Source organism: Jiangella muralis (genome assembly GCF_001270745.1).
Taxonomy (GTDB): domain Bacteria; phylum Actinomycetota; class Actinomycetes; order Jiangellales; family Jiangellaceae; genus Jiangella; species Jiangella muralis.
This window is the reverse complement of record NZ_KQ434756.1, coordinates 169,485-227,155: the sequence shown is the minus strand read 5'-3', so window position 1 is coordinate 227,155 and position 57,671 is coordinate 169,485. Positions and strand designations below refer to the sequence as shown.

At 70.8% G+C, this 57,671-nt stretch carries 46 protein-coding genes and 2 tRNA genes (2 of these 48 cut by a window edge); 31 read left to right on the top strand and 17 right to left on the bottom strand.

Annotated features, from left to right (window positions below; all coding sequences use genetic code 11):
- Positions 1–568, bottom strand: partial view of a LysR family transcriptional regulator gene (locus ACW62_RS12975; RefSeq protein WP_053204519.1) — the 5' portion only. Its footprint begins 326 nt before the window's first position; the window shows 568 of its 894 coding nt (coding positions 1–568); the start codon lies at positions 566–568; the stop codon falls past the left edge of the window.
- Positions 569–655: 87 nt separating this feature from the next.
- On the opposite strand from ACW62_RS12975, the gene gabT reads away from it, so the two are divergent.
- From gabT to ACW62_RS12955, 4 genes are read left to right on the top strand one after another with little or no spacing between them, the layout of a single operon-like run.
- Complete coding sequence (gabT, locus tag ACW62_RS12970; protein WP_053204518.1) at positions 656–1,975, top strand: 4-aminobutyrate--2-oxoglutarate transaminase; 1,320 nt, start codon at positions 656–658, stop codon at positions 1,973–1,975.
- Positions 1,976–1,998: 23 nt separating this feature from the next.
- Positions 1,999–3,417, top strand: coding sequence for an NAD-dependent succinate-semialdehyde dehydrogenase (locus ACW62_RS12965; protein WP_053204624.1), 1,419 nt, complete (start codon positions 1,999–2,001; stop codon positions 3,415–3,417).
- Positions 3,414–4,847 (top strand): aminobutyraldehyde dehydrogenase, encoded by a 1,434-nt coding sequence (locus ACW62_RS12960; RefSeq protein ID WP_053204623.1) that lies wholly within the window; start codon positions 3,414–3,416, stop codon positions 4,845–4,847. Before ACW62_RS12965 ends, ACW62_RS12960 begins: the two co-directional genes overlap by 4 nt.
- Before the next feature lie 6 nt (positions 4,848–4,853).
- Positions 4,854–6,785, top strand: coding sequence for a primary-amine oxidase (locus ACW62_RS12955; RefSeq protein ID WP_053204517.1), 1,932 nt, complete (start codon positions 4,854–4,856; stop codon positions 6,783–6,785).
- Here ACW62_RS12955 and ACW62_RS12950 read toward each other — a convergent pair.
- Positions 6,760–7,233: an Lrp/AsnC family transcriptional regulator gene (locus tag ACW62_RS12950; protein WP_053204516.1), complete on the bottom strand. Its 474-nt coding sequence runs from the start codon at positions 7,231–7,233 to the stop codon at positions 6,760–6,762. The two genes, ACW62_RS12955 and ACW62_RS12950, sit on opposite strands and share 26 nt — an antisense overlap.
- 297 nt (positions 7,234–7,530) lie before the next feature.
- Here ACW62_RS12950 and ACW62_RS12945 point away from each other — a divergent pair, with 297 nt between their 5' ends.
- Genes ACW62_RS12945 through ACW62_RS12895 form a run of 11 tightly spaced genes read left to right on the top strand, consistent with a single transcriptional unit; the run spans position 7,531 to position 25,620 of the window.
- Complete coding sequence (locus ACW62_RS12945; RefSeq protein ID WP_053204515.1) at positions 7,531–8,976, top strand: amidase; 1,446 nt, start codon at positions 7,531–7,533, stop codon at positions 8,974–8,976.
- Between the two features lie 49 nt (positions 8,977–9,025).
- Positions 9,026–10,261 (top strand): alpha/beta hydrolase family protein, encoded by a 1,236-nt coding sequence (locus ACW62_RS12940; RefSeq protein ID WP_053204514.1) that lies wholly within the window; start codon positions 9,026–9,028, stop codon positions 10,259–10,261.
- A 29-nt stretch (positions 10,262–10,290) separates the two neighbouring features.
- Positions 10,291–11,784 (top strand): ABC transporter substrate-binding protein, encoded by a 1,494-nt coding sequence (locus tag ACW62_RS12935; protein ID WP_083459707.1) that lies wholly within the window; start codon positions 10,291–10,293, stop codon positions 11,782–11,784.
- Positions 11,777–14,002: an ATP-binding protein gene (locus ACW62_RS12930; RefSeq protein ID WP_053204512.1), complete on the top strand. Its 2,226-nt coding sequence runs from the start codon at positions 11,777–11,779 to the stop codon at positions 14,000–14,002. Before ACW62_RS12935 ends, ACW62_RS12930 begins: the two co-directional genes overlap by 8 nt.
- On the top strand, positions 14,002–16,842 hold the full coding sequence (locus ACW62_RS12925) for an ABC transporter permease subunit (protein ID WP_053204511.1): 2,841 nt from the start codon (positions 14,002–14,004) through the stop codon (positions 16,840–16,842). Before ACW62_RS12930 ends, ACW62_RS12925 begins: the two co-directional genes overlap by 1 nt.
- 55 nt (positions 16,843–16,897) lie before the next feature.
- A complete protein-coding gene (locus tag ACW62_RS12920; RefSeq protein WP_205629311.1) occupies positions 16,898–17,611 on the top strand; it encodes an SDR family NAD(P)-dependent oxidoreductase in 714 nt (237 codons plus the stop codon).
- On the top strand, positions 17,608–18,861 hold the full coding sequence (locus tag ACW62_RS12915; protein WP_053204509.1) for an aminotransferase class V-fold PLP-dependent enzyme: 1,254 nt from the start codon (positions 17,608–17,610) through the stop codon (positions 18,859–18,861). The genes ACW62_RS12920 and ACW62_RS12915 overlap by 4 nt, the downstream gene beginning before the upstream one ends.
- Positions 18,851–20,968, top strand: a complete 2,118-nt coding sequence (locus ACW62_RS12910) for a hydantoinase/oxoprolinase family protein (RefSeq protein ID WP_205629310.1) — start codon at positions 18,851–18,853, stop codon at positions 20,966–20,968. The genes ACW62_RS12915 and ACW62_RS12910 overlap by 11 nt, the downstream gene beginning before the upstream one ends.
- A 1-nt stretch (position 20,969) precedes the next feature.
- A complete protein-coding gene (locus ACW62_RS12905; RefSeq protein ID WP_053204508.1) occupies positions 20,970–22,751 on the top strand; it encodes a hydantoinase B/oxoprolinase family protein in 1,782 nt (593 codons plus the stop codon).
- Positions 22,748–24,118: a transaminase gene (locus ACW62_RS12900; RefSeq protein ID WP_083459706.1), complete on the top strand. Its 1,371-nt coding sequence runs from the start codon at positions 22,748–22,750 to the stop codon at positions 24,116–24,118. Before ACW62_RS12905 ends, ACW62_RS12900 begins: the two co-directional genes overlap by 4 nt.
- Before the next feature lie 5 nt (positions 24,119–24,123).
- Positions 24,124–25,620 (top strand): CoA-acylating methylmalonate-semialdehyde dehydrogenase, encoded by a 1,497-nt coding sequence (locus ACW62_RS12895; RefSeq protein WP_053204507.1) that lies wholly within the window; start codon positions 24,124–24,126, stop codon positions 25,618–25,620.
- Here ACW62_RS12895 and ACW62_RS12890 read toward each other — a convergent pair.
- Complete coding sequence (locus ACW62_RS12890) at positions 25,613–26,053, bottom strand: VOC family protein (protein WP_053204506.1); 441 nt, start codon at positions 26,051–26,053, stop codon at positions 25,613–25,615. The genes ACW62_RS12895 and ACW62_RS12890 overlap by 8 nt on opposite strands.
- Before the next feature lie 164 nt (positions 26,054–26,217).
- Between ACW62_RS12890 and ACW62_RS12885 the strand changes: the two genes are divergently transcribed.
- The 4 genes from ACW62_RS12885 to ACW62_RS12875 all read left to right on the top strand — a co-directional run bounded on the left by ACW62_RS12885 (position 26,218) and on the right by ACW62_RS12875 (position 29,766).
- Entirely contained in the window at positions 26,218–26,505 is a 288-nt protein-coding gene (locus ACW62_RS12885; protein ID WP_053204505.1) for a hypothetical protein, read from the top strand.
- Between the two features lie 245 nt (positions 26,506–26,750).
- The gene (locus ACW62_RS12880) at positions 26,751–27,473 is read left to right on the top strand and encodes a hypothetical protein (protein WP_157574717.1); all 723 of its coding nucleotides are present in this window, start codon (positions 26,751–26,753) and stop codon (positions 27,471–27,473) included.
- 172 nt (positions 27,474–27,645) lie between these two features.
- Complete coding sequence (locus ACW62_RS34000) at positions 27,646–27,834, top strand: hypothetical protein (RefSeq protein WP_157574716.1); 189 nt, start codon at positions 27,646–27,648, stop codon at positions 27,832–27,834.
- A gap of 741 nt (positions 27,835–28,575) precedes the next feature.
- Complete coding sequence (locus ACW62_RS12875; RefSeq protein ID WP_205629309.1) at positions 28,576–29,766, top strand: DUF4435 domain-containing protein; 1,191 nt, start codon at positions 28,576–28,578, stop codon at positions 29,764–29,766.
- Positions 29,767–30,025: 259 nt separating this feature from the next.
- Here ACW62_RS12875 and ACW62_RS12870 read toward each other — a convergent pair whose 3' ends face one another.
- Positions 30,026–30,937 carry a tyrosine-type recombinase/integrase gene (locus ACW62_RS12870; protein ID WP_053204502.1) on the bottom strand — a complete coding sequence of 304 codons (912 nt, stop codon included), beginning with the start codon at positions 30,935–30,937 and terminating at the stop codon, positions 30,026–30,028.
- Between the two features lie 225 nt (positions 30,938–31,162).
- On the opposite strand from ACW62_RS12870, the gene ACW62_RS12865 reads away from it, so the two are divergent.
- Together ACW62_RS12865 and ACW62_RS12860 are read left to right on the top strand one after the other, a co-directional pair.
- Positions 31,163–32,437 (top strand): hypothetical protein, encoded by a 1,275-nt coding sequence (locus ACW62_RS12865; protein WP_053204501.1) that lies wholly within the window; start codon positions 31,163–31,165, stop codon positions 32,435–32,437.
- Positions 32,437–33,882, top strand: coding sequence for an SNIPE associated domain-containing protein (locus ACW62_RS12860; protein ID WP_053204620.1), 1,446 nt, complete (start codon positions 32,437–32,439; stop codon positions 33,880–33,882). Before ACW62_RS12865 ends, ACW62_RS12860 begins: the two co-directional genes overlap by 1 nt.
- 288 nt (positions 33,883–34,170) lie before the next feature.
- Here ACW62_RS12860 and ACW62_RS33995 read toward each other — a convergent pair whose 3' ends face one another.
- Positions 34,171–36,594, bottom strand: coding sequence for a hypothetical protein (locus ACW62_RS33995; protein WP_157574715.1), 2,424 nt, complete (start codon positions 36,592–36,594; stop codon positions 34,171–34,173).
- Between the two features lie 602 nt (positions 36,595–37,196).
- Complete coding sequence (locus ACW62_RS12855; protein ID WP_053204500.1) at positions 37,197–37,547, bottom strand: metallopeptidase family protein; 351 nt, start codon at positions 37,545–37,547, stop codon at positions 37,197–37,199.
- Between the two features lie 68 nt (positions 37,548–37,615).
- On the opposite strand from ACW62_RS12855, the gene ACW62_RS12850 reads away from it, so the two are divergent.
- The 3 genes from ACW62_RS12850 to ACW62_RS12840 all read left to right on the top strand — a co-directional run bounded on the left by ACW62_RS12850 (position 37,616) and on the right by ACW62_RS12840 (position 39,409).
- Positions 37,616–39,145: a metallophosphoesterase family protein gene (locus ACW62_RS12850; protein WP_053204499.1), complete on the top strand. Its 1,530-nt coding sequence runs from the start codon at positions 37,616–37,618 to the stop codon at positions 39,143–39,145.
- 67 nt (positions 39,146–39,212) lie between these two features.
- Positions 39,213–39,285: transfer RNA gene (locus ACW62_RS12845), tRNA-Glu, on the top strand.
- A 46-nt stretch (positions 39,286–39,331) separates the two neighbouring features.
- Positions 39,332–39,409: transfer RNA gene (locus tag ACW62_RS12840), tRNA-Asp, on the top strand.
- Between the two features lie 115 nt (positions 39,410–39,524).
- On the opposite strand, the gene ACW62_RS12835 is transcribed toward ACW62_RS12840, so the two are convergent.
- Together ACW62_RS12835 and ACW62_RS12830 are read right to left on the bottom strand one after the other, a co-directional pair.
- The gene (locus tag ACW62_RS12835; protein ID WP_053204498.1) at positions 39,525–40,055 is read right to left on the bottom strand and encodes a GNAT family N-acetyltransferase; all 531 of its coding nucleotides are present in this window, start codon (positions 40,053–40,055) and stop codon (positions 39,525–39,527) included.
- 47 nt (positions 40,056–40,102) lie between these two features.
- Positions 40,103–40,876: an ABC transporter permease gene (locus ACW62_RS12830; RefSeq protein WP_053204619.1), complete on the bottom strand. Its 774-nt coding sequence runs from the start codon at positions 40,874–40,876 to the stop codon at positions 40,103–40,105.
- A 39-nt stretch (positions 40,877–40,915) separates the two neighbouring features.
- On the opposite strand from ACW62_RS12830, the gene ACW62_RS12825 reads away from it, so the two are divergent.
- The 3 genes from ACW62_RS12825 to ACW62_RS12815 are packed head-to-tail and all read left to right on the top strand — an operon-like array spanning position 40,916 to position 42,816.
- Positions 40,916–41,542 (top strand): cob(I)yrinic acid a,c-diamide adenosyltransferase, encoded by a 627-nt coding sequence (locus tag ACW62_RS12825; protein ID WP_053204497.1) that lies wholly within the window; start codon positions 40,916–40,918, stop codon positions 41,540–41,542.
- Between the two features lie 10 nt (positions 41,543–41,552).
- Complete coding sequence (locus tag ACW62_RS12820; protein ID WP_053204496.1) at positions 41,553–42,182, top strand: MBL fold metallo-hydrolase; 630 nt, start codon at positions 41,553–41,555, stop codon at positions 42,180–42,182.
- A gap of 25 nt (positions 42,183–42,207) precedes the next feature.
- Positions 42,208–42,816 carry a hypothetical protein gene (locus tag ACW62_RS12815; protein ID WP_205629307.1) on the top strand — a complete coding sequence of 203 codons (609 nt, stop codon included), beginning with the start codon at positions 42,208–42,210 and terminating at the stop codon, positions 42,814–42,816.
- A 7-nt stretch (positions 42,817–42,823) separates the two neighbouring features.
- Here ACW62_RS12815 and ACW62_RS12810 read toward each other — a convergent pair whose 3' ends face one another.
- From ACW62_RS12810 to ACW62_RS12775, 8 genes are all read right to left on the bottom strand, one after another.
- Positions 42,824–43,522, bottom strand: coding sequence for a GIDE domain-containing protein (locus ACW62_RS12810; protein ID WP_053204495.1), 699 nt, complete (start codon positions 43,520–43,522; stop codon positions 42,824–42,826).
- Between the two features lie 151 nt (positions 43,523–43,673).
- Positions 43,674–45,416, bottom strand: a complete 1,743-nt coding sequence (locus tag ACW62_RS12805; RefSeq protein ID WP_053204494.1) for an IucA/IucC family protein — start codon at positions 45,414–45,416, stop codon at positions 43,674–43,676.
- A complete protein-coding gene (locus ACW62_RS12800) occupies positions 45,413–46,711 on the bottom strand; it encodes a lysine N(6)-hydroxylase/L-ornithine N(5)-oxygenase family protein (protein WP_053204493.1) in 1,299 nt (432 codons plus the stop codon). Before ACW62_RS12800 ends, ACW62_RS12805 begins: the two co-directional genes overlap by 4 nt.
- Positions 46,708–47,277: a GNAT family N-acetyltransferase gene (locus ACW62_RS12795; protein WP_053204492.1), complete on the bottom strand. Its 570-nt coding sequence runs from the start codon at positions 47,275–47,277 to the stop codon at positions 46,708–46,710. Before ACW62_RS12795 ends, ACW62_RS12800 begins: the two co-directional genes overlap by 4 nt.
- Positions 47,274–49,202 (bottom strand): IucA/IucC family protein, encoded by a 1,929-nt coding sequence (locus ACW62_RS12790; protein WP_053204491.1) that lies wholly within the window; start codon positions 49,200–49,202, stop codon positions 47,274–47,276. Before ACW62_RS12790 ends, ACW62_RS12795 begins: the two co-directional genes overlap by 4 nt.
- Positions 49,199–50,650: a pyridoxal phosphate-dependent decarboxylase family protein gene (locus ACW62_RS12785; protein ID WP_053204490.1), complete on the bottom strand. Its 1,452-nt coding sequence runs from the start codon at positions 50,648–50,650 to the stop codon at positions 49,199–49,201. The genes ACW62_RS12790 and ACW62_RS12785 overlap by 4 nt, the downstream gene beginning before the upstream one ends.
- Positions 50,647–52,035 (bottom strand): diaminobutyrate--2-oxoglutarate transaminase family protein, encoded by a 1,389-nt coding sequence (locus ACW62_RS12780; RefSeq protein WP_240477295.1) that lies wholly within the window; start codon positions 52,033–52,035, stop codon positions 50,647–50,649. Before ACW62_RS12780 ends, ACW62_RS12785 begins: the two co-directional genes overlap by 4 nt.
- A 77-nt stretch (positions 52,036–52,112) precedes the next feature.
- Positions 52,113–52,913, bottom strand: a complete 801-nt coding sequence (locus tag ACW62_RS12775) for a DUF4190 domain-containing protein (protein WP_053204489.1) — start codon at positions 52,911–52,913, stop codon at positions 52,113–52,115.
- A 176-nt stretch (positions 52,914–53,089) separates the two neighbouring features.
- Here ACW62_RS12775 and ACW62_RS12770 point away from each other — a divergent pair, with 176 nt between their 5' ends.
- A complete protein-coding gene (locus ACW62_RS12770; protein ID WP_083459701.1) occupies positions 53,090–54,457 on the top strand; it encodes a M14 family zinc carboxypeptidase in 1,368 nt (455 codons plus the stop codon).
- Positions 54,458–54,587: 130 nt separating this feature from the next.
- Here the strand turns inward: ACW62_RS12770 and ACW62_RS35800 are convergent, their stop codons facing one another.
- Positions 54,588–55,160 (bottom strand): CGNR zinc finger domain-containing protein, encoded by a 573-nt coding sequence (locus ACW62_RS35800; protein WP_053204487.1) that lies wholly within the window; start codon positions 55,158–55,160, stop codon positions 54,588–54,590.
- A 97-nt stretch (positions 55,161–55,257) separates the two neighbouring features.
- On the opposite strand from ACW62_RS35800, the gene ACW62_RS12760 reads away from it, so the two are divergent.
- The 3 genes in view from ACW62_RS12760 to ACW62_RS12750 are tightly spaced (at most 40 nt apart) and all read left to right on the top strand, a layout consistent with a single transcriptional unit that may run on beyond the window.
- Positions 55,258–56,529: an MFS transporter gene (locus ACW62_RS12760; RefSeq protein ID WP_053204486.1), complete on the top strand. Its 1,272-nt coding sequence runs from the start codon at positions 55,258–55,260 to the stop codon at positions 56,527–56,529.
- Between the two features lie 40 nt (positions 56,530–56,569).
- Positions 56,570–57,265, top strand: coding sequence for a VOC family protein (locus ACW62_RS12755; RefSeq protein WP_053204485.1), 696 nt, complete (start codon positions 56,570–56,572; stop codon positions 57,263–57,265).
- Positions 57,266–57,269: 4 nt separating this feature from the next.
- Positions 57,270–57,671, top strand: the beginning of a protein-coding gene (locus ACW62_RS12750) for an arginase family protein (protein WP_053204484.1). Its footprint extends 492 nt past the window's final position; only the first 402 of its 894 coding nucleotides appear in the window; its start codon is at positions 57,270–57,272; the stop codon falls past the right edge of the window.

Sequence of the window (57,671 nt, the reverse complement as noted above, 5' to 3'; positions counted from 1 at the left end):
GCACGACGACCGGCATCGTCACGAGGTCGTCGAGGGCGACGTCCGGCCGGCCCGACCAGGTGTGGTCGGCGCGGACGTAGGCGAACACCGGCAGGACGGCGATCGCCGTGCGGGCCAGCTCGCGGTGCGGCCGTTCGGTGACGATGACGAGGTCGACGCCGCGGTCGAGGGCCGCATAGGCGTCGACCGGGCTGGATTCGAGGACGGTCGGGACGGGGTCGTCGTCGCGGAGGGTGGCGAGGAACGGCGCCAGCACGTCGGTCAGCGTGGTGGTCGGCGCGGCCAGCGCGATGTGGCCGAGCCGGCCGGCGGCGAGTTCGGCGGCCGCCTGCTTGGCGTGCTCGGCCCGCACGAGGAGGTCGCGCGCGATCGGCAGGAACTCGCGGCCCGCCGCGCTGAGCACCAGCCGGCCCCGGACCCGGGCGAACAGGTCGGCGCCCAGCTCGTGTTCGAGCTGGCGCAGCTGCCGCGAGAGCGCCGGCTGGGTCAGGTGCAGCTCCGCCGCCGCGCCGCTGGCGGTGCCGACGTCGGCGGTGGCGACGAAGTAGCGCAGCACCCGGAGTTCCATCGCACCCCACAGACATGCTCAACAGGCATAGGTCGTCATGCTATCGGGTATTGGACGGCATGAAGTGGTGGACCTCACGATGGGCTCATGCCGCTGACCCAGATCCGGAAGGTCGTGACGGCCATCCCCGGCCCGCGATCCGTCGAGCTGATGACCCGCAAGGCCCGGGCGGTCGCGCCCGGCGTGGCCACGACCATGCCGGTCTTCGCCGTCGAAGCCTCCGGAGGCATCGTGCGCGACGCCGACGACAACCAGCTCATCGACCTCGGCTCGGGCATCGCGGTGACGACGGTCGGCGTCAGCGCGCCGCGGGTGGTCGAGGCCGTCGCCGCCCAGGCCGCCGCGTTCACCCACACGTGCTTCATGGTGACGCCGTACGAGGCGTACGTGCAGGTCGCCGAGGCCCTGAACCGCCTGACGCCGGGCGAGCACGAGAAGCGCACCGTGCTGTTCAACTCCGGCGCGGAGGCGGTCGAGAACGCCGTCAAGATCGCCCGTACCTACACCGGCAAACAGGCCGTCGTCGTGTTCGACCACGCCTACCACGGCCGCACCAACCTCACCATGGCGATGACGGCCAAGTCGGCGCCGTACAAGAACGGCTTCGGCCCGTTCGCGCCCGAGGTCTACCGCGCGCCGCTGTCCTACCCGTTCCGCGACGGCATCAGCGACGGCGCCGTGGCCGCGCGGCGGGCGATCGACGTCATCGAGACCCAGGTCCGGGCCGAGAACCTGGCCGCCGTCGTCATCGAGCCGATCCAGGGCGAGGGCGGGTTCATCGTCCCGGCGCCGGGCTTCCTCGCCGCGCTGGCCGCCTGGTGTACCGCGAACGGCGTGGTCTTCGTCGCCGACGAGGTGCAGTCCGGCCTCGCCCGCACCGGCGCCATGTACGCGTGCGAGCACGAGGACGTCGTCCCGGACCTCGTCGTGACGGCGAAGGGCGTCGCCGACGGGCTGCCGCTGTCCGCGGTGACCGGGCGCGCGGAGATCATGGCCGCGCCGAAGGCCGGCGGCCTGGGCGGCACCTACGGCGGCAACCCGCTGGCCTGCGCCGCCGCGCTCGCCACCATCGCCACGATCGAGGCCGACGGGCTGATCGAGCGCGCGCAGAAGGTGGGGGACGTGCTCCGCGACCGGCTGGAGGACCTGGCCGCCACCGACCCGCGCATCGGCGACGTCCGGGGGCGCGGCGCGATGATGGCGGTCGAGCTGGTCGGCCCCGACGGCGCGCCGGACGCGGCGCTGGCCCGGGCCGTGGCCGCCGACTGCCATGCCCGCGGCGTCATCGTGCTGACCTGCGGGACCTACGGCAACGTGCTGCGATTGCTGCCGCCGCTGGTGATCGGCGACGACCTGCTGCACGACGGACTGGACGTGCTCGCCGAGGCGCTGGGAGGCCAGCCGTGACGACCATCGACGCGCCCGAGGCGATGCTCATCGGCGGCCGCTGGCGCGCGGCCGCGGCCACGTTCACCGTCGACGATCCCGCGACCGGCGCCGTGCTGGCCCACGTCAGCGACGGGTCGCGGCAGGACGCCCACGACGCGGTCACCGCCGCGAGCGAAGCGGCCGCGGGGTGGCGGCGCACGGCGCCCCGGCAGCGGGCGGAGACGCTGCGCCGCGCCTACGAGCTGATGATCGCCGACGCGGACCGGCTGGCCGCGCTGATCGCGGCCGAGAACGGCAAGTCGCTGGCGGACGCGGCCGGCGAGGTCGCCTACGCCGCGGAGTTCTTCCGCTGGTTCTCCGAGGAGACGGCCCGGACGTCGGGCAGCTACGGCGAGTCGCCGGCCGGCGACACCCGCATCGTCGTGACGCACCGCCCGGTGGGCGTCGCCGCCCTGGTGACGCCGTGGAACTTCCCCGCGGCGATGGCCACCCGCAAGATCGCCCCCGCGCTCGCGGCCGGCTGCACGGTCGTGCTCAAGCCCGCGTCGCAGACCCCGCTGACGGCGCTCGCCGTCGCCCGCATCCTGGCCGCGGCCGGCGTCCCCGACGGCGTGGTGAACGTGGTCCCGACCACGGACTCCCGCGGCGTCGTCGCCGCGTGGCTGGCCGACCAGCGGGTCCGCAAGATCTCCTTCACCGGCTCGACCGAGGTCGGGCGGGCGCTGCTCAAGCAGGCCGCGGACCGGGTGGTGAACTCGTCGATGGAGCTGGGCGGGAACGCCCCGTTCATCGTCACCGAGGACGCCGACCTCGAGGAGGCGGTCGCCGGCGCGATGGTGGCGAAGTTCCGCAACGGCGGGCAGGCCTGCACGGCCGCCAACCGGTTCTACGTCCACGCGGACGTGGCCGACGCGTTCGTCGCGAAGCTCGGCGCGGCCGTCGAACAACTGACCGTCGGACCGGCCGCGTCCGGCGCGCAGGTCGGCCCGCTCATCTCGGCGACCGCCGTCGAGGACGTCCGGGCGCTGGTCGACGCGGCCGTCGCCGGCGGGGCGACAGTGACCCATCGCGCCGCCGTGCCCGCGGGGCTGACCGGGCACTTCGTCGCCCCGGTCGTGCTGTGCGACGTGCCGCCGGACTCGCCGGTCGTCACCGAGGAGATCTTCGGGCCGGTCGCCCCGATCGTGACCTGGCGACACGAGGACGAGCTGCTGGGCATGGTGAACGGCAGCGAGTACGGTCTGGCCGCATACGTCTACGCCGGTGACCTGCGGCGGGCGCTGCGCCTCGCCGAGGCTGTCGACGCGGGCATGGTCGGCGTCGGCCGCGGGCTGGTCTCCGACCCGGCGGCGCCGTTCGGGGGCGTGAAGCAGAGCGGGCTCGGCCGGGAGGGCGCCCGGCAGGGCCTGGAGGAGTTCACCGAGACCCAGTACTTCAGCATCGGATGGAGCGGCGCATGACCACGGTCCAGAACTTCGTCGGCGGCGAGTCGGCGCCGGCCGCGTCGGGCGCGACGATGCCCCTGGTCGATCCGTCCACCGGGGAGACCTACGGCGACGCGCCGCTGTCCGGCGAGGCCGACGTCGCCGCCGCCTACGGCGCGGCGGCGAAGGCGTTCACCGGGTGGCGGCGCAGCACGCCGGCCGATCGGCAGAAGGCGTTGCTCGGTCTCGCCGACGAGGTGGAGCGGCACGCCGACGTGCTGGTGGCGGCCGAGGGCCGCGACACCGGCAAGCCGGCGCACCTCACCGCGGCGGAGGAGATCCCGCCGATGGTCGACCAGCTCCGCTTCTTCGCCGGTGCGGCCCGGGTGCTGGAGGGCCGGTCCGCGGGGGAGTACCTGGCGGGCCACACCTCGTGGGTCCGCCGCGAGCCGATCGGCGTGATCGGCCAGGTGACGCCGTGGAACTACCCGATGATGATGGCGGTCTGGAAGTTCGCGCCCGCCATCGCGGCCGGCAACACGGTGGTGCTCAAGCCGAGCGACACCACGCCGGTGACGACGGTGCTGCTGGCCGAGCTGGCCGCGCGGCACCTGCCGCCGGGCGTGCTGAACGTCGTCGCAGGTGACCGGAGCACCGGCGCGGCCGTCGTCGCCCACCCGGCGGCGCAGATGGTCTCGATCACCGGCTCGGTCGCGGCCGGGCGCGCGGTGGCGGCCGGCGCCGGTGAGCGGCTGCAGCGCACGCACCTGGAGCTGGGCGGCAAGGCGCCGGTCATCGTCTTCCCCGACGCCGACCTGGCGGCCGCCGCCGCGACCATCGCCGAGGCCGGCTACTTCAACGCCGGCCAGGACTGCACCGCCGCCACCCGCGTGCTCGTGCACGAGTCCGTCGCCGCCGACTTCACCGCGGCGCTGACCGAACAGGCGGCGCAGGCGCGGACCACGTACGGCGCGCCGGCCGGCGACGAGGACGCCTGGATCCCGCCGGTGAACAACGCCCACCAGCTCGACCGCGTCCTCGACGCGATCGGCCGCACGCCCGACCACGCCACCGTGACCACCGGCGGGGCCCGCCAGGGCAGCACCGGCTTCTACGTCGAGCCGACCGTCATCGCCGGCCTGCGCCAGGACGACTGGCTCACCCAGCACGAGATCTTCGGCCCGGTCATCACGGTGCAGACGTTCGGCACCGAGGACGAGGCCGTCGCGCTGGCCAACGGCGTCGAGTACGGCCTGGCCTCCTCGGTGTGGACGGCGAACGTGCAGGTCGCGTTGCGGGTCTCGGCCGAGCTGGACTTCGGCTGCGTCTGGATCAACACTCACATCCCGCTGGTCGCGGAGATGCCGCACGGCGGGTTCAAGTCCTCCGGCCACGGCAAGGACCTGTCGGTCTACGGCCTGGAGGACTACACCCGCATCAAGCACGTCATGGCGTCGCTGGGCTGACACACTGTGACCGTGCACCCGCTGGACCCACTGACGGCGGAAGAGATCGACCTCGTCCGGGAGCTGCTGACGTCGGCGCACGGTGTCGGCGCGGGCTGGCGGTACGCCTCGATCGAGGCCGTCGAACCGGCCAAGCCGGACCTCGCGGCGTACGCGGACGGCGGGCCGGTGCCGCCCCGGCGGGCCGAGGTGGTCTGCTTCCAGCGCCTCGACGGCTCGACGTACCGCGCTCGCGTGGACCTCGCCGCCGCGGCCGTGGAGTCGTTCGAGCCGGTGCCCGGCGTGCAGCCGAACTTCACCATCGACGAGTGGGAAGAGTGCGACGCCATGCTGCGCCAGCACCCCGACGTGGTGGCGGCGCTGGCCGGTCGCGGCATCACCGACCTGTCGATGGTCTTCATCGACACGTGGACGTACGGCGGCGCGCTGGTGCCCGACGCGTACGCCGGGCGCCGGCTGGGCTGGTCGGACGTGTGGGTGCGGCGGGTGGCCGGCGGCAACCCGTACGCGGGCCCCGTCAACGGGCTGCACTTCGTCGTGGACGTCGGCGCGATGGAGCTGCTGGAGATCGAGGACACCTACGCCGTGCCGCGGCCCGAGATCATGGGCGAGTACCGCCCGCACCTGCTGCCGGAGGCGTTGCGCGGGCATCGCCCGCCGCGCGCGCCGCTGGAGGTGAGCCAGCCCGGCGGCCCCGGATTCAGCGTCGACGGGCACGAGGTCAGCTGGCAGAACTGGCGGCTACGGGTCGGGTTCAACCACCGCGAGGGCCTGACGCTGCACCAGGTCGGCTACCGCGACGCCGGCCGGGAGCGGCCCATCGCGCACAAGCTCTCGTTCGCCGAGATGATGGTCCCGTACCGCGACCCCGGCGTCGACCACTACCGCCGCACCGCCTTCGACATCGGCGAATGGGGCCTGGGCTTCCTGACCCAGTCACTGAAACTGGGCTGCGACTGCCTGGGCGAGATCCGCTACCTCGACGCGGTGATGCACGACTCCGCGGGCCGGCCGTACGCGATCCCGAACGCGATCTGCCTGCACGAGGAGGACTCCGCCGTCGGCTGGAAGCACGTCGACCATGACGGCGCCGCGGAGGTACGGCGGCAGCGGCGGTTCGTGGTGTCCTTCCACGTCACCGTCGCCAACTACGAGTACCTGACGTACTGGCGGTTCTACGAGGACGGCAGCATCGAGTGCGAGGTGCGCGCCACCGGGATCATGGTGGTGTCGCACGTCCCCGAGGGCGCCGCCCATCCGCACGGGACGCTCGTCGACACCCGCACCTACGCGCCGATCCATCAGCACTTCGTCGTCGCCCGGCTGGACCTCGACGTCGACGGGACGGACAACACGGTGGTCCGCTCGGAGACGGTGACCGACCCGATCGGCCCGGCGAACCCGTACGGCCTGGGCGTCCGGCAGGTGAAGGCGCCATTCGTCGTCGAAGGGCCGGACGACTACGCGTGGGAGACCCAGCGCGCGTGGTCGGTGGTCAACCCGGCCGCGCTCAACGCGCACGGCACGCCGGTCGGCTACAAGCTGGTGCCGGGCGCGGCGATCCCGTCGTTCTTCGACCCCGCGTCGCCGGTGTTCCAGCGGGCCGAGGTGGTCGGCCACACCGTCTGGGTCACCCCGAACGACCCGGACCAGCGCTGGCCGGCCGGCGAGTTCGTCAACCAGGGCGGTCCCGGCATGGGCATGCCGGAGTGGGTGTCGGCGCGACGTTCGACCGACCGCACCGACGTCGTGCTGTGGTATGTGTTCGGCATCCACCACATTCCGCGCCCCGAGGACTGGCCGGTGATGCCGGTGGACACCATCTCGTTCTGGCTCAAGCCGTCGGGGTTCTTCGACCGCAACCCCGCGCTGGACGTCGAGCCGCACCCGGCGCCGCACTGTCACGCACCGGTCACACCGCCCCCCACGAGTACGTGACCTTCTCGATCTTCAGGTAGGTGAACAGCTCGGTGCTGCGCACGCCGGGGGTGCGCCGGATGACGTCGTTGAGGATGCGCAGCAGCTCGCCCGGGTCGCGGCCGAGGACCTCGATGAGGATGTCGTAGCGCCCGGCCGACAGCACCACGTAGACGACCTCCTCGACCGCCGCCAGTGCCGACGCGACCTCCTGGAGGTCGCCGTCGACGTTGATGCCGATCATGGCCTGGACGTCGAAGCCCATCTTGAGCGGCTCGGAGACGGCGACGACCTCGATGGCGCCGCTGTCGATCAGGCGCTGGACGCGTTGCCGGGCGGCCGCGCGGGACAGGCCCACCTGGGGGCCCAGCTTGGAGTACGCGACGCGTCCGTCGACCTGGAGGACGCGGATGATCGCCTTGTCGATCTCGTCGAGCTCGACCTGCTGCGGACGCGATCCGTTGACCACGACGGCCTCCTTGAGTGGACGTTCTGCAGGGGCAATCCAATCGCACGAAATCGGCCCGCGCAACCGAACAATGCGCTCGCAGAAAGGTAGCTCAGCTACCGATATGAACACACGCGCTGCCGCGATGGACCGATCAAAACGCTCATGAAACGTTGCGGAATCAATCTAATGAATCGTCAGCCAAGATCTAGCCGCCAAAAAGCTTGTCACGCTCTGATCTGAGCGCCATACTGATGGCTCGTTCGAGATGCCGGTACCGACAGGAGACTGACGTGTCCGAGCCGTTGAAGCCGAACCATGACTGACATCCCCACGCTGGACGCCGTCGGACAGGCCGAACTGGTCCGTTCCGGCGAGGTGACCCCACACGAACTGCTCGACGCGGCGATCAAGCGGATCGAGCAGGTCAACCCGCAGGTCAACGCCGTCATCACCACGATGTACGACGAGGCTGCGGCACAGATCGAGGCAGGACTGCCGGACGGCCCGTTCACGGGGGTGCCGTTCCTGCTCAAGGACGGCGGCGCCGTCGGGTACGCCGGCACCCGGCTGACGTCGGGCAGCCGCTACCTGCTCGACAACATCTCCGCCGAGGACGGGCCGCTCACCCGCAGGTACCGGGCGGCCGGGCTGGTCTGCTCCGGCAAGACCAACCTGCCGGAGTTCGGCCTGCAGCCGACCACCGAGCCGGAGGCGTTCGGCCCGACCCGCAACCCGTGGAACCCCGCGTTGACGGCCGGCGGGTCCAGCGGCGGCGCGGCGGCCGCGGTCGCGACCCGCATGGTGCCGATGGCCAACGCCAGCGACAGCGGCGGGTCCATCCGGATCCCCGCGTCGTGCTGCGGCGTCTTCGGCATGAAGCCGACGCGGCTGCGCATCGCGTCCGCGCGCCGGCACCTCGGCGTCTCCATGCGCATGGCGTTCCTCAGCGAGAACTCGATCACGCTGTCGGTGCGCGACTCCGCGGCGCTGCTGGACGCCACGGCCGGGCCGGCGCCCGGCGATCCGTTCATCGCGCCGCGGCCGGAGCGGCCGTACCTCGAGGAGGTGTCCCGCGACCCGGGCCGGCTGCGCATCGTCGTCAGCCGCCGCTCGCCGCTGGGCACGCCGCTGGACGACGACACGCTGGCCGCCGTCGATGACGCCGCCGCGCTGTGCGAGAGCCTGGGGCACATCGTCGAGGAGGGTGTGCCGACCCTCGACGTCGGCGGCCTGTCCGGCCCGTTCGCCGCCGTGTCGGCCGGCGGGCTGGCCTGGGACATCGCCCGGCTGGAACGCTCGACGGGCAAGCCGGCCGTCGAGGAGCTGTTCGAGCCGGCCACCTGGGAGCTGATCCAGCGCGGCCGGTCCACGACCACCTCCGTCAGCGACTTCATGGACGCGCTGGCCGAGCTGCAGACGCTGTGCGACGAGCTGGCGGCGTTCCAGGCGCCGTACGACCTGTGGCTCACCCCGACCACGGGCAGCACGCCGCCGCCGCTGGGCACCTTCGCGTCGACCGCCGACGACCCCGCCCGCGGCATGCGCGCGTCGGCCGGGTTCGTGGCCTTCACCTCGCTCATCAACGTCAGCGGCCAGCCGGCCATGACCGTGCCGCTGTACTGGACCGACGACGGTGTGCCGATCGGCGCGCACTTCGTGGGGCCCTACGGCGACGAGGGGATGTTGTTCCGCCTCGCCGCGCAACTCGAGCAGGCCCGCCCGTGGGCCGGCCGTATCCCGCCACTCGGCGTCGCCGCCTGAAGCACCGGCGACCGACACCGTCGACACCCCGACGAGCTAGGAGCGCCCGATGACCGCCGCCGTACCCTCCGTCAACCCGCTCTTCCCCGGGCAGCACTGGACCTCGCACCAGTTCATCGCCGACGAGGTGATGGACGACCAGTTCAAGCACCAGCTCGGCATGATGTTCTTCGGCATGTCCGACCTCGGCGAATGCCTGGAGGTGGCCCGCTCCATCGTCGTCGATGACGAGGAGAGCTGGATCCAGGCCTGGACGCCGATGGCGCGGGCCCTGCAGGACCGCGCCGAGTCCGCCGAGGCCGCCGGCCGCACCGTCACGGCGGCCGACTGCCACCTGCGCGCGGCGACCTACTGGCGCGCCGCGCTCATGCACTTCGGCCCGCCCGACGACCCGCGGATGGCCGAATACGCGCAGCGCAGCTACCGGCACTACGACCGCTATCTGGAGCTCAGCGGCTACCCGGGCGAGTACCTCGCCATCCCGTACGAGGGCTCGTTCCTGCCGTCCTACCTCTACCGCAGCCCGGTCGCCGGCCCGTCGGCGCCGCTGCTGATCTTCTTCCAGGGCCGCGACGCCTGGCCCGAGGACACCCGGTGGGTCTACGACGGCGCGATCCGCCGCGGCATCCACTGCCTGGCCGTCCAGTGTCCCGGCCAAGGGCTGGCGCTGCGGCTGAACGGACTGCCGTTCCGGCCGGACTGGGAGAACGTCGTGACGCCGATCGTCGACGTCGCGGTCGGTCTGGACGGCGTCGACGCGGACCGGCTGGCGCTGATGGGCCTGAGCTTCGGCGGCTACCTGGCGCCGCGAGCGGCCGCGTTCGAGAAGCGGCTGAAGCTGTGCATCGCCGACCCCGGCGTACTCAGCTGGTGGGCCAGCATCAGCGCGGGCCTGCCGCCGTCGCTGATCGAGGCCTACGCCGACGGCCCGGAGGTCTTCAACGCCGCCGCCGCGACCATCGCCGCCCAGTCGTCGACGGCCGGCTGGTTCCTGCGCGACTCGTGCTGGAAGCACGGCGTCGACACGCCGTACGAGTTGATGAAGGAGTTCGAGGCCTGCGACCTCACCGACGTCGCCAAGCTGATCGAGTGCGAGACGCTCGTGATGGACGGCGTCGACGAGCGCTTCTCCACCGGCCAGGCCGAGCAGCTCTATGAGGCGCTCGAGTGCCCCAAGGAGCTGATGCTCTTCGGCACCGAGTCGACCGCCCAACTGCACTGCCAGAACGGCGCCACCGCCACTGCTGCCGAGCACCTCTTCGACTGGCTGGCCGACCGCCTGTAGCGGGCGCCCTCATCTACGGAGAGTCCCTCATGCGTCCTGACGGATTACGAGCCTGCGCGCTCGCCCTTGGTTGTCTGATCGTGGCCGGCGGCTGTTCGGGCGTCGTCCGCAGCACCGACGACGACCCCGCCGCCGCACCGTCCTCGTCGGCGCCGGGCGTCGCCGAGTCGTTCGACAGCCGGTTCACCGGCACTGAGACGTTCTGCACCGCGGACACCGCCAGCCACCAGCCGGAGGAGGTCGAGCCGGGCGTCACAGCCGACTCGGTGGTCCTGACGAACGTCCGGCTGCGGCTGGAGGACCTCGTGGAGGTCGGCTTCGCCGAGGACGTCGGCGACACCGCCGACCAGGTCGAGACGTTCGTGCGCATCGTCAACGAGGAGTGCGGCGGCATCAACGGGCGCCTGATCGAGCTGAACACCGTCGAGCTCGCGGTGCCCGGGTTCGGCGCCACCGATCCGCAGGTCGAGGCCCAGCAGGCGTGCACGCTGATCGCGAAGGACCAGCACGCCCTCGGCGCCTTCTCCTTCACCGGGGTCGGGAACCCGCTGGCCGGGTGCCTCACCGGACCCAACGACGTCATCTACGTGACGACGTACGACCTCAGCGCCCAGGACTTCGACGCCGCCGACGGCATGCTCTACTCGGTCAACCACTCGCCGGCCGACATCCTCGGCTACGCCGCCCGGGAGCTGGCCGACGAGCTCGAGGGCCGTCCGATCGGCGTCGTCTACACCGACACCGAGCCCAACCCGCAGGTCGTGCAGGAAGGGCTGGTCGCCGAGCTGGAGCGGCTCGGACTGGACGTCGCCCGCGTCGACGCGATCGGCTGCGACGCCGGCAACTGCACCGACGGCCTGATCGAGTCGGTGCAGGGGATGCGCGCGGACGGCGTCGAGGTGGTGTTCCCGCTGCTCGACACCATCACCATGCCCACGTACCTGGGCGAGATGGTCACGCAGGGCTTCCAGCCCGGCGACGTCGAGTTCGTGAACACCAGCTTCCAGGCCCAGGACAGCGAGCTGGTCACCGGCAAGATCGTCCAGTTCGCCGGCGAGGCCGCGGCCGCGCTCTACAACGGTGCCACGATCGTCTCGGGCAGCCGGGCCGGCGAGCACCGCCTCGACGACTTCGTCCCGGACCCGTTCGTCGAGATGTGCAACCGCGTCTATGCCGAGTACAGCGACGTGATCGACGCGCCGTACGACCTGCTCGACGACGCGGACAACCTGCGGGCCAGCAACGTGGCCTCCAGCTGTTCGGGGGTCCGGCTGTTCGCCCGGGCGATCGAGGCCGCGGGGGAGAACCCGACCCGGCAGGACGTCGCGGCCGTGCTGGCCGGCTTCGGCGACTTCGACCACGGCGAGTCGCTGCCGGCGAGCTTCGGGCCGGGCAAGCCGACCGGTCCCGACGCGATCGTGATCGAGCGGTTCCACCATCCCTGCCCGGCGGAGTTCGGCAGCGACGCCCCGCAGTGCATCGTCCCCGAGACCGACTTCCTCCCGCTGCCGGCCGATGACTGAGCCGACGGAGCCGGAGGGGCCGCTGACCGCGACGCTGACCGCGACGGTCCTGGCGGAGGAGTCCCGGCGGCAGGAGGCGCAGGACCAGCGGTCCGAGCCGCTGGTGCTGCCCGACGAGCTGCTGCCGGCGGTCGGCGCCGCGGAGCTGTCGCTGCGGGAGACGCTGCGCCGCGGCGGCTGGGCGATCGTGACGCTGGCCGTGCTGCTCGTGGTGATCGAGCAGCTGAGCCGCGAGACCACGAACGTGCTCGCGCCGGACATCCGCGCCTACTTCGGGCTGTCCGACACCGGGCTGATGGCGCTGGCCAGCTTCGGCGGCATCGCGCTGGTGCTCGGCGCGGTGCCGATGGCGTGGCTGGCCGACCGGGTGCCGCGCAAGTACGTCGTGGCCGGCTCCGCCGCGGGCGCGGCGATCTGCCTGGTCGCGGCGGCGCTGGCGGGCAACACGTTCCAGCTGTTCCTCGCCTACTCGGGCATCGGGCTCGCGGCGGCCTACTCCACGCCGGTGTTCGGCTCGCTCATCTCCGACGGGTATCCGCTGGAGGGCCGCGGGCGGATCTTCTCGCTGCACGCGATGGCGACGCCGCTGGGCCTGGCGCTCGGGCCGTTCACCGCCGGGAGCATCGCCACCGTGGCCGGCGGCGCGGAGGGCTGGCGGTGGGCGTACCTCGCCCTGGCCGTTCCGGTCGCGGTCCTGGCGGTCGCGGCGCTGGTGTTCCTCCGCGAGCCGGTGCGCGGGCGGTACGAGCAGGAGACGATCACCGGCGAGGTGCTGGACCAGGGTGATCGCGGCGGCGAGCTGCCGATCACCATCGGGACGGCGTTCGCGCGGATGAAGAAGATCAAGACCTTCTACTTCATGTGCCTCGGCATCGGCGCGCTCGGGCTGGCCCTCATCACCGTCCCGCTGCAGCTGACGTTGCTGCTGCGGGACGAGTACGGGTACGACGCCTTCACCCGCGGCTGGATCCTGTCGCTCTGCCAGCTCCCGTCGATCGTCGCCATGCTGATCGCCGGCCGGCGGTTCGACCGGACGTACCGGGTCGACCCGGCCCGCACGATGCGGGTGGCGGGCTACGCCATCGTGGCCTACGGCGTGCTGACGCTGGTCGCGCTGCGGCTGCAGCAGCCGGCGTTGCTGCTGGTCTGCTACGCGCTGGCGACCGCGTTCACCGGCATGGCGCTGGTGGCGATCAACCCGCTGGTGGCCTCCGTCGCGCCGTACCGGCTGCGGGCCCAGGCGTTCGCGATCGTGCCGATCTTCACGTTCCTGATGGGCGGCTTCCTCGGCGCGCTGGTGGTGGGCGCCATCTCCGACGCGCACGGCCAGCGGCTCGCGCTGACCATCGCGGTGCCGGTGTCCACGATCGCCGGCGGCTACCTGTTCCACCGCGGCGCCCGCTACCTGCGTCAGGACATCTCGCGGGCGGTCGAGGAACTGCTGGAGGAACAGGAGGAGCGGCGCCGGATCGCCGCCGACCCGCGGCACACCCCGGTGCTGCAGGTGCGCAACCTGGACTTCAGCTACGGCACGGTGCAGGTGCTGTTCGGCATCGACCTGGAGGTGGCGCGCGGCGAGGTGCTGGCGCTGCTGGGCACCAACGGCGCCGGCAAGTCGAGCCTGCTGCGGGTCATCAGCGGCCTGGGCATCCCCGACCGCGGCGTCGTCCGGCTCAACGGGCGTTCGCTCACCTACGCCGAGGCGGAGTTGCGCTTCCGCGCCGGGGTCGTGCAGCTGCGCGGCGGCGCGGGCGTCTTCCCCGAGCTGACGGTGACGGAGAACCTGCGGACCGCCCTGCTCACCACCGACCTGTCGCCGGCGGAGGCCAAGGACCGGATCGACCGCGCCCTCGGCCGGTTCCCGGCGCTGGCCGACACCCGGCAGCGCCGCGCCTGTGACCTGTCCGGCGGCCAGCAGCAGATGGTCGCGCTGGCGATGACGCTGGTGCACGAGCCGGAGCTGCTGATCATCGACGAGCTCTCGCTCGGACTGGCGCCGGTCGTGGTGCAGGAGCTGCTCGCCGTCGTCGAGGAGCTCAAGCGCGAGGGCACGACGATGATCATCGTCGAGCAGTCGCTCAACCTCGCGCTCGCCTTCGCCGATCGGGCGGTCTTCATGGAGAAGGGCCGGATCATGTTCGAGGGCTCCGCCGCCGAGCTGGCCGGCCGCGACGACCTCGTCAGAGCCGTGTTCCTCGGCGAGACGCGGGGGTCGTGATGATCGACGTCTCCGCACAGCTGCTCGTCAACGGCGTGATCGTCGGGCTGGTCTACGCGATCCTGGCCGCCGGCTTCGTGCTCGTGTACCGCGCGACCGGCGTGCTGAACCTCGCCCAGGGCGAGATGGGCGCGTTCGGCGTGGCCGTGTTCTGCTACCTCAGCGCGGGTCTCGGCGTGCCGTACTGGGTGGCCTTCGCCCTGGCCATCGCGGCGACCGCGATCGTCGGTCTGGTCGTCGAACTCTCGGTGATCAGGCGGCTGTTCACCGCGTCGCGGCTGGTGGTGCTGATCGCCACCATCGGCGTCGCGCAGGTGCTGATGGTGGCAAGGATGTCGCTGCCCAAGAGCGGCTCGGAGCAGGCGTTCCCGCTGCCGTTCGAGCTGTCCTGGCAGCTCACCGACTCGATCCTGATCGTCGCCCGGGACGTGCTCGTGGTCATCGTGGCGCCGGTGACGATTCTCGCGCTGGCCCTGTTCATGACCAGGTCCAAGTGGGGGCTGATGGTCCGGGCGACCGCCGCGAACCCCGACACCGCCCGCGTGTTCGGCCTCAGCGTGAAGACGACGTCGTCGATCGTGTGGACGCTGGCGGCCGCCTTCGCCGCCGTCACCGCGATCATGATCGCGCCCATCCAGGGCATCACCCCGGGCACCATCATCGGGTCCGGCGCCGCCGCGGTGGGCCCCGGCCTGCTGGTGCGGGCGCTGCTGGTCGCGCTGATCGCCCGGATGAGCTCGCTGCCGATGACGCTCGTCGGCGGCCTGATCGTCGGCGTCGGCGAGAGCGTGCTGCGCGGCAACGTCGACCAGGCGAACCGGTCCGTCGTCGACCTGTGGATCTTCGCCGCGACGATCGTCCTGCTGCTGTTCTGGGTCCGCGGCCGACGGGGTGAGGCGGCGCTGTCGCTCGGCGCCCGGGTGGCGGCGGTGCCGGAGCGGCTGCGGCGGCTCTGGTACGTGCGGCACCTGAACACGATGGGCTTCGTCGTGCTGTTCGCGCTGCTGGCCGTCATCCCGCTGGTGTTCACCCGGCAGAGCCAGCAGTTCGTGTGGACCGACGTGCTGGTGTTCGCGATGATGGCGCTCCCGCTGTCGATGCTGACCGGCTGGGCCGGCCAGTTCACCCTCGGCCAGTTCGCCTTCGTCGGCCTCGGGTCCGGCGTCATGGTCATGGTGACGCACGGCACCGAACTGCCGTTCCTGCCCGGGTGGGGGCTGCAGCTGTCCTGGTGGACGGCGCTGCTGGTGGCCACCCTCGTCGGCGGCGCCGCGGCGCTGCTGGTCGGGCTGTCCGCGGCGCGCATGCGCGGCCCGTTCCTGGCCGTCGTCACGCTGGCGTTCGCCGTCGCCGCCTCGACCTGGATCTTCCGCCAGGCCTGGTTCACCGGCTCGCCGTGGTCGACGACCACGCCCTACATGGAGCCGCCGGAGCTGGGCGGCCTCGACTTCTCCGACCGCCGCACGTTCTACTTCCTCTGCCTGCTGGTCCTCGGCCTCATGGTGGCGGTCCTGTGCCTGATCCGGCGTGGCGGCATCGGCCGCGCCATGATCGCCGTCAGCAACAACGAGGACATGGCCGCGGCCGCGACCGTGTCGCCGGTCCGGATGAAGCTGATCGCGTTCGGCCTGTCCGGCGCGATGGCGGCGCTGGCCGGCTGCCTGTTCATCACGTTGCGGGTCGAGGTGGTGCCCGGCAGCACCTTCACCCCCGACGTGTCGCTGCTGCTGATCTCGGCGACGATCATCGGCGGGGTCGGCTCGGTGGCCGGCCCGATCCTCGGCGCGCTGTTCGTCCGCGGGCTGCCGGCGCTGTTCGGGGACCTCGACGAGGTGCGCCTGCTGACCAGCGGCATCGGTCTGCTCATCCTGCTCATGTACTTCCCCGGCGGGCTGATGCAGGTCGTCTACGGCGTCCGGGGTCTCGTCCTCGGCGCGATCGGCGCACGCACGGAACCGGAGCCGGTGCCCACCCGCCCGGCGACGGCGACCCCGCGACCTCGCGCGGACGCGCCGGACGAGACCGCGGCGCCGTGGCTGCGGCTCACCGGCCTGAGCGTGCGCTTCGGCGGCAACCGCGCCGTCGACGGGGTGGACCTGGAGGTCCGGCCCGGCGAGCTGGTCGGCCTGATCGGCACCAACGGCGCCGGCAAGTCGACGCTGATGAACGCCGTCAGCGGCCTGGTGCCGTCGACCGGGACGATCGAGCTGCTCGGCGCCGACGTCAACGGCCTGCCGGCCTACCGCCGGCACCGTCGTGGCCTCGGCCGCGGCTTCCAGGCGGCCCGGTTGTACCCCGACCTCACGGTGCGCGAGACCGTCATGGTCGCCCTGGAGGCGCGGTCGCGCACGCTGCTGCTGCCCTCGATCACCGGGCTGCCGCCCGCGCCGGCCGCCGAACGGCGCAAGCGGGCCGCCGCCGACGACGTGATCGACCTGCTCGGGCTCGGCCACTTCGCCGACGAGTTCACCGCGAACCTCTCGACCGGGACCCGCCGGATCGTCGAGCTCGGCTGCCTGATCGCGGCGGACGCGAAGGTGCTCATGCTCGATGAGCCCACCGGCGGCGTCGCGCAGCGCGAGACCGAGGCGTTCGGGCCGCTCATCGTCCGGATCCAGCGCGAGCTGGGCGCGTCGCTGCTGGTCATCGAGCACGACATGCCGTTGATCATGGCGATCTCCGACCGGGTGTACTGCCTCGAAGCCGGCCGGGTGATCGCCGAGGGGACGCCGGAGCGGATCCGGCACGACCCCGCCGTCATCGCGTCGTACCTCGGCACCGACGAACGGGCCATCCAGCGATCGGACCAGTTGTCCTCGTCCACCCCCACAGCTTCGTGAAAGGGAGCTCATGACGTCCGAAAACCCCTTCGGGTTGACCGGGAGAGTCTCCGTCGTGACCGGCGCCAGCTCGGGCATCGGCGCCGAGATCGCCCGCGCCCTCGGAGCGGCCGGCAGCGCCGTCGTGCTGGTCGGCCGGTCTCCGGACCGGCTGGCCGCGGCGGCCGAGGCGGTGGCCGCCACCGGCGCGCAGACCGCCACCGTCGCCGTCGACCTCTGCCAGGACGACGCGCCGGACGCGGTCGTGGCGCAGGCGCTGGCCGCCTTCGGCCGGATCGACGTCCTCGTCCACTCCGCCGGGATCTACGCCCAGGCGTCGCTGGCCGAGACCGGCGACGACATCCTCGACGACCACTGGTCCACGAACGTGCGCGCGCCGTACCGGCTCACCCGGTCCGTGAGCCCGCACCTCGGGCCGGGCGGGTCGATCGTCTTCGTCTCGTCGATGTCCGGGCACGTCGGCTCGCCGAACGACTCGGCCTACTGCCTGTCCAAGGGCGCCATCGAGCTGCTGGTCAAGGCGCTGGCGACGGAGCTGGCGCCGGCCGGGGTGCGGGTCAACGCGGTGGCGCCGGGCAACGTCCACACGCCGATGAACAGCGAGCTCATCACGCCGGCGGTGGAGAAGGAGATCCTCGCGATGACGCCGGCCGGGCGCATCGGCGAGGTCGGCGACATCAGCCCGGCCGTGGTGTACCTGGCGTCGGCGGCGTCCGGCTACGTGACCGGCGTCAGCCTGCTCGTCGACGGCGGGGTGGTGGCGCAGTGACCGCGTTCCCGGGCGGCCTCACCGCCGCCGACCTCGACGCCCGGCTGGCCCGGCTGGAGCGGGTGTCCCGGTTCCCGGAGATGCCCCGCAACCTGTTCGACGAGGGCCCGCATCTCGTCTCCGCCCCCGAACTGCCGTGGGGCGACGAGATCAGAGAGCTCTCGGTGGGCGCCTACGCCCGGTTCCTGCATGGCGAGACCTGGATCACCGGCGGCGGCGCCCGCGAGATGGAGGCCGACATCGTCGGCTGGATGGGCGGGCTGCTCGGCGCGCCCGACGCCGCCGGCTTCATCAGCTCCGGCGGCTCCGAGTCCAACATGTGCGCGATCCTGACCGCGAAGCAGCTGTCCGGGCGCCGCGGCGGCAGCGTCGTCTTCCCGGACAACGGGCACTACTCGCTGTACAAGCTGTGCCGGATGTTCGACCTGGACGCGATCGCCGTCCCGGCGCCGGCCGGCGGGCTGCACCACGTCGACCCCGAGGCGATCGAGGCGGCCATCCGCCCGGACACCATCGCCCTGATCGCGACCGCCGGCACCTGGGCGTACGGCAGCATCGACCCGATCGAGGCGATCGGCGAGATCGCCCAGCGGCGCGGCCTCTACTTCCACGTCGACGCGGCCTTCGGCGGCTACATCCTGCCGTTCCTGGAGCGGTCCGGGTACGACCCCGCCATCGAGCCGTGGGACTTCCGCGTCCCCGGCGTCTGCTCGATCAGCGCCGACCTGCACAAGAACGGCATGGCGCCGCCGCCGGCCGGGTCGCTGTTCTTCCGCGACGCGGAGCTGCTGGCCGCGGCGAAGGAGATCTGCCCGCCGAACGGGACGATGTCCGGGACCCGCGGCACCGGCCCGATCGCCGGCGCCTGGACGATGGCCACGCTGCTCGGCGAGGCCGGCTACACGGCGGTGTCGCTGAAGTCGATGGCGCTGCGCGACGAGCTGATCGCGGGCGTGCTGGAGATCCCCGGCCTCGCCGTCTACCCGGGCTCGCGGATCAACATCTGCCTGATCCACTCGCCGACGCTGGACCTGCGGCCGGTGGTCGAGGAGATCCGCGGCCGTGGCTGGATGTTCGCCGCCCGCCAGGTCCCGGCGCCCGTCGGCATCGTCGTGGTGCCGATGCCGCACAACGAGGGCCAGACCCCGCTGTTCCTCGCCGACCTGCGCGCGGCGATGGAGCTGGCGGTGCCGCTGACCCCGGAGGTCTCGGCGGCGGAGCAGGAGAAGGTGTCCAGCTATGGCTTCTGAGCGGGAGCTGCGGGTGTCGGTCGACATCGGCGGGACGTTCACCGATCTCGTCGTCGAGGAGGCCGACCGGCTGCGGCTGTACAAGTCGCCGACGGTCCCGGACGACCCGGTGCGGGGCATCCTCGACGTGCTGTCCGTTGCGGCCGCCGCCGACGGGCAGTCGCTGACCGAGTTCGTCGCCCGGGTGGGCACGTTCGTCCACGCCACGACGCGCGGACTGAACGCGGTGCTGACCGGCAACGCCGCCCGCACCGCCTTCCTCACCACCCGTGGCCACCCGGACGTGCTGCTGCTGCGCGAGGGCGGCCGCCGGGACCCGTTCGACTTCACTGTCCCCTTCCCCGAGCCGTACGTGCCGCGGTCACTGACCTTCGAGGTGCCCGGGCGCATCCTGTCCACCGGCGAGGTCCTGGAGCCGGTCGACCTCGACGCGGTGCGGGCGCTGTGCGCGCGGCTGGCCGCTCTGGAGGTCGAGGCGGTGGCCGTGTGCCTGCTCTGGTCGACGGTGAACGCCGCACACGAGCTGGCCGTCGGCGCCGTCCTCGACGAGGCGCTGCCCGGCGTGCCGTACTCGCTGTCGCACACGCTGAACCCGTCGCTGCGGGAGTACCGGCGGGCCTCGTCGACGGCCATCGACGCGTCGCTCAAGCCGCTGATGGCCACCTACATCGGCGCGCTGACCACGAAGCTGCGCGAGGCCGGGCTGACCGGGCGGATCCTCATGGTGACGTCGATGGGCGGGGTGGTCGACGTGGCCGATGCCGCGGCCGCGCCGATCCTCACCCTCAACTCCGGCCCGTCGATGGCGCCGGTCGCGGGCCGCGCCTACGCGCGGTCCGACCTCGGCGCCGACGACGTGATCGTCGCCGACGCCGGCGGCACCACGTACGACGTCACGCTGGTGCGCCGCGGCGAGATCCCGTCCACCCGGTCGGCCTGGGTCGGCGACGAGGGCACCGGGCACCTCACCGGGCTGCCGTCGATCGACGTGAAGAGCGTCGGCGCCGGCGGCGGCAGTATTGCCTGGGTCGACCCGGGCGGGCTGCTGCACATCGGGCCGCAGAGCGCCGGGTCGGTGCCCGGCCCGGCCAGCTACGGCCGCGGCGGCCGGCGCGCGACCGTCACCGACGCCGCGCTGGTGCTGGGCTACCTCGACCCGGACGTGTTCTCCGGCGGCGCGCTGCGGCTGGACACCGATGCTGCGCTGGCCGCGGTGACCGCCGACGTCGCGGTGCCGCTCGGGCTGGACCCGGTAGCCGCCGCGCACGCTGTCCTCGACCTCACCACCGAGCAGATGGTGCGGGCGATCGAGGAGATCACGCTGCAGCAGGGCATCGACCCGGCCGGTGCGGTGCTCGTCGGCGGTGGCGGCGCGGCCGGGCTCAACGCCGTCGCCGTGGCCAAGCGCCTGGGCTGCGCGCAGCTGGTGGTGCCCGCCGTCGGGGCGGCGCTGGCGGCGGCCGGCGCGCTGATGTCCGACCTCACCGCCGTGTACAACGTCACCCTGCCGACGCTGACCACCTCGTTCGACCCGGACCGCGTCAACGCCGCCCTGGCCGGGCTGCAGCGGCAGTGCCGGGAGTTCGTCGCGCACGTCGGGCCGGGCGCGTCGGAGCCGTCCGTCACGCTGTTCGCCGAGGCCCGCTACCCGCAGCAGATCTGGGAGCTGGAGGTGCCGCTGCGGGTCCGGTCGTTCTTGTCCGATCAGGACGTGCACGACTTCGCCGCCGACTTCCACGCCACGCACGAGGAGATCCTCGGCGTGACCGATCCCGGTTCGCCGGTCGAGGCGGTCAGCTGGGGAGCGCGGGTCACCGTGCCGCTGCGGCGCGACACCGCGCTCCGGGCCCGGCTCGGTGACTCGGCGGTGCCGGCGACCCGCCGGGCCTACGTCCCCGGCCGCGGCCTCGTCGAGCTCCCCGTCCGCGCCCTCTCGTCGGTGACCGCCGGCGAGCCGATCCAGGGGCCGGTGCTGATCGAGTCGCCGTTCACGACCGTCGTCGTCCCGGACCCCAGCGTCTGCGAGCTCGCACCGTCGGGCTCGCTCGTCATCCGGCCGGTGCGCGAGCCCGGCCGGCTGCAGCCGACCCTGATCGAGGTGGCCTGACATGACCATGACCGCGATCCGCGACGGAGCCCGGCTGGCGGTGCTGAGTCACCGCTTCGAGGCCATCGTGCGCCGGATGTCCAACACCCTGGCCCGCTCCGGCCGCTCCGGCGTGCTCAACACCGCCCGCGACTTCTCCTGCTGCATCCTCGCCGCCGACGGCAGCGTGCTGATGACCGGGCAGAGCCCGCCGATCCACGTGATGGGCGGCCCGGACCTGCAGGCCAGGTCGATGCTCGAGTTCTACCCGCAGGTGCGGGCCGGCGACGCGTTCCTGCACAACTCGCCGTACCACGGGAACACCCACGCCGCCGACCACTCCGTGCTGATCCCCGTCGTCGACCACGACGGCCGGCACCGGTTCACCGTGCTGGCCAAGGCGCACCAGGCCGACTGCGGCAACTCGGTGCCGACCACCTACCTCGCCAGCGCCCGCGACGTGTACGAGGAGGGCGCGCTGATCTTCCCGGTGGTCCGGGCCCAGCGCGACTACGCGGACTGCGAGGACATCCTGCGCATGTGCGAGATGCGCATCCGCGTCCCGGATCAGTGGCGCGGCGACTACCTGGCCATCCTCGGCAGCGCCCGGATCGGCGAGCGGGCGCTACTGCGGCTGGCCGACGAGGTCGGCTGGGACACGCTGGACGAGTTCGCCGCCGGCTGGCTGGACTACGGCGAGCTGCGCATGGAGGCCGCGATCCGGCAGCTGCCGGCCGGGACCGCGACCACCACGACCGTGCACGACCCGTTCCCCGGCGTGCCTGACGGCATCCCGGTGTCGGTGTCGGTGGCGGTGCGGCCGGACGAGGGCACGATCGAGGTCGACCTGCGCGACAACCCCGACTGCGTGCCGTCCGGGCTCAACCTCAGCGAGGCGACGTCGCGGACGGCCGCGCTGATCGGCATCTTCAACAGCATCGACCACACCGTGCCGCACAACCAGGGCAGCTTCCGGCGGGTCCGGGTGCTGCTGCGGGAGAACTGCGTCGTCGGGATCCCGCGGCACCCGGCCAGCTGCTCGGTTGCGACGACGAACCTCTCCAACCGGGTCGGCAACGCCGTCCAGCGGGCCATGGCCGAGATCGGCGACGGGCTCGGCATGGCCGAAGTGGGCAGCGGGATGTCGCCGTCGGAGGCGGTCGTGTCCGGGATCGACCGGCGCGACCAGCACGGGCCGTTCGTCAACCAGATCTTCACCGGCCCCAACGGCGGCGCCGGTGCCCCGGCCGCCGACGGCTGGCTGACCATGAGCGACCTCGGCAGCGGCGGGACGTTGCTGCTGGACAGCGTCGAGATCGACGAGCTGAAGCAGCCGATCGTCATCCATCGCCGGCACATCGACCCCGACACCGAGGGCGCCGGGCGGTTCCGCGGCGCGCCGTCGCTGCACGTCGAGTACGGGCCGGTCGGGACCCACCTGGAGGCCGTCTACGCCAACGACGGCTCGATCAACCCGATGATGGGCGCCGGCGGCGGGCAGCCCGGCGCGCCGTCGGCCCAGTTCAAGCGGGACCGCGACGGCGAGCTCGTGGCGCTGGACATCTGCGGGCCGGTGACCATCCAGGAGGGGGAGCGGCTCGTCGCCCGGACCAGCGGCGGGGGCGGCTACGGCGATCCGGTATCCCGCGATCCGCACCGTGTCGCCCGCGACGTCCGCGAGGGCTGGATCAGCCGGGACCGCGCCCTGGCCGTCTACCGGGTCGAGGTCGACGACGCCGGCGACGTGGACCCGGAACGCACCGCCCGGCTGCGGGCCGGCGTCACGATCGGAGCGCAGTCATGACCGACACCCTTCGGACCGTCGACCGCGTCCGGCTGGACCGGTTGCTGGCCGCCGAGCGCGCGAGCTTCGCCGAGCGCAACCCGCGGTCGCGGCAGGCGCACGGCCGCGGCCGGCACCTGCTCACCGGGGTGCCGATGACCTGGATGGCCAAGACGGCGGCCGGGTTCCCGCTCTACCTCGACCGCGCGCGCGGCGCCCGGCTCTGGGACGTCGACGGCCACGAGTTGGTGGACTTCTGCCTGGGCGACACCGGCGCGATGGCGGGACACTCGCCGCCGGCGACGGTCGCGGCGGTGGCCGCGCGGTTCGGCGAGCAGGGCGGCGCGACCACGATGATGCCGACCGAGGACGCCGCCGCCGTCGCCGACGAGCTGACCCGCCGGTTCGGCCTGACGCAATGGAGCTTCGCGCTCACCGCGACCGACGCGAACCGCTGGGCGCTGCGGCTGGCCCGCGCCGTCACCGGGCGGCCTCGGGTGCTCGTGATGAGCTTCAGCTACCACGGCAGCGTCGACGAGTCGTTCATCGTCACCGGCGCGGACGGGCCGCAGCCGCGGCCGGGCAACGTCGGCGCCCCCTTCGATGTCACGCTCACCAGCCGCGTGGTCGAGTTCAACGACGTGCCCGCGCTGGAGCGCGAGCTGGCCGCCGGCGACGTCGCGGCCGTCCTGATGGAGCCGGCGATGACCAACATGGGCATCGTGCTGCCGGAGCCGGGGTACCTCGCCGCCGTCCGGGAGCTGACCCGGGCGTCCGGCACGCTGCTGATCAACGACGAGACGCACACCGTCTCGGCCGGGCCGGGCGGCTGCACCCGGGCGTGGCAGCTGGAGCCGGACATCCTCACCATCGGCAAGGCCATCGCCGGCGGCGTCCCGATCGGCGCGTTCGGCCTGTCCGCCGCGTTCGCGGAGAACCTGCTGGCCCGCGACGACCTCGACCTCGTCGACACCGGCGGCGTCGGCGGGACGCTGGCCGGCAACGCGCTGTCGCTCGCGGCGGCCCGGGCGACGCTGGAATCGGCGCTGACCGAGGAGGCGTACGGGCGGATGATCGCGCTGTCGGCGCGCTACACCGCGGGGGTGCAGGGGTTGATCGACGAGTTCGCGCTGCCGTGGGTGGTGACCCAGCTGGGCGCCCGGTCGGAGTACCGGTTCATGTCGCCGGGGCCGCGCAACGGCACCGAGTCGTACGGGTCGACCGACGTGGAGCTGGAGGACTATCTGCACCTCTACCTGCTCAACCGCGGCATCATGCTGACGCCGTTCCACAACATGGCGCTGATGTGCCCGGCGACCACCGACGACGACGTCGACCTGCATCTGCGGGTCCTGACCGACGCGGTCCGCGCCCTGGTCGGAGGCTGATCGCGGTGACGTACGACCACTGGATCGGCGGGACGTCCGTGCCCGGGTCCGGCACCCGGCTGGGGGACGTGTTCGATCCTGCTCTCGGGGCGGTCCGGCGACTGGTGCGGCTGGGGACGGCCGCTGACGTCGACGCCGCGGTCCGGGTGGCCCGCGCGGCGGCGGGCTCGTGGGCGCAGACGTCGGTGACGGCCCGCTCCCGGATCATGTTCGCGTTCCGGGAGCTGCTGGTCCGGCACGAGGACGAGCTCGCCGTCGTCATCTCCTCCGAACACGGCAAGACCCTCGACGACGCGCGCGGGGAGGTCGTGCGCGGCCGCGAGGTGGTGGAGTTCGCCTGCGGGATCCCGCAGCTGCTCAAGGGCGCGTTCAGCGACCAGGTCTCCCGCGGCGTCGATTCCCATTCGTTCCGCCAGCCGCTCGGCGTCGTCGCCGGCATCACCCCGTTCAACTTCCCGGTGATGGTGCCGCTGTGGATGCATCCGCTCGCGATCGCCTGCGGCAACGCCTTCGTGCTCAAGCCGTCCGAGCGCGTGCCCGGCGCGTCCGACCTGGTCGCGCGCCTCTACCAGCGGGCCGGCCTGCCCGACGGCGTCTTCAACGTGGTGCACGGCGACAAGGTGGCGGTGGACGCTCTCCTGTCGCATCCGGGTGTCGACGCGGTGTCGTTCGTGGGCTCGACCCCGATCGCCCGCTACGTCCATGCCGCCGCGTCGCGGGCCGGGAAGCGGGTGCAGGCACTCGGCGGCGCGAAGAACCACGCCGTCGTCATGCCCGACGCGGACCTCGAGTTCGCCGCCGACCACATCGTCGCCGCCGGGTACGGGTCCGCCGGCCAGCGGTGCATGGCGATCTCGGCGGTCGTGGCGGTCGGCTCTGTCGCCGATGACCTCGTCGAGCGGATCCGGGAGCGGACGCTGCGCATCGCCGTCGGCCCCGGTGGTGCGGACGGCGTCGAGATGGGGCCGGTCGTCACGGCCGCCGCCCGCGACCGCATCGCCGGCGCCGTCGAGCGGGGCGCCAAGGACGGCGCCACCGTCGTCGTCGATGGACGCGACCTCGTCGTCGCCGGCCACGAGGACGGCTTCTTCATCGGCCCGACTCTCCTCGACCACGTCTCGCCCTCGATGGACGCCTATCGGGACGAGATCTTCGGCCCGGTCCTCACCGTCCTCCGGGTCCCGACGCTCGACGCGGCGATCGAGCTGATCAACGCCAACCCGTACGGCAACGGCACCGCCGTCTTCACCTCGTCCGGCCACGTGGCGCGCGAGTTCGAGCGTCGCGTGGAGGTCGGCATGATCGGCGTGAACGTGCCCGTCCCGGTCCCGATGGCCTTCCATTCCTTCGGCGGCTGGAAGCAGTCCCTCTTCGGCGACCATCACATCCACGGCCCCGAGGGGGTGGCGTTCTACACGCGCGCGAAGGTGGTGACGACGCGCTGGCCCCAGGTCCGTCGGGAAGTGGAGCGGGCGCCGCTCGCCTTCCCGACGGTCAGCTGAGCTGCTCGAACAGGGACACGACGATGCCCTCGGGTCCGCGGACGTAGGCCATACGGACGGTGCCCTCGTACTCACCGATGCCAGCCACCAGCCCATACCCGTCCGCCGCCACAGCGTCGACGGCCGCCTGGAGGTCGCCGACCTCGAACGACACGTTGCGCAGCCCCAGCTCGTTGGCCATCGCCGCGGGCGATCCAGGCACGTGGTCGGGCGTGACGAAGCTCGACAGCTCCAGCCGGGTTCCGCCGGCGGGCAGCCGCAGCATCGCGATCTCACAGCGCGCGCCCGGGATGCCGCAGACGGTCTCCACGAACTCGCCCTGCACGGATCCGGTGCCCTCGACCTCGAACCCCAGCCCGACGAAGAACTTCGTCACCGACGTCATGTCCGCGACGGTGATGCCGACGTGGTCGAAACGTTGTATGTGTGTCATCGCTGCCATCCTTCAGTTCGGTGGTTGTGACCCAGGGACGGAGCCGCCTCCAGATTCTCGACATCACCCTCCCGTAGGTTTCTCGCTCGCTCGACCCGCCCTCGGAGGTTGGCTGGGCGTCCGACCTGACCCCGGCCGACGGTGCGCCGAGGGACCGGGCTGGCGTGTCGGCCTGCGTGTGGGACAGCCTGGACCGGTCGATCAGTGTCGCGGTCGACTTCGCCTACAGCCTGGGCGCGATCGACGAGTACAGCCAAGACGCCGAGGACATCAACGAGCACCCGGTCCAGGTCGGCTACGACTCCAAGATGACCTGCCTGTACTCGTTCACCGTCGACGACCAGACGAAGGTCGACGTCATGGTGGAAGACACCGACACCGCGGCGACTCCCGGTGAGCCGTGCGACGCCGGGCGCCCCGCGCTCGACGACGTCATGGAGAAGATCGGCTGACGCGTGCACGGCGCTTGATACTCGCGTCACCCAACGCTCGACACCGTTGGGCGCGTCAATCTTCGGATCGCAGCGTGATGCCCGCGATCTCGCTCTTCGCGGCCGAGATCCTGGCCCTCAACACCTCGTCTATCGCGGCGATAAGACGCGGATATGAGTGCGCGATGCGTGGCAGATGAGTACGTCGGGCTGCAAGACGAGCAGCTGCCGACGCGACGCGACGCCCTGGCATGCATCATGTTGTCGTGGCCGTGATCAGCGAGAGCGTATGTCCCATTTGCTCCAGTGCCGAGTTGGCCATGATGGTTCGGATCGACTCCCTGCGGGTGTTCGCAGAGTGCGAGAACTGCCACAGCGGCTTCTGGTCACCGTCGCTTGACGACTTGTTCACAACGGTTGATCTGTACTGGGAACGCCGGGCGGCGTCCCTGGACGAGGCGTGCGGGGCGCAGTGGCCTCACCTCGTCGTTCAGGGACAGATGCCGGCCGATGACGAACCACCAGCGCCCGAGGACGTTGCAGCGTTCTACGCGTTGGAGCGTGTGCCGCTCAAGCGCATCCCGCGGTGGGCAGCGGAGTGGCTCGTGCAAGGTTACGACGGTGACGGGCTGCGCGAGTTGGCGGGTGAGCACGGCGACGATCCATACAGGATCAAGGACCTGCTACCGCTTGCGCTGGACGAGATGGGTGTACCGATACCGGCGAATCCCGTTGCCGCCGTCAATCGGACGTTTAACTACCTTGCCCGTCGCTGCCTCGCCGGTGCGTTGAACGAGCGCAAGGTTGCTGCCCTGGTTGACCACCTCGTGGCCGCTGGCGGTTTCGCGACCGCGTTGTACGAACTGCCACTGGGCCGCACATACGGCCTGATCGACGAGTGGGCCGGCGGGTGGGGACGCACCGAAGAAGCGCTCCGCCACGACGTACGGCACGCATGCGAAGAACAGGTCACAGCCGCTGAGCGGTAATGCAAAGGTGCCGCCAGCCGGCGCTCGCCTCTCAACCATGTCCATCGCGGCAGATGAGCGCCTCATGAAGCCCGCTAGGTAAGGCGACTGGAGGTCCGCTGTCAACACGACCGCGGGTCTCGTGTAGCCGCACAGCTTCGTCTGCGAGTTGACCCGTTGCACCATGGGACCCATGCGTATCGAGGGAGAGCCAGGCCAGCGACTACCTGCCGTCTACTTGTGGTTGACCCGCCATGAAGCGGTGGAGTTGCGAGACGCGCTGAACCAGATGTTGACCGAGGGCGGGCCCGACTGGCACGCGCACGTCTCGGCGAAGGACTACCAGACCGAGATCACCATCGCCCTCGATCTGGCAGGCTGACACAGCCAACTGGTTCGTCAACCCGCCCGCAGGCCGACGAAAGCGTGGAGCGCATCGTAGCTTCCAAGCGAGTCGCCCGGCCGGGCGAGACACCGGGTGTCCGTGTGGTCATCGTTGAGCTGTGAAGAAGTTGTCGAAGGTGACTGACTGCGGTCAAGGCGATACCTGCGCCGGTCCCGTGCGAACGCCGACGGCCGACATGCGGCGGAGTGACGCGGTTCCGCTCGGGGCACTAATGTCCAACGGGCAATCACGATGCCGGGAACAGACATCGCCGCGAACGAGTCAGGACGTGCAGTGACCGAAACGCCGCGGGACGCTACAGAGTCCATACTCCAGTGGAGTGTGCCCAACCTGCTCGGAGACGGATCGGTAGAACTGCCGGCGTACCCCGGACGGGCAGTTGTAGTTGTCGGACCGAACGGATCTGGCAAGTCGGCGCTCAGCCATTGGCTAAGCATCAACCGTGGTGGCTCACAAGCTCCGGTCACGCGGGTACTTGCGCATCGCCGGGTTTGGATGCAATCAGCCGGCACGGAGATGACCGCTAGCCAGCGTGCGCAGATGTTGCCAGCCTTTGCGTCGTGGGACTCCGATCCTAGGTCCAGAGTCCAGGTCAACGGCGACTCTGAGCGCTCGTCAAAGATCCTTTACGACCTTCTCGGAAGGGTCAACGGGCGGAACGCTCGGATTGCTGAACTCGTCGACGCTGGCCAAGAGACATCGTCGGTCGAAGAGTCGATGCTGACTACAGTCGCGCGGGTCTTCGCTTCAGCCAATCTGGACATTGGTTTTCGAGTGACCCACCTGGGCGAGTTCGAGGCTGTTCGTGAGACAGGGGTCGCCTATCCGATCTCGGAGATGTCGGATGGCGAGAAAGGAGCCTTCCTCCTTGCGGCGGAGGTGTTGTTGTCTCCTCCTGATAGTGTCCAGATCGTAGATGAGCCGGAGCGCCATCTACATCGTGCGATCTCGTCCGACTTCGTCGCCTCCCTGATGCGTGAGCGAGACGATTGCGCGTTCGTATTGCTGACGCACGATCTAGACCTCATCGGCAAACTGGAGCCCTCCGGCACAACCGTCTGCTTTGTGAGCGCCGTTTCATGGCACGACGGCAGGGCCACCGGTTGGACTCTAGAGATTGACTCAGAGGCCAGTGAGATTCCCGACTCGGTTCGTCAGGCCATTTTGGGAGGTCGTAGCCAGTTGCTGTTCGTGGAGGGCGAGGCATCCAGCCTTGATTTTCCCATGTATCGACTGATATTTCCTGACTGGACTGTCGTCCCATGCGGCGGCTCCGAAGAGGTCAAGCGAGCAACAACTGGGTTGAACGAGGTCGATGCCTACCACTGGGTCGACGGTCGGGGCATTCTCGATGGAGATGCTCGTTCGCCAGAAGAGATCAGTGCGCTCGCAGCCAAGAAGATCTTGGTCTTGCCTGTCGATGAGGTCGAAAACCTCTACTATCTGTCATGCGTCGTGGACGCCGTGGCGGAGCGTCAGGCGGCAACCTTGGGGGAGGATGCGGCAGCACTGAAGGCGACCGTTTCAGACAAGGCGATCGAAACGCTCAAGGCAAGCACGGTGCAGCACCTAGCCTCGGTGAATGCCGTGAAGATTCTGCGCAGTCAGGTACTGGCCAGCATGCCAACCGGTGAGGACATGATCAGCGGCGGAGTGGATCTTCCGATCAGTCTCGCGTCTCCGTACCCGACTGAGCATCAGAAGCTCGCCGGCCTAGTCGCTTCAAAGGACTACGAGGCAATCGTGCGTGGGTACTCAGTGCGCGATAGCGGCCTTCGTACGGCCGTCGCTCACGCTCTTGGCTTCAAGAATCTGGATCTCTACGAAAAGGCAGTCCGAGTGCTTCTCAGCGACGACGACAATCTGTTGGTGAAAGTGCGCAAGATCCTTGGAGATCTACCGACGTAGCGCGCGAGCCGGGCGAGGTCGCTCCGCATCCGCGGATCGCCCCGATTGCTTGCCAAGCACGCCGGTGAGCAGTGCGACGCGAGTGATTGCGCTGGCTCCTGCCTAGTTCTGGCTTTTTGATCAAGGGTCCCTCTCGCGGCCGTTCGGAGGCTGTCGTGGGCGGTGCGAAGGGTCGCGCCGCCGACCGTCGATCTGACTAAACACAGCCCATACCACGGTTGGCGCGCGTCAACCTGGGCGCATGGGACGCGGTGTTGGGCTAGACGCCGGCGACGTAGGCGGTGAGGAAGTGGACGCCGTGACGGTCGAGGTTGCCGCGGGCTCGGTCGTAATGCTCAGTGGTGCGTGGATCGGCGTGGCGGGCCAGGATCTGGGCGTCGCGCAGCGGGACGCCGGCGTCGAGGGCGTTGGTGATCGCGGCGTGTCGCAGCGAGTGCGGGCTGATATGGCGCGGTATCGCGGCGGTCTTCGCGATGCGCGCGACCATCCGGTAGGCGTCGCGTCTGTCGATCGGCTTGCCGGTCATCGGGCGCAGCACCAAGCGCCCTCCGGTGCGTTCGCCGCGGCAGGCCTCCAACACCCGGAGCACCGGCACGGTGAGCGGCATGGTGGCGGGCTTGTTGCCCTTACCGACCAAGTGCAACACCCGGTGTCCGCGCAGGGTCTCGGCGTAGTCCTCGATGCGCACCGCCGCTGCCTCGGAGGCGCGTAGGGCGTTGATGCCCAGCAGGTAGGCGAGCGCGCCATGGTGAACGCTGATGGTGGGAGCGATCTGGAGGAACCGGATCAGCTCGAGCCGGTCCAGCCCTTGGGTGCGGGACTCGTCGCGGTGGATCTTCGGCAGCCGGGCGTAGACCGCAGGGTCGGCCACGATCAGGCCGTCGATGTGGGCGAACCTGAAGAACCCGCGTACTGCGTGCATGGAGGTGTTGACCGAGGAGGCCACCAGCCCTGAATCACCGAGATGTCGGATGTAGAGCTCGACATGAGCGCGCTCGATGCCTACCAGCGGGTCCAGACCGTTGGTCTCACACCACGCGAACCAGCGGCGCAGCTGGTAGGCGTAGAGGGTGTGGGTGTGCCCCGTGTAGCGGGCCAGGTAGGAGACGGCGGCCCGCCGGGCCGGTGTCATCGTGTCGGGCTGGAACGGGAGAAGCGTCGTAGCGGTCATGGCATGCACCTGGCGAGTGAGACCAAGCCTCGCCACGGATCGCCGCACACGAGGCGAGGCACCTGCCCCGACGCTAAGCCGCACCTGCAGCCATGCCCGAGTCGCGGCGAAATGACGTATCCGAGGATCGTAGGCCGCGATCGGGGGGTTCTCCCTTCCATGTGTCGACCACTCGGTCTACGGTTCTATGCGTTCCGAATCCGGGCGTCAGAGGGGGGCGCGGTCATGGCCAAGCGTGGGTTTTTCGCAGAGTTGAACTACCAGGCGCAGCAGGCGGAGAAGCGGCGCCGGCAGCAGGAGGCCGCCGCGGTGCGGGCTCACAATGCTGCCGTGCGTGAAGTCGAGCGAGCCCAGAGGGCGGCGGAGCGGGCGCGAGCAGCGGCCACTCGCGCATCTGAGGCTCAGCGGAAGGCCGCAGAGAGGGAATCTGCCCGTCTACACGTTGAGGCGCGCACTGCTGAGGTCGACGCGCTGAATAAGGATCTGGCGTCCTCCTACGATGACATCGATACGCTGCTCGCCTGGACCCTCGACTTCGATGACTTTGTCGATCTGGAGTCGCTGAAGGTCACCGTCGAGCATCCGCCGTTCGACCCCGGTTCGCTTGGAACCCCTTTGCCGCCGGTTCCGGAGCTCGTGTACCCGCCGCAGCCGATGTACGAGGAGCCTCCGGCGCCCAAGGGTCTGTCAGGCGTGTTCGGCGGTAAGAAGCGCCACGCGGAGGACGTCGCCAAGGCCAAGGCCGACCACGACGGACAGGTGCGGCACTGGCGCGAGAGCAACACAAAGAAGCATGCCGACCACGTTGCCCTCGTCGCGGCACACGAGAAGAGCAATGCCGGTCGCCTAGCGAAGGTCGCCGAGGCCGAGAAGGCGTACAAGGCCGAATGCGCTGAGCGTGAGACCGAAGCCGCGCAGAAGAACGAGGAACTGACGAAGTTCATCAACGACCTTGCGTTCGATGTGGACTACGCCATTGAGGAGTACGTCGGCATCGTGCTGTCGAACTCGGTGTACCCGGACGTGTTCCCGGTCGAGCATGACCACAGTTTCGACCTCGCCACCCGAGAGCTGATGCTCTCAGCGAGTATTCCGGAGCCGACCTCCCTTCCGACCGTGAAGGAATGCCGGTACGTGAGGGCCAAGGACGAGATCGTCGCGACGCAGCTTCCAGTGAAGGCTCAGAAGGATCGTTATGCGTCTGCGGTGCACCAGGTTGCGCTCCGCAGTCTGCATGAGGTGTTCGAGGCGGACCGGGCAGGGAAGATTCACTCCGTCGCCCTCACGGTCGGCGTGAACCGTGTCGCCCCGGCGACCGGTCAGCCCGAATTCGTGCCGCTGGTAGTGGTCGCTGCTGACCGGGAGACTTTCAACTCCTTCGATCTGAGCAGCGTCGTGCCAGCCGCGACCTTGGAGCACCTGGGCGCGGCAGTCTCGAAGTCGCCATTCGACCTGACCCCAACTGACACCAGTCGCGGCGTGCGGCAGCGGAGCAAATGATGCGGTTCAATCCGCCACCGGGATGGCCCCATCCGCCGGCCGGGTGGGTGCCGCCGCCGGGTTGGAAGCCTGACCCGGCGTGGCCGCCGATGCCGGAGGGCTGGGAGCTGTGGCTCCCCGACCATGACCTTGCTGCATCGACCGAGGTCTCCGCTGAATCCCCGGACTTGGCGCCGCCCTTGAGCGAGGTACCGGTCCAGCATGCAGTCCCCATGCTGCCGTCCGAACCTCCGAATCCTCCCACGCCGCCGGTCGCCGCTTCTTCCGCTCCCGTATCTGCGCCGGTGGACACGTCAGCGCTGCTGCACCGCATCGCAGACCTCGAGGCCGCCCTTGCTGCCATTCAGTCTGGTGGCGACCTGGTCGAGCTGAACGACCAGCGCGTCCTTCAGGACGTCGGCATCTACCGGTACCACCATCCACTTGAGGACGCGGCTGCGTATAAGGGCCGTCTCGCAGACATCAACGCTCGTATCGACGAGATCGTGAAAGTGGGCGAGGCCGTACTCGCGGCTGACCTGTTTACCTTCGACGGGTCGCTCGCGAAGGGCCGCAAGATGGTCGGTGATCTATCCAAGTTGATGCTGCGTGCCTACAACGCCGAGGCGGACAACTGCGTCCGGTCGCTGCGGTCGGGGAACATCTCGACCGCGAAGAAGCGGCTGGAGAACGCGATGAAGGCTATCGAGAAGCTCGGTGTCATCATGGAGATGCGCGTCAATCCGGACTACCACCAGCTCCGAGTCGAGGAACTTGAGCTCACCGCGGACTATCAAATGAAAGTTCAGGAGGAGAAGGAACGGGCGCGCGAAGAGCGCGAGCTGCTGCGTGAGCAGCGCAAGGCCGCGCAGGAGCTCGCCGCCGAACGCGAGCGGTTGGAGAAGGAGAGGGCCCACTATGAGTCTGCACTCGAGCAGCTTCGCGCGAATGGTGACCTCGACGCGGTCGATGACCTTGCTGTCCGGCTGGCCGAGATAGAGCAGGCCATCGAGGCCAACGACTACCGGACCGCGAACATCCGTGCCGGATACATATATGTCATCAGCAACCTCGGTGCCCTGGGTCCGAACATCGTCAAAATTGGGATGACGCGGCGCCTTGAGCCTCGCGACCGCGTCCGCGAGCTCGGCGACGCATCTGTTCCGTTCTTGTACGACACCCACGCGCTGTTCTTCTCCGACGACGCGGTCACCCTCGAGAACGAGCTGCACAGGGCCTTCGCTGACCGGAGGGTGAACTTCGCCAACGAACGTCGCGAGTTCTTCTTCGCAACCCCCGCCGAGGTTCGCGATGTCCTGACACAGAGGGTCGGCGGCTTGCTGGAGTTCAACGAGACGCCAGAGGCATCGGAGTATTACCAGAGCCGGAGCAGGTGGTGGCCCGAGCTTTCGGAGGACCAGCCGGCAACGCCGGGGCCCGATGTGACCAGCGTCCGGGCCTGGTAACGCCTCCATCCGTCACACCGGCCGGAGCCGACTGCAACCATCGGAGACCGACCGGAGGCGCCAGACCAGCGGGCCGCGACCGCTCGACAGAGCTACCCGGTCCGCTTGAGGAGAACGCGTCAAACTGAGGCCGACGCACTTGAGTGCCAGGCCTTCCGCTGTACCTGGCCACACGCGGCGAAATGACGCACTGGCCTGGTGTGACGGCCCGAAGGGATAGGTCGAGTTAGAGCCAATTCTGGGGAACGCCCCCACGCCAGAGGGCCTCGGTTCCGGAGATCCCTTCGTTCACGCCTGAAGTGGAACGGCCCCGTCGGAGTCGCTCGGAGTTCTCCCGGTGACTGACCGCTGCCTCCGCTGGGGAACGCCGGTCCATAGCTCGCGGTAATCCGAGTCGGATCCGGGAAGGAAGCGCAGATACTCACCGAATTGATCGAACTGCGCGATGGTCATCAGGTATTGAGGCTCGTCTAGCCTTGGAAGGTTGACCCACGCGTAGGCCGAAGGTCGACTGATGGCTCGCTCGCTTCCAGTGGCATCGGCGAGTGTATGGAGAGAGCGGCCCCAGCGGTCGGTCTCTACGCGTTGCCGCCTGTAAACGATCCGCACGAGGCCCTGCGATTCAAGATTTCGAATCACGCTCTCGACTGCCTCGAGGGAGCCGACGAGATTCTTTAGATCAACGTTGGAGCGTCGATAGTGCAACAGGCCGTTCCGCACCTCCGTGGCGTTTGATTCTAGGAGTCCTCCCGTCGCGCGTTGCAAGGTCGAATGGATCAATTCTCGACTCGCAGCAGTGAGATCCAGAAAAGGTGAAGTGTGCCTGAAAGGGAATCGCTGAACGGTGGCTTCATTGGCGAAATCAGGCACAGAATTGGCGGGTCGTTCTAGCTCGAGCGCGCGAGCTTCAAGGCCTCCAAGAACGTCGGACAGAACCTCGAATCCCCTGAATAATGGCTGAAGCGTCCACTTCTCGATACTGAGCTTCGCATCGTAAATGTCTCTCCGTACGGCAAGGCCAGCGCCGAGCTCTCTCGTGGTTCGGTCAAGGGCCACATTATTGTCGACATAAAGGTAGGGATCCTGGTCGCGGACATGGTCTGTCGTGAACGCCCAAACGCAGAAGACAAGAGTGTCCGCCAGCAACTTTTCCAGAGCGCGAAAGTAGCTCGTTGAGATCTCGCTGATCTCTTCCTCGCCAACGGATGTGCTCACACTCGCGGACTCTGCAGCCTTTCGCAGGCGATCGCTATGTCGCCAGAAGTCTTCGTGCAATTCGTCCGCGTCAATGACGTCAAAACCTAGTTTCCACAACATCCGCTGCACGAGTTCGAGATCGTTCACGCCGTCTTCGATGTTCAAGGACAGAGAGGCTGCTCCCCGTTTGACGTTCTCCCGTGTGTTTAGCACCAAGCGTTGGAGTGCGATCTCCGGTGGTGTCTTCCGCAGGTACTCGGTCAAGCTTGCGTCCGTCGAAGCGCTTGGGATCGAGCGAAGCTGCCAGTCAAGCTCAGCGGAAGACTCGGATCCGGTGAGAGATGGTCCGTAGATGGAATCGATCAGACGACGGAGCTTCAGGGGTGCGGGAGCCGCGCGCGAGATCGTCCGGACTCCGAAGCGCGACAGTTCCGGTCGGCTGCCGAACGCCGACGAGGTCGCGCGAGTCAACACACTCCTGCGGACCTCATGTGTCGGGATCGTAAGTTGGTTCTGGTCGCTCTTGTCGAAGAGAAGGTGATCCAGAGCGGTCGCGATCTGCTCATCTGACGCCAGTAGGATCATTTGGAGCAACTCAGGGCGGTTTCGCGCTTCGGTGATGAGGGTTGCCTTCCCTCTTAGACTGGTGAGAGCTTCGACCTGGCGGCGTATATTCGCTGCGTCGTGGCCGTCGAGCAGGTACTCAAGGAGTACGCGCAGTTCGGCATCGCCGAGCGCATCGCCGATCAGGTATCCGATCGCTCCGAGACTGTCGGGATCGAACTCCTCGACTGGGTTTCGGAGGGCATCAGAGATGACAACAGCAAACTCTGAGGCTTCCTCACCCTCTGACTCCAGTGCCTTTCTGATGTCCGCACGGGCTTTGATGATCTCGGCCGATGAGTCCGAGCTAAGCATGACTCGGTGAACCGCCCAGCACGAAACATCATGGCAGTGTTGGAGCGGCACAAAATGGGTTGGCCGGATCCGGCGAGATGCCGAATGTAGATACAGACCCCATGGGCCGCCAAGCCAGTTCCCGAAGTGAAACACTCCAGTCGGCTGCCCGTCTAAGAGTCGTTGGGTGTCGACCGAGTTTAGCGATCTACGTTCGTCGGGGAAGAGGTCGGCCGCCCTTCGGTACAAGGCAGGGCCGAACGGCATCGCGAACGTCAATCGACCTGTGCGAATCTCCTTTGTAATCGCCGTAGCTAACAACTGAACGTCCGTCGTTTCGATGTCGACGAGAACGTCCAAGTGGAAAAGCTCCAAAAGGCACGCGAGTCGCGCCTCGCGAACTTCAAAGTCATATTTCTTGCTTTGCTGGAGAAGCCACTGCCCGTAGGGGGACGGGCGGATCGCGTTCCGCAGGTCGTCTGAAGGCTTGTAATCGGCCGTGATGACGGATTGAGCAAGGATGTAGCTCAAGATATGGAGCGACGCGAGCTTCTCGCGCTGTTCGTCTGATAGCATCGCCTCGACCTCAGCGCGGGAGAGCTTCGATCGAACCGTCATCTGTGTCTCCTGGCTTGTGTGCCAAATTGCCCACGCCGGTTGGCTCGACCTTATGCCTGCGTCGGCCGCGACTGCAATAGAACAAACCAGATCCCGCCACCGCGGGCGGCGCCTCAGGTCACTCTGGGCGGAATGCCGCAGAGCGTGGTGGGTCTCAACGTCGCCGTGCTAGCGGTGAGATCCGTCGAGACTGAGGTCGCCGCCCTCTGGGAGGTGCTCGCCGGGCGCGGGTGGGCGGCGGTTCCACGATCTCCGTCACTCGTACACGACCGGCTGGTCGCCGACGCGTGCCCGTCAACGACGTGCGGCGCGTCATGAGGCTCGAGCGGGCGATGACGACGCTCGACGCAACCCGGACGACTCGGGAAGTGCCCGGCAAGCGTGACGAACCGCCCGCCCGCGCGCCGTCAAGGTGATCCTTCCCACGCCACAACGCTGGGAACAACCACGGACATCGGGTAGTTTCAGGTACTGGCGACAGCCTTTCGGGGCTCTCGCTGGGCGGCGGGCCGTGGTAACCCCGGGTCCCATTTATAGCCGCTACGAGCGGCCGTTGCGCCGAGAGGCGTTCCCGGCCCGGCGCCCGAACCATCCCTCTTCCGTCACGACCAGCCGAGCTCGTGCAGCCGCTCGTCGTCGATACCGAAATGATGCGCCACCTCGTGCACGACCGTGATCAGCACCTCTTCGACCGCGTCGTCGGGGGTGTCGCAGATGCGCAGGATCGGCAGCCGGAACAGCCTGATGGTGTCGGGCAGCACGCCGGTGTACCACTCGCCGCGCTCGGTCAGCGGCGTCCCCTCGTACAGTCCCAGCACGTCGGGGATGTCGTCCGGTGCCTCGTCCTCGATGAGGATCACCACGTTGTCCATCATCTGGGCCAGTTCCGGCGGAATCTCGTCGATCGCCTCGGATACCAGCCGTTCGAACTCCGCCTCGGTCAGCTCCAGCACGGGACCAGTCTCGCCTGCCGGAGCGGTGCGCGCCGTTCGCGGGGGCGGAAATGTGTTACCAACGAGGCGTGGACGTGGTGACGGAGACGAGCCCGCCGGGCGAACCGGCGCCGCGCCGGGCGTGGCGCGACTACACGCGCCCGGCGACCTGGCCGTCGTGGCTGCGCCGCACGTTCACGCTGCTCAGCCCGGCCGTGCTGGCGCTCGCCGGCGCCTGGGTGGCGCTGGTCATCGCCGGCACCACGCAGACCTACGTCGGGCCGCTGGCCATCGACGTCGCGTTCCGGCCGACGCTGACCGGCGAGTCCGTCATCCATCTCGACCCCGTCGGCGCCGTCGTCCTCGACACCCACTCGGGGCCGGTCACGCTGGACATCTCCGTGCGGCAGGTCGACCTCGACGGCCTCAACGGCTACGTCGACGACCCGTACACGCTGTCCACCCTCGACGACGAGATCGCCGCCGGCATCGAGGACGTCCTCGTCGACGCCGCGATCCGGGCCGCCGTCACGGCCGTCATCGGCGGCACGCTGGCGGCGGCGCTGGTGCTGCGGTCCGTGCGGCGGACGATGCTGGCGGCCGGCGTGGCGGCCGGCGCGGTGCTCGGCAGCTACGGGATGGTCGCGCTGACGTACAACTCCGACGCCGTCCGCGAGCCCGCGTACACCGGCCCGCTGGCGGCCGCGCCGCAATTGATCGGCAACGCCGAGGACATCGCGAACAACTTCGACGCCTACGCCGACCAACTCGCCGGGTTCGTCGCCAACGTCGCCGCCGTCTACGACACCACGCTCAACCTGCAGACGTTCCAGCCCAACGACGACACCATCCGGGTGCTGCACGTGTCCGATCTGCACCTCAACCCGGCGGCGTGGGACATCATCGGAGCCGTCGCCGACCAGTACTCCGTCGACGCCATCGTCGACAGCGGGGACATCGTCGACCAGGGCACGCCGCTGGAGAACTCCTACGTGCGCCCCATCGCCGACCTCGGCCGGCCCTACGTGTTCGTCAAGGGCAACCACGACTCCGTCGCCACCGCGGCCGCCGTCGCCGCCGCCCCCAACGCCGTCGTCCTGAACGGCGAGCCGGTCGAGGTGGCCGGGCTGCGGTTCCTCGGCGCGCCCGACCCCCGGTTCACGCCGGACAAGTCCGTCCGCGGCGTCCCCGACGAGGTGCTGCGCGAGGGCAGCGAAGAGTTCGCCGACGAAGCCGCCGACGTCGACCCGCCGCCGGACGTCATCGTCTACCACGACCCCAGCAACGCCGAGCTGTTCGACGGCATCGCCCCGCTGGTGCTGTCCGGGCACGCCCACAAACGCGACACCTACGTCCTTGACGACGGCACTCGCGTCATGGTCCAGGGCTCCACCGGCGGCGCCGGACTGCGCGGCCTACGTGACGAAGATCCCACTCCGGTCGCCCTGTCGGTGCTCTACTTCAATCCGGAGACGAAAGAGCTGGTCGCATGGGACGACCTCACCCTCGGCGGCCTCGGCCGGACCAGCGCCGAGATCGACCGCCACCAGGCCGACGAGGACGACGGCGCAGCCCAGGGCCCGGAAGACCCGTCCCCAGCTCCCGATTTGGAGAACTGAGCGCGCCCACCCTATGCTTTCAACGTCCCGAACGGCGACGAGCCAGTGGGCCATGTCGTCAGATCTGGTCCCCATCGTCTAGCGGCCTAGGACTCCGCCCTTTCAAGGCGGCAACGCGGGTTCGAATCCCGTTGGGGATGCGGTACCCGTTCCGACGGGGCGCCGGGTAAGGCAGTGCAAACGCAAGGTCCTGTGGAGCAGTTCGGAGTGCTCGCCGCCCTGTCAAGGCGGAGGTCGCGGGTTCAAGTCCCGTCAGGACCGCCAGAAAACCCGCAGCTCAGAGGTCATCCTCTGAGCTGTTTTCATGTCCGGGGCCGGTCACGTCACGGGCCGAGGCAGCGAAAAGGCAGTGGCGGAGGCTCCCGGCACGAGCTCGCGGTCAAAACTGTCGCACGGTCAGCAGGCTGTGGCCGTGAACAGAGACGGGCTCCACCCGGCCCGTTTCCCGGAACCCGAGCTTCTCCAGGACCCGTCGCGACGCGACATTCCAGTTCCAGACCCCTGCCCAGAGCCGCCGGTAGCCCACCTCGCTCGCCCATGCGACGACGGCCTGGCCCGCCTCAGTGGCGTAACCGCAACCGTGCGCCGCACGCAGCAACTCGTAGGCCAACTCAGGCTCGTCGGGCGATCCGTTCCCATGCGGGATCAGCCCGCAATACCCGATGACGTCGGCCGTGTCCTTCCGTTCCACCGTCAGAATCCCCGGCCTCGACTCCTCGCGCGCCGCACGTATCTGCGTGGCGATGTCTTCCACGGTCGGTCGGCCCTCGGGATCTATCTGCCGATGCGGCGGCACCCGCACATCCCGCTCGGTCCACAGCTGACGATAGATCGCGGCATCCCCCACGCTGCTAGGCCGAAGGATGAGGCGATCGGTCTCCATGGTGTCCAGAACGCGCGCACGCGACATGCCGGCATTGTGTCAGCGGTACCGCCCCGCCCATGCGTGACCACAGCTCAGGGGTCATCCTCTGAGCGGTTGTCGTTCTGGGGCCGGACGATCACGCCGCGGGCGATCAGCTCGATGGTGAGCGCGACCGCCGCCGTCTCGACTGCCAGCAGCCCGATCAGCACGAACAGCTGCACGGCGCCGGCCTGGATCGGGGAGGCGCCGCCGATGAGCATGCCGACGAACGCGCCCGGCAGCACCACGAGGCCGACGGTGCGGGTCTGGTCGAGCGCCGGGATCAGCGCGGTCGCCGCCTGCGTCCGGGCGATCTCCAACGCGGCGTCGCGTGGCAGCAGCCCGACCGACAGCGCGGCTTCCACCTCGCCGCGTCGCGTGGTCAGCTCGTCCAGGGCTCGCCGCCCGGCCAGCCCGGCCGCCGTCATGGCCCCGCCGATCAGGATCCCGGCGACGGCGATGACGGCCAGCGGCGTCGCCGGCAGCACGCCCACCGCCAGCAGCGTCGTCACGACGAGCAGCGGGCCGGCGGCGACGGGGACGACCGCCCACGTCCATGACCGGTGCCGGGTCATCCGCCGCCCGGCGGTCACGGTCGCCGTCGCCAGCATCAGCAGCAGGAACGCGGCCGTCAGCGGCGCCACCCTGACGATGGCGGCGAGCACCAGTGCGACGGCCGCGAGCTGGACCACCGCCCGCAGCGCCGCCGTCACGATCGCGCGGTCGTACCCGAGCCGCGCGACGGCGCTCACGACGACGGCGGCCAGTACCAGGACCCCCATCGCCACGCCCAGGCCCGGCCCGACCGGCAGCAGCGTCGACGACATCCTGCCGAGCATCCCACCTCGGGACCGTAGTGTGGGGACATGGTGAGGCTGACGAAGATCTACACTCGCACCGGCGACGACGGCAGCACCGGGTTGGGCGACTTCAGCCGCACCCGCAAGACCGACCCGCGACTCGTCGCCTACGCCGACGCCAACGAGGCCAACGCGGCCATCGGCGTGGTGGTGGCGCTGGAGCGGTCCGGCAGCGGGGGCGGCGATCTCGGCCCGGACGTGCTCGCCGTCCTGCAGCGGGTGCAGAACGACCTCTTCGACGTCGGCGCCGACCTCTGCGTGCCGCTGAAGGCCGAGTACGAGTATCCGCCGCTGCGGGTGCAGCCGGCCTGGATCGACGAGCTGGAGGCCGACTGCGACCGCTACAACGCCGAGGTCCCGAAGCTGACGTCGTTCATCCTGCCCGGCGGCAGCGTCGCGGCCGCCCAGCTGCACGTCGCGACGACCGTGGTGCGACGCGCCGAGCGGTCGGCGTGGGCGGCGGTCGAGCAGTACGGCACCGGCGACATCGACGGCGTCAACCCGCTCACCGCGAAGTACCTCAACCGGCTCTCGGACCTGCTGTTCATCCTGTCGCGGTACGCGAACCGCGAGGCGGGCGACGTGCTCTGGCAGCCGGGCGGCGGGCGCGCGGAACCGCCGGAACGGCGTTAGCCTCGAGATCATGAGGCTGACGAAGTTCGAGCACTCCTGCGTCCTCGTCGACGACGGCGACGCCCGCATCCTCATCGACCCCGGCGGCTTCTCGCACGGCTTCGAGTCGCTGACGGGTCTGACGGCGGTGCTGGTCACCCACCAGCACGCCGACCACCTCGACGTCGACCGGCTGCCCGCGCTGCTCGCGGCCAACCCCGACGCCACGCTGTACACCGACGCCGCCAGCGCGGCCATCCTGGGCGAGTCGGGCATCGCCGCCACCGGCGTCCAGCCGGGCGAGCGGCTGCACGTCGGCACCAGCGTCGACGTGTTCGGCGGCCAGCACGCGGTGATCCATCCCGACGTGCCGGTCATCCCGAACGTCGCCTACCTGGTCGGCGGCCGGTTCCTGCATCCCGGCGATTCCTTCACGATCCCCGACGTCGACGTCGAGATCCTCGGCCTTCCCACCGCGGCGCCGTGGCTCAAGTTGAGCGAGTCGGCCGACTACCTGCGGGCGCTGACGCCGAACGTCGCGATCCCGATCCACGAGGCGCTGCTGGCCGTGCCAGGCTTCTTCTACAACCTGTACGAGAAGCTCGCGCCGGAGGAGACGGAGCTGCGTGTGGTGGCTCCCGGCGGCACGTTCGAGGCCTGAACCGACGACAAGGGACAATGCAGACGTGACCGAAGGCAGCCACCGGCGCCCCCAACTGCGCCCCGACATGCCCGAACTGATCGGCGACCCCGACCCCGCCGACCTCACCGCCGCCGCGCACGCGACGGCCGCCGCCGTCCTGCAGGCCGCCCGGTCCGAACCCGGCGCCGCGCCGCGGCTGCTGGACCTCGCCGACCGCCTCGGCCTCGACGAGATGGCCGAACTGTGGCGCGGCTCCGGCGCCGACACCCTGCCCGGCACGCTCTGGTCGCTCTACCTGCTGCGCAGCTGGGTGCACCGCAACGGCACCGAGGCGGCCCGCGTCTTCGCCGTCGGCGAGCGGGTCGCCGAGGTGTCGACGGCGGTCGCCGGCGTCGCGCACCCGCCCGGCCCCGCCGAGGTCGCCGCCCTCGGCGACGCGGTGCTGACCAGCGCGTTCACCGGCGACTTCGCGGTCGCGCTGGAACGGGCGGCCGCGTTCTGCCGGGTCGTCGCCGCCGGCCGGGCCCATTCCGCCGACGACATGGCGCACGAGGAGGGGCAGCGGCAGACGAGGCTGGCGCGGGGCAACCTGCGCATGGCGGAAGAGCTCGAACACGCGGCCGGTCTCTGGCGCCGCGACGAGCTGCACTAGAGCGTCGTCAGCGGACGACGCCGACCACAATGAGGACACAACCGGCGACGGCGGCGACGGCGGCGCCGATCAGGAGGAGACGTTGCTTCGATCGAGTCTCCTGTAGCAGCGTCTCCTCGTCCTTGGTCGAGACGAGCGTCGGGGCCTCGATCGCGAGCTCTCCGGAGGCGTCGCTGACCTCGCCGAGAACGTAGAGCTTCCGCCCGGGCTCGAGCACCCACTCCTCGTACTGATAGCCGATGGTGCCTTCGCGCTGGGTCTTCGGCAACGACAGGCTGAACGAGCCGATCGACAGCTCCGTCCGCTCCTCCTCCTCGTCATGCGGCTCGAACCGGTCGACGGTCTTCTCGACGCCCTCGACCGCTCGGCCGGGATGCACGAGAACGCTGCCGGTCTCGTCGGTCACGAGGAACGGCTGCTCTGACTCCTGGTCGGCCACCTGTTCCTTCTTCTCGACCCGGCGGTTGCGGTAGTTGCCGTTGGAGTCGCGCTTGCGTTCGGTCTCCCAGAACTTGCGCGTGACGACGTGCTTGTGCCAGACGCATTCCGTGGCGGAGATCTCGGACTTCATCGCGCCAGACGGGCTCGGCTGGGCGATGCCTGCCAGCTCGCAGCTCTGCCGGAACACGCCCGGCCCCGCCGCCTCGGCCGCTGCTGCCTGGAGTGTGCGCAGTTCCTGGGCGGTGAACGTCTCGGTCGTGATCATCCGGTGCTGCCGCCTGCGTGCCTTGTGGACGAGAAATCCGCAGAACCCGGCAACGCCGAGCAAGATCAGGCCGGCAATCCACATGAGGTCGATCCTCTCGAAATGTGTGTGCCCGGCCCGCACACGATACGACTACGCGCACCACCGCCCGTCACTGCGGGGTGAACGAGGGGGAGAGCGGGTTGGGGACGGTGCCGACCGCGGAGATCACCGGGCGTTCGGGGTCGTCGGCGTAACCGCGCTCGAACAGGCGCAGCCGGTTGAGGCACAGCTTCGGGAACGTCGGCGACTCGAGGTCGAACAGTGTGAACCGGTCGGCCAGCTCGCCGCGGAACCGCTCCTGGTAGGCCGCCAGCACCGAGCGGGCCGATCCCCAGAACGCGGCCTCGGGCACGTCCAGACGGTCGGCGCAGATCTCCGCCAGGTACCGGTACACGCAGATCAGCAGCCCGTTCTGCAGGTACTTCCGCAGCGTCTTGCCGTCCAGGACGACATCCGCCAGCGCCGCTCGTACGGACGGCGGCATCCCGGCGTGCTCCGGGATCGACTCGGAGCAGATCGCGAGGTCGTCGACGAAGTCCTTGACGACCAGCCGCGTCGGCACGCCGTCACGGTGGACGATCATGCAGTTCTGCCCGTGCGGTGAGAACATCGCGCCGTATTTGTACAGCACGTGCAGCAGCGGCGGCAGGACGGCCGCGTGCAGCCGCTCGACCCACTCCGCCGCCGTCAGGCCGCTCCGCTCGACCAGCGTGCCGGCGAAGGTCCCGCCGGACGGGTCGACGTGCAGCAGCGCCGCCAGCGAGACGGCCTGCTCGCCGGGCCGCAGGTACGGCTGGACCGGCTCGCGCCAGATCGCGCCGAGCAGCTCGGTGTACTGGTACGGAACGCCGGGCAGGTCCGCGTACACCGGGTGCGCGACGCTCGCGCCGGCCACCTCGCCGAGCAGGATCAGCCCGGTCTCGCGCAGGAACGGGTCGCCGTCGACCACCGAGGACAGCCAGGACGTCAGTGCGGGCGCGGCCAGCGTCCGCTCGCGCGGCAGCCCGCGGTAGACCGACGTGTTGAGGATCGACAGCGGCAGCTTGAGGTAGCGCCGCGCCGGGTCGTCGAGGTCGGTCATGGTGCGGATGGCCAGCTGCGGCCGGTACCGCGCCGGCCCTTCGCCGAGGAACACCAGCTCGCCGCGGGCCAGTTGCGGCGCGTGCAGCGGCAGGATGCGGTGCTCCCACTGCCACGGGTGCACCGGCACGAACACGCAGGTCGACGGGTCCAGCCCACCCAGCTGGGCCCGCGCTCGCAGCCCTTCGAACGCCTCGGAGCCGACCTGCTCGCGCACCACCGCGTGATGGTCCGGCCCGACGGCGTCGGCGACGTCCGGCGACGCGGCCAGCCACAGCAGCCGCACGTCGGCGCGGGCCTCCGGCGGGTACGCGGCGAGGTCGCCGGCGCCGAACCCGACCCGGCCCTTGTTCGCGACGATCCACGGATGCCCGGTCAGCTCGGCCTCGGCCAGCACCGGTTCGAGGTCGACGAGCTCGGCCGCCGGGCGCGCCGTCGACCGCTGCCGCGCGTCCGTGAGCAGCGTCGACGACAGCTCCGACACCGCGCCTGCGACGGTGGACGGGTCGGCGCCCGCTGCCGTCAGGACCGCGGTGAACACGGCGGTGGCGTCGGGTAGCGGCCCGCCGCCCTCGACCGCCAGCGACGACGGATCCATCCGCCACCAGCCCAGCGCCCGCCGCGTCGCCCGTCCGGTCAGCGTCCCGCCCGGCAGCTGCACTGACACCGTGCCGGACAGCGTCAGGATCTCCTCGTAGCCGAACTCGGTGAGCAGCTTCGCGATCAGCTCGCGGTTCGCCCGCTCCCACTGCTCCAGGCCGAACGCGGTCATGGGTGGGCCTCCTCGGGGACGCCGAAGCGCTGGTAGACGGTGCGGTCGCGGACGGGGTAGACCTCGCGTCCGGCGAGCGCGTTGACGATGACGGTGTTGCGGTGCGCGCCGAGCCCGAGGTCGGGTGCGCCGACGCCGTGCGTGTGCAGCTCGGCGTTCTGAGCGAACAACGTCGACGGCGCGCCGGAGGCCAGCCGGAGCCGATAGTCCAGCGCGACCTCCGGCCGCCCGAGCCGGTCGGCGGCCAGCAGACCGGACGGCACCGGCAGCGGCGCCGGCTCGTGCCCCGTCCCCAGCACGACGACGTCGGTGTCGCGGGTGAACGCGCGGTCCTGGTCGCGGTGGTGCCAGCTGAGCCGCCAGCGCCGTCCGGGCAGCGGCGAGGGCTCGATCGACCGCAGCTCGCAGCCGCCCGCGTACACCACCGGCGGGTCGGCGCGCTCGACCGTCGCCTCGTACAGCAGGTCGTAGATGCGCTCGCTGGTCTCGGCCGACAGGCCCTTGTAGAGCAGGTCCTGCCCGGCCCGGAGCTCGTCGCGGCGCTCCGCGGGCAGGCCGTGGAAGTAGGCCGTGTACTCGGGCGTGAAGTGCTCCAGCCCGAGCTTGGAGTACTCCATCGGCAGGAATCCGCGCGACCGCGTGAACCAGTCGACCGTCAGCCCGCCGGGCAGCCCGGCCTCGAGCAGGTCGGCGACCACCTCTCCGGCGCTCTGCCCGGACCCGACGACGGTGACGGCGGACGCGGTGACGGCCTTCTCCCGGTACGTCAGGTAGTCCTCGGTGTGGAAGACGTCCGCGCCCAGCACGTCGCGGGCGACGGCGGGGACGGCCGGCCGGGTGCCGACGCCGAACACGACGGAGCGGGCCGTGTGCTGCTCGACGGCGCCGTCGGCGGCCTGCGTGGTGACCCGCCAGCCGCCGCCGTCCGGCTCGACAGTCGTCACCCGGGTCCCGAACCGGCACGACGGCAGCGACCCGGCGACCCAGCGGGCGTACGCGTCGTACTCGGCCCGCGGCACGTGGAACCGCTCGTAGAAGTAGAACCGGTACAGCCGGCCGCGCTCGTGCAGGTAGTTGAGGAAGGACCAGCGGCTGGTGGGGTCGGCCAGCGTGACGAGGTCGGCCAGGAACGGCACCTGCAGCGTGGTGCCGGGCAGCATGAGGCCGGGGTGCCAGGCGAACCGTGGCGCCGCCTCGAAGAACACCGCGTCGACCTCGCCGACCGGGTCGAGCAGGGCCGCGAGGCCGAGGTTGAACGGCCCCAGCCCGACCCCGATGACGTCGTGGTCGGTCATGTGAGCACCCCCACGGCGGCGCGGTCGCCCGGCCAGCGCGCGTCGAACGCCGTCCGCTCGCAGGCCAGTACGGCGGCCCGCTTCTCCGGCAGGTCGACCTCGCCCAGCGACGTCAGGCCGAGCCGGTCGCAGTAGGCCAGCATGCGCCCGTTGCGCACGTCCGGCTCGCAGACGGCGCGCGGCCCGCGGTTCAGCAGCCAGGCCAGCACGGCCCGTCCCATCAGCCGCGGCACGCCGCTGCCGAGCATCGACAGCGGCCCGACCAGCAGGTGGAAGCCCTGGTCGTCGGCGCGGGCCGGGTAGTACGCGGCCAAGGCGTCCGCCGTCACCACGTAGGTCTCGACGTAGCCGAACGGGACCCCGTCGGCCGACACCAGCCACGGGCGCAGGTGCGTCAGCCCGGCCAGGTACGCGTGGATCTCCGGCGCCGACACGCCCAGCTGCCACCACGGCACGACGTGCGGCCGGTTCATCCAGTCGTGGATCAGCTCGGTGTCGCCGGACGCCCGGACCGGCGCGAACGTCAACTCCGTCGTCGCGCCCGGCAGCGTGACGGACCACGTCATGCGCGCACCCCCAGCAGCGGGTTCGGCAGCGTCACGTACACCGACTGGGTCGAGATGTCGCCGACCAGCTCGTCGAGGTCGTGCGCGCGGGTCAGCAGGTTCGCCTTGCACGGCCAGCGGTCGTCGTCGAGCAGCCGGTCGAGCAGCGTCGCCGGGTACCGCCCGCCGCGCGAGCGTTCCTCCGTCAGCACCCGGCGCAGGTCGCCCAGCAGCACGGTCTCGTCGACGCATGGGCCGAGCGCGTTGACGACGCCGAGCGTGAGGTTGACGAACAGGTAGTAGACCAGCCGCTCGTCGGCGAGATCCTCCGGGAAGATCGACTCGGTCACCTCGCCCAGCCCGGGCATGACGGCGACGAGGTCGTCGTGCGCGGCGGCACGGTGGAAGTAGCCCTGGCTGTCGCGGTACACGCCGCGCACCGGCCAGCCGTCCGCCAGCTCGACCAGCGTGTTCTGCTGGTGCGCCTCGAAGCACAGCCCGACGTCGAGGTACAGCCGGACCAACGACCGCACGACCACGTCGCAGAACCGGCCGAACCACTCGCGGGCGACGGCGTGCTCGGCCCGGTGCTCGCGGCGGCTGATGGCCGCGACGATCGCGGCCAGCCGGCTGCTGCCGCCGTACGGGTGGTCCTGGCAGAGGGTGGTGAGCGCGCTGACGTCGGACGGCCCTTGGTGGTCCCAGCGGTTCTCCCGCAGCAGCACCGAGAACCCGTCCAGCACCGCGCCGTCGCGGGCCAGCGTCAGGTAGGCGGGGTCCTGGACGAGGACGAAGTGCGGCGCGGCCTGCTTGGTGCGTTCGCCGATGACGGTGCGCGCCAGCGCCGCCGACTCGACCGCGCGGTCCAGCTCCTTCGGCAGCGTCACGCGCATGGAGTTCGTCACGCGCACGTGCAGGCTGAACTTCAGCTGCCATGCCGCGTCGGCCCGGTACACCGTGCGCACCGACGTCGTGGGCAGGAACGGCGCGCCCCAGGCGCCGAGGTCGACGACGGCCCCGGTGTCGAACAGGTCCGCCGTCAGCGGGTCGGCGGCCAGCCGGTCGGCCTCGTACGGGTGCGCCGGCAGCAGGACGCGGTGGCCGCCGACGGCGTCGCGGGTCGCTCGCAGGGCGGCGTGGTCGACGGTGGGATCGTCGCGCAGCAGCGCCGCCGCCAGCTCCGGCGCCGGCGTGTCGAGAGCGCTGCCGTGCCGGACGAGGTCGTGGTGGACGGCCAGCCAGCGCAGCGCGAACCGGCCGCCGGTCTCCGGGGAGAACCGCTGCCGCTCGACGGCGCCGAGCTCGCCGCGGCTCTTCGGGGTCGGGTGGACGAGGTGGCCGAGCAGCAGCGCCTGCTCGGTCGCGGCGAACGGCAGCGGCTCGGCCGACCACAGCCGGTCGATCTCGTCCGCCCGGCCGCCGAGGTAGCCGGCGACCGCGGCGGCGCTGTCGAGGACCCGGGCGAGCAGCGGCTCGGTGCGCAGTCCGGTGCCGGGCAAGGTGTCGGCGAGCAGGACGGCCAGTTGCGCGAGCCCGACGGGGCGCGGCTCGCCGGCGCCGAGCTGGAGCAGCGCGGGCAGCTCGAATTGGTGCCGGTACGTCGCCGACACCCGCCGGACGCCGACCAGCAGGCGGGCGTTCCAGCGCGGCAGCGGCACGACGATGCGGGGTCCGCCGGCACCGGTGCCGGTTCCAGTGCCGTTGCCCGTGACCGCGGCGGCGCCCGTACCTGCGGCGTTGCCGGTCGTCACGGAGTCTGTCGGTGCCTGCCCGTAAAGTAGGTGGCCCACCCGGCCGGGAGGGGTAGGCCCACCCCGAACGCCGTCAGCAGGCTCGAGCGTCCAGCCCGGCACCTCCCGCAGCCAGCAGGCCAGCAGCGCGTGCGCCGTCGCGTCGTCGGCGGCCTGGGTGGGCGTCGGCGCGGCGGTCTCGAGCAGGCCGGTCATGCCGCCACCCCCACGCCGGCCGACGCCTCGGCGGCGACCGCAGCGAGCAGCGCGGCGACATCGTCGTGGCTGGTCAGCGGGTTGGTGAAGGTGAGCTTCAGGGCGACGGCGCCACGGTAACGGGTCCGGCCCACGACCGCCCGGCCGGACGCCAGCAGCCGCCGCTGCACCTCGACGTTCAGCCGGTCCAGCAGCGACTCGTCGACCCCATCAGGCCGGCAGCGGAACAGCACGGTCACCGTCTGCGGCGGCGCGACCAGCTCGAGGCCGGGCGTGCGCCGGACCGCCTCGCCGGCCTTCGCCGCGAGGTCGACCAGGTGCTCGACCAGCCCGGCCAATCGCCGTCGCCCGGTCGCTCGCAGCGAGACCAGGATCTTCAGCGCGTCGAACCGGCGCGACGTGTCCAGCGACCGGTCGACCAGGTTGAGCACGTCGTCGTCCTCGGTGCGGTTGAGGTAGTCGGCCGGCTCGCGGACACTCCCGAAGGACAACGCGTCGCGGACCAGCAGCGCGCTCGCCCCGATCGGCTGCCACCAGAGCTTGTGCAGGTCGGCGGTGATGGAGTCGGCCCGCTCCAGCCCGGCTACCAGCGGCCGCAGCCGGTCGCTGAGCACCAGCGCCGACCCGACGGCCGCGTCGACGTGGAACCAGGCGCCGTGGGCGGCCGCGCGGTCGGCCAGGGCGGTCAGCGGGTCGACGGCGCCGGTGTCGGTGGTGCCGGCGGTCCCGACGATCGCGATCGGGATGCCGCCGGTCTGCGCCAGCTGGTCCAGCGTCCGGTCCAGGGCGGCGACGTCCATGCGGCCGTCGTCGTCGGTGCTGACGGCGACGACGGCGTCCCGGCCCAGCCCCAGCACGGCGGCGGCCTGCCGGACGCTGACGTGCGCCCCGGCCGACGCGAGGATGCGCCAGCGGGCGGCGCCGGCCGGCAGCCCGTTGACGTTCGCCCCGCCGGCGGCGTGGTCGCGGGCGAGCAGCAGCCCGAGCAGGTTGGACGCCGTCCCGCCGGAGGTCAGCACGCCGGACCCGGCTGCCGGCAGCCCGATCAGCGCGTTCAGCCGGGCGACCAGCCGGTCCTCTACGTACGTCGCCATCGGCGCCTGGTCGTAGGAGTCCATCGACTGGTTCGTCGCGGCGATCGCCAGCTCGGCCGCGCCCGCCGTCAGCAGCGTCGGCGGGTGCAGGTGGGCGGCGCACCACGGGTCGGTGACGCGCGCGCCGTGCGCGAGCACCGTCCGGCCGACGTCCGCGAGCACCTCGCCGAGCGGCTCGGCGTCGTCCGGCAACGGCTCGATCGCCGCCGCGATCTCCCGGAGCTGCGCTGGGCCGGCGGACGGGAACGGCGCGCGCTCGTCCGTCGCGGCCAGGACGGCGAGCACCTCGGCGACGGCGTCGCGCAGCGCCTCGTGCGCCGCCGGGCTGCCGTCGAGGAACAACGGCGCGGTCACCGCTCGGCCCCGTCGTCCGCGTGGACGGCCCGCAGCGCCGCGCCGAACGCGTCGATCACCCGGTCGATCTCCTCGTCGGTGATGACCAGCGGTGGCAGGAACCGGACCACGGCGTCGTGGCTGCCGCCGACCTCGACGATCACGCCCCGGTCCAGCATGGCCCGCTGGACGCGACCGGCCAGCCAGCCGTCCGGCACCGGGACCCCGTCGGCGTCGGCCACCCCCGGGTCGACCAACTCGGCGCCGGCCATCAGGCCGCGGCCGCGCACGTGCCCGACCCGCGGATCGTCCGCGGCGACCGTGAGCAGCCCTTCGGTCAGGCGGCGCCCGGCCTCGCGGGCCCGCTGCGCCAGCCCGGCGCGGACCACTTCGCGGATCGTCGCCGCGCCCGCCGCCAGCGCCAGCGTCTGGCCACGGAACGTGCCCGCGTGCGCGCCCGGCTGCCAGCCGTCCAGCTCGCCGCGGTGGACGATGACCGCCAGCGGCAGGCCGCCGCCGATCGCCTTCGACAGCACCAGGACGTCCGGGTCCAGTCCGACGGCCTCGCTCGCCCACAGGTCGCCGGTGCGGCCGAGGCCCGTCTGCACCTCGTCGGCGATGAGGACGGTGCCGGTCGCCCGGGTGGCGCGCCGGACGGTGGCGGCGAACGTCGCGGGCATGGGGTGCACGCCGCCCTCGCCCTGGACCGGCTCGGCGATGACGGCGGCCGGTGTCGCGATGCCGCTGAGGTCGTCCGTCAGCGCCCATTCGACCAGCCGGCCGGCCATCGCGGCGCCGTCCTCGAGGCCGAAGGGCGAGCGGAACGCCGTCGGGAACGGCAGGTGGTGGACGTCGGGGAGGAGCGTGCCCAGCGGCTCCTTCACCGCCTTGCGGCCGGAGAGCGCGAGCGTGCCCTGCGTCATGCCGTGGTAGGCGCCGCCGAACGCGACCAGGCCGGAGCGGCCGGTGGCGGTGCGGGCCAGTTTGACGGCGGCCTCGACGGCGTCGGCGCCGGTCGGGCCGCAGAACAGGACGCGCCCGTCGCGCAGCTGCTCCGGCAGGACGGCGAACAGCTGCTCGACGAACCGGTCCCGGACCGGCGTCGGCAGGTCCAGCGTGCTCAGTGGCGCGTGGTCGTCGAGCACGTCCCGCAGCGCTTGGACGACGACCGGGTGGTGGTGCCCGAGGGCCAGCGCGCCGGCGCCGGCAAGGCAGTCGAGGTACTCGCGGCCGTGGCGGTCGCGGACGGTGGACCCGTGTCCCGCTTCCAGGGCGATGGGCAGCCGGCGCGGATAGGAGCGAGCGGAGGATTCTCGGCGACGCTGGCGTTCCAGCAGTTCATCGGCGGTTTCAGCGGTTCCGCTTGCTGGCGGTTCGGCGAGCCTGACACCCTCGTGGTACACCACGGGCGCGGTCCTTTCACAGAGAATGATCTGGAGTCAACTAGGTTTGCCTAACCTAACTCAGATCGCAAGCCGCTCTGTCAGGTGCCCGTCCGCTCCGCGAGGCTGCCGGTGAGCGTCCCCTCGATGGCGACGGCGATGCAGACCACCGAGCGGTCCCGCGGCCAGGCGCGCTCGTCGGGGTAGAGGTAGAAGAGGCCGACGTTCGGGTCGTCGTAGGCGTGCGTCGAGTACGTGTACAGCGCGTCGGCGCAACGCTGGTCGGCCTGGGCAAGGACGCCGTCGGCGCCGGGGTGGGCGTCGCCGGTGAGGTCGAACCGTGCGTACACCTCGCCCTCGTGCGGTTCGGTGCACGGGACGGCCGGCAGCGACGTGACGTAACTGTCGACCTCGATGTCGCGTACGCCGTTGACGCAGTCGCCGATCTCGACGTCGAAGGCCGACAGCGAGCCCTCCTCGGTGATCTGGCCGGCGTCGTCGCGGTCCGGCTCGCTGACCGCGGCGTAGACGCCGGCCGTCGCGAGGCCCGCCAGCCAGACGCCGGCGCAGATCAGGCCCGCGATGGCCAGCCCGCGGCCCTGCTGGCGGCCGTTCGCCGTCCGGCCGAGGGCGATGACGCCGAAGATGATCGCCAGCGGGATGCCGCCGATGATGCCGAACACCAGTGCCGCGGCGGCCATGCCGCTCGTGCCCGGCACGCGTTCCGGTGGCGGCGTGACCGGCCATGGGCTCGGCGGGCCGTCATGCGGGCCGGCGTAGGCGTACCGCATCGGCTCGCGTGCGGCGGTGGCGCGGTGCTCGTCGTACGACGGCGGCCCGGGGGTGGGCGCGGCGTAGGGATTCCGCTCGGCTGGCGGGGTCGGCGCCTCGGGCTCGGACATGCACGGACGGTAGCGCCGGGCCCGGACTCAAGCCGGCCCGCGGCGCGTTGCCGAGCGGCCCCGCAACGTAACATGCCATACCTCGTGCGAAACGTCACGAAACGATAACCTCAGTGCGAACCAGTCGATCTTGACTGGTTTCTGCCCCTGTCGGTTCTGCGGAGAGGAACGTGTTCATGAGACGTACCGGTCACTCCCGTTCGAGTCGTCGCACTGTCATGCTGGCCGCGGCCGCCGTCCTGGCCGTCCCCGCGCTCGCCGTCCCCACAGCTGTAGGCGCGGCGTCGCAGTCGGCGCCGTCCACCACGGCCGCCGACCTGCCCAGCGGCAACACCGCCTACCGGACGCTGGCCGACTACGAGGCCGACCTGGCCGAACTGGTCGCCGACCACCCCGACCTCGTCAAACCGATCACGCTGCCCTTCCCGACGACGTCCGGGCGCACCGTCCGCGGCGTCGAGATCAGCACCAACGTCAACGCCGACGACGGCAAACCGACCTTCGTGGACGTCGGCATGCACCACGGCAACGAGTTCCCGAGCGGCGAGCTGACCATGGAGTTCGCCATCGACCTCGTCCAGCGTGCCGCCGCCGGCGACCGCGAGGTCACCCGGCTGCTCGACCGCGCCCGCGTCGTCGTCGTGCCGATCGTCAACGTCGACGGGTTCGTGCGCGGGCGCCGCCAGACCGACACCAACGTCGACATGAACCGCAACTACGGACTGGGCTGGCTGCCCATCTCCACCGGTGGCGCCGCGGCGTGGTCGGAGCCGGAGGCGCGGAACATCGAGTGGCTGCTGTCGACCCGGCAGGCGGTCGTGTTCAACACCCAGCACACCTGCATCCAAGTCGTCCTGTACCCGCCGCTGCAGCTCGCCGCCGGCCCCGCCCAGGACGTCGACCGGCTGCACGCGCTCGCGTCCGAGGTCGCGTCGATCTACGGCCCGGGATACAAGGCGCTGCCGTCGGCGGAGGACTACGAGACGACCGGCGAGGCGATCGACTGGGCCTACTACGCCACCCGCGGGCTCGCGCTGACCTCCGAGACCTGCCCAGACGCCGGCGTCGCGCGGACGTATGGGACGCAGGTGCTCGACGTGTACGACGAGCACCGTGAGGCGATGCTGACGATGCTCGAGACCGCCGCCGACCCCGACCAGTACGCCGTCATCGACGGCAAGGGGCCGAAGGGCGCCGTGCTGCGCATCACCAAGGCGTTCGACATGTACACCAGCCCCTACGCCCAGCCGGACGGAGCCACCCGGCCGTCGTCGTTCACGACCACGCTGACGTCGGACCTCACGCTCGGGCGGAACGGCAAGTTCGAGTGGGCCGTGAACCCGTCGTACCGGCCGATCCCGGCGTACCAGGAGGACGGGATCCACGGATTCCAGACCGGGTTCTACGAAGAGCCGTGGATCCTGACCTGCGAACGCCCCGACGGCACCGTCCTCCAGACCGTCCCCGTCAACGTCGACCTCGGCGAGACCGTCACCGTCGACCTCAAGGAGTGCCGCCGCGAGTTCCACCAGGCGCGCCCGTGACGCCGTAGGTCAGCAGCTTTCGACCCTCCGCGGTCATGGGCCGGCGTGCGAGCGCCGGCCCATGACCACGCACACTCGACCTTCCCAGTCGGCCCCGGGCCGGATCCGCGGACGCCGCCGCCCTCCCGCCTCATGGCCGCTCGGCCTCACCGCCGGGGCCGTGCGCGGCGTGGTAGCGGCGGGCCTTGTCGCGGCTGCCGCAGGTGGCCATGCTGCACCACCGGCGCCGGCCGTTCTTGCTGGTGTCGAGAAACAGCCAGGGACACGAAGCGCATTCGCCCAGGCGATGCAGGGGTCCCTGCGTGAGCAGCCCGACGGCGGACGCCGCCACGTCCCAGAGCAGCACCCGCAGCGTCTGCGGATCCGTCCACGACAGCCGGAACGTCGCGCCGTCGTCGACGAACCGGCCGCGCGCGACCCCTTCGGCGTACGCCGCGTGGACGATGTCGAGGTCGTCGGGCGAGGGGCGCTCGCCGTGCGCCAGCGGCTGGAACACGCGGAACACGGCCTCGCGCAGGTCTCGGGCGACCGGGAGCGTGAACCGCAGGCTCGGATCGTCGTCGACGGGGTGCCCAACGGCGCGCGCCCAGGTCACGGCCCCTGCCGGCGATGCCAGCCAGTCACGCTGGGCGACCGGCCGCCAGTTGGTGGAGTTGGCGAAGTCGAGGCAGAGTGCGTTGCCGACCAGTTCGACCTCGGTCATGTGAACAGAATATCTCACCGTTCATTGGGCGTTGACAGGTGAGAAGCCATGTGACAGAACTGCAACCAGTGAAACGCCAATGAAGGGTGAGAAGCCGATGCGCGTGCTGCCGGTGTCGCTCGGCCGATCGTTCAACGGGCTGTGGTTCGGGACCGGCGCGGCCAACCTCGGCGACGGCATGGCGCTGTTCGTGCTGCCGCTGCTGGCCATTGCCGTCGGCGCGTCGGCGGGCGGCGTCGCGGCGGTGACGGCGGCGCTCACCCTGGCGTGGCCGGTGTTCGGGCTGCACGCCGGCTTGATCGTGGACCGCGTGGACCGGCGGGCGCTGCTCGGCACCGTGAACGCGCTGCGCGGGCTGGTGCTGGGCGGGGTCACGGCCGCGTTCCTGGCCGATGCGCTGTCGCTGCCGCTGATCCTCGTCGCGGCGGCTCTGCTCGGCGTCGCCGAGACGCTGGTCGACACCGCCCTGACCTCGACCATTCCACTCGTCGTCGAGCCGGTCGGCCGCGGCCGGGCGAACGCGCGCATCGAGGCGACCATCAACGTGACGAACCAGCTGGCCGGGCCGCCGCTCGCCGGCCTGCTCGCGGGGGCGACGCTGGCCCTGGCGACCGGCGCCAGCGCGGCACTCTACGTCCTCGCCGTCGGCGGGGTGCTCATGATGACGCTGCGCCACGCCCAGCCGGCGCCCGCTACCAGCGACCCGGCGGCCGGCCGTCGGCGCGGGAGCGAGCTGGTCGCCGGGTTCCGGTTCCTCTGGCGCCAGCCGATCGTGCGGACGTTGACGCTCTTCACGGCCGCGATGAACGTCGTCTGGGCGGTAGCGGTCTCGCTGCTCGTCGTCTACGCCGTCGAGCCGGGTCCGCTGGGGCTGACGGCCGCGCAGTACGGGCTGCTGTTGACCGGCATGGCGGTCGGCGGGCTGATCGCGTCGGTGCTGGTGGAGCCGCTGCGTCGCTGGGTCGGCACCACCCGCCTGATGATCGCCGACGCCGTCGGGACGGTGCTGTTCGTGGCGCCGGTGGCGTTCGACGCCGGCATCTGGGCGGTCGCGGCCGGTGTCGTCGTCGCGGGAGCGGGGTCGAGCATCTGGCGCATCCTCGCGGCGACGATCCGGCAGAACCTGTCGCCGCCGGAGCTGCTCGGCCGCATCTACTCCGCGTCGCGGATGATCAGCTGGGGCGTCATCCCGGCGAGTGCGGCCCTGGCCGGCGTCATCGCGGAGGTGTGGGGGCTGCGGACGGCGTTCTTGGCGGCGACGGTACTCGCGGTGGCCGTACTGGCGGTGTTCGTGCCGTTCGCCCTCCGGACCGACCTCGCCGCCGCCGTCCGCGGCCCGGCCGACGACGTCGCAGGGGTCCAGGGCTGAAACCCGCCACCTTGTCGGACCCGCGTGCGAGCATGGCCGGATGGACGACACCGCGAGGCCGCTGCGGCGACCGGAGGCGTCGGCCGCCGTCGAGCACCTGGGCTGGCGGTACCTCCTGGCGCGCTTCCACACCGGCGTCGCGGTGGGGTCGCCGGCCGAGGCGGTCGACGTAGCGGCGACGGCGGTGCGCGCGGCGGGTCCGGCGGCCGACGCTCACCTGCGGGCCGACCTGCGGCCGGGACGCGCGCTGCTCAGCCTGCAGGACGCCGCGCTGGCGAACGTGACCAGCGTGGACGTCGACGCGGCGGCGCGCATCACGACGGCGCTGCGGGCGGCCGGGCACGACGCCGACCCAGCGGTCGGTGGGCGGCCGCGGTCGGAGCAGTCGCTGGAGCTCGCCATCGACGCGGTGGACATCCAGGCGATCCGGCCGTTCTGGAAGGCGGTGCTCGCCTACGGCGACGAGCCCGGGCTGGACGGTCCGGCGGACGCGCTGGTCGACCCGCTCGGCCAAGGGCCGGCGTTCTGGTTCCAGCAGATGGACGCGCCGCGGCCGCAGCGCAACCGCATCCACTTCGACATCAGCGTCCCGCACGACGAGGCACATCGACGGCTCGCGGCGGCGCTCGACGCCGGCGGACGGCTGGTGAACGACGGACGGGCGCCGGCGTTCTGGGTGCTGGCCGACGCCGAGGGGAACGAGATCTGCATCTGCACGTGGCAGGGGCGGGACTGATGCGATGACGACGCTGGGGTTGGTCGGTGTGCCGTCGAGTGTGGCGGCACACTGGCCAGGTCAGGAGCAGGCGCCGGCGGTGCTGCGGGCCGCCGGGCTGGTCGAGCAGCTCCGGCAGACCGGCCACGAGGTGCACGATCACGGCGACCGCCCCGTCCGGCGCTGGGCCGCGAACCCGGCGGACGGCAGGCCGAACAACCTCGACGCCGTGGTGGAGGTGCTCGAGGACGCCCGCGCGGCCGTCACCGCCGTCATCGAGACAGGCGAGACACCGGTCGTCGTCGGGGGCGAGTGCACGCTGACCATCGCCGTCGTCAGCGCGTTCGCCACCGCCGGGCAGGACGTCGGCCTGGTGTACGTCGACGGCGGGCAGGATCTCCAGTCGCCGGCCGACCATCCGCACGAA

What these genes read in the sequence shown, in the direction of transcription:
- ACW62_RS12865 (WP_053204501.1), top strand. Translation starts at nt 31,163, where the DNA reads ATGGCCAAGCGTGGGTTTTTCGCAGAGTTGAACTACCAGGCGCAGCAG.
- ACW62_RS12945 (WP_053204515.1), top strand. Translation starts at nt 7,531, where the DNA reads ATGACTGACATCCCCACGCTGGACGCCGTCGGACAGGCCGAACTGGTC.
- ACW62_RS12960 (WP_053204623.1), top strand. Translation starts at nt 3,414, where the DNA reads ATGACCACGGTCCAGAACTTCGTCGGCGGCGAGTCGGCGCCGGCCGCG.
- ACW62_RS12875 (WP_205629309.1), top strand. Translation starts at nt 28,576, where the DNA reads ATGCTGACTACAGTCGCGCGGGTCTTCGCTTCAGCCAATCTGGACATT.
- ACW62_RS12905 (WP_053204508.1), top strand. Translation starts at nt 20,970, where the DNA reads ATGACCATGACCGCGATCCGCGACGGAGCCCGGCTGGCGGTGCTGAGT.
- ACW62_RS12930 (WP_053204512.1), top strand. Translation starts at nt 11,777, where the DNA reads ATGACTGAGCCGACGGAGCCGGAGGGGCCGCTGACCGCGACGCTGACC.
- ACW62_RS12755 (WP_053204485.1), top strand. Translation starts at nt 56,570, where the DNA reads ATGGACGACACCGCGAGGCCGCTGCGGCGACCGGAGGCGTCGGCCGCC.
- ACW62_RS12900 (WP_083459706.1), top strand. Translation starts at nt 22,748, where the DNA reads ATGACCGACACCCTTCGGACCGTCGACCGCGTCCGGCTGGACCGGTTG.
- ACW62_RS12860 (WP_053204620.1), top strand. Translation starts at nt 32,437, where the DNA reads ATGCGGTTCAATCCGCCACCGGGATGGCCCCATCCGCCGGCCGGGTGG.
- ACW62_RS12810 (WP_053204495.1), bottom strand. Translation starts at nt 43,522, where the DNA reads ATGATCACGACCGAGACGTTCACCGCCCAGGAACTGCGCACACTCCAG.
- ACW62_RS12830 (WP_053204619.1), bottom strand. Translation starts at nt 40,876, where the DNA reads ATGTCGTCGACGCTGCTGCCGGTCGGGCCGGGCCTGGGCGTGGCGATG.
- ACW62_RS34000 (WP_157574716.1), top strand. Translation starts at nt 27,646, where the DNA reads ATGCGTATCGAGGGAGAGCCAGGCCAGCGACTACCTGCCGTCTACTTG.
- ACW62_RS12910 (WP_205629310.1), top strand. Translation starts at nt 18,851, where the DNA reads ATGGCTTCTGAGCGGGAGCTGCGGGTGTCGGTCGACATCGGCGGGACG.
- ACW62_RS12925 (WP_053204511.1), top strand. Translation starts at nt 14,002, where the DNA reads ATGATCGACGTCTCCGCACAGCTGCTCGTCAACGGCGTGATCGTCGGG.
- ACW62_RS12790 (WP_053204491.1), bottom strand. Translation starts at nt 49,202, where the DNA reads ATGACCGGCCTGCTCGAGACCGCCGCGCCGACGCCCACCCAGGCCGCC.
- ACW62_RS12805 (WP_053204494.1), bottom strand. Translation starts at nt 45,416, where the DNA reads ATGACCGCGTTCGGCCTGGAGCAGTGGGAGCGGGCGAACCGCGAGCTG.
- ACW62_RS12770 (WP_083459701.1), top strand. Translation starts at nt 53,090, where the DNA reads ATGAGACGTACCGGTCACTCCCGTTCGAGTCGTCGCACTGTCATGCTG.
- gabT (WP_053204518.1), top strand. Translation starts at nt 656, where the DNA reads ATGCCGCTGACCCAGATCCGGAAGGTCGTGACGGCCATCCCCGGCCCG.
- ACW62_RS12935 (WP_083459707.1), top strand. Translation starts at nt 10,291, where the DNA reads ATGCGTCCTGACGGATTACGAGCCTGCGCGCTCGCCCTTGGTTGTCTG.
- ACW62_RS12800 (WP_053204493.1), bottom strand. Translation starts at nt 46,711, where the DNA reads ATGACCGACCACGACGTCATCGGGGTCGGGCTGGGGCCGTTCAACCTC.
- ACW62_RS12965 (WP_053204624.1), top strand. Translation starts at nt 1,999, where the DNA reads ATGCTCATCGGCGGCCGCTGGCGCGCGGCCGCGGCCACGTTCACCGTC.
- ACW62_RS12760 (WP_053204486.1), top strand. Translation starts at nt 55,258, where the DNA reads ATGCGCGTGCTGCCGGTGTCGCTCGGCCGATCGTTCAACGGGCTGTGG.
- ACW62_RS33995 (WP_157574715.1), bottom strand. Translation starts at nt 36,594, where the DNA reads ATGACGGTTCGATCGAAGCTCTCCCGCGCTGAGGTCGAGGCGATGCTA.
- ACW62_RS12890 (WP_053204506.1), bottom strand. Translation starts at nt 26,053, where the DNA reads ATGACACACATACAACGTTTCGACCACGTCGGCATCACCGTCGCGGAC.
- ACW62_RS12775 (WP_053204489.1), bottom strand. Translation starts at nt 52,913, where the DNA reads ATGTCCGAGCCCGAGGCGCCGACCCCGCCAGCCGAGCGGAATCCCTAC.
- ACW62_RS12870 (WP_053204502.1), bottom strand. Translation starts at nt 30,937, where the DNA reads ATGACCGCTACGACGCTTCTCCCGTTCCAGCCCGACACGATGACACCG.
- ACW62_RS12795 (WP_053204492.1), bottom strand. Translation starts at nt 47,277, where the DNA reads ATGACGTGGTCCGTCACGCTGCCGGGCGCGACGACGGAGTTGACGTTC.
- ACW62_RS12820 (WP_053204496.1), top strand. Translation starts at nt 41,553, where the DNA reads ATGAGGCTGACGAAGTTCGAGCACTCCTGCGTCCTCGTCGACGACGGC.
- ACW62_RS12835 (WP_053204498.1), bottom strand. Translation starts at nt 40,055, where the DNA reads ATGTCGCGTGCGCGCGTTCTGGACACCATGGAGACCGATCGCCTCATC.
- ACW62_RS35800 (WP_053204487.1), bottom strand. Translation starts at nt 55,160, where the DNA reads ATGACCGAGGTCGAACTGGTCGGCAACGCACTCTGCCTCGACTTCGCC.
- ACW62_RS12825 (WP_053204497.1), top strand. Translation starts at nt 40,916, where the DNA reads ATGGTGAGGCTGACGAAGATCTACACTCGCACCGGCGACGACGGCAGC.
- ACW62_RS12940 (WP_053204514.1), top strand. Translation starts at nt 9,026, where the DNA reads ATGACCGCCGCCGTACCCTCCGTCAACCCGCTCTTCCCCGGGCAGCAC.